The following is a 57,288-nucleotide window of genomic DNA, read 5'->3' as shown; positions in this document are numbered from 1 at the left end:
GCTAAGCTCGGATAATTGATATTTAATTTCTTAATTAATCCCATTTGCTCGCGTTTAGATAACTCATCAAAATTCACAGCGAATAAGTAGATTTTGTCTTTGTTAATTTGATAAAACTGATTTAACTCTTTAATTTCATCTATACAAGGTTGACACCAACTTGCCCAATAATTAATTAAAACCCATTTGCCTTTTAAACTGGTAAAAGGAATTTTTTCACCATTAAGGGTTGTCAGCACTGTTGCATAACTTGCTGTAATACTAAGCAAGAATAATCCAATAATCCAAATTTTTAAACGCATGGTTAAGCCTTAAGAATAGAAGACAATCTCATATAGTGGCGCTATAGATTGCTCAATTAAGATTATATTTATCTGCAAATAACATACGCTTTTGTGTTTGCGTTAATTTAGCAGTTACATACCACCCATCTTCATCTTCATTTACAGTCTCATTTACTATGGCATCTAACTCATAAAGTTGAGCACGTAGACGAGCCTGACTTGAAGGTATAAAAAACTCTTCTTCTAGTGCAACACCTTGTAACTGAGTTGCAATAGCTTCCAATAATAAACTGATACCTGCCCCTGTTTTAGCTGAAAGCCAAACTTTGCAATTATTTTTTTGCCAATCAACTTTAGGTTGCCAACCCTCATGTTGATCAATTTTATTAAAAACTTGAATAATTGGAATATCTGCTGTATCAATTTCTGTTAATACTTTTTCAACAGCACTAACTGTATCACGCCAATTTGGATCGGCAATATCAATAATATGCAATAATAAATCCGCTTGTTCTGTTTCTTCAAGAGTTGCTCGAAATGCCTCAACTAACTGATGAGGTAAATCTCTAATAAATCCTACTGTATCAGCAAGGATGATGGAGGCAGAGCCAGAAAGCTGAACTTTTCGCATTGTAGGGTCTAATGTTGCAAAAAGTTGATTGGCAGCATAAATATTTTCGCCAGTTAGCGTATTAAATAAAGTTGATTTACCAGCATTAGTATAACCAACTAAAGAAACCGTGGGCATTGCTGCCTTTTTACGCGCCCGCCGATTCTGATCACGATTTTTCCGAACTTTTTCTAATCGCTTATTAATCGTCTTAATACGTTCACGTAATAAACGCCTATCTGTTTCAAGCTGAGTTTCACCAGGACCACGCAAACCAATACCGCCTTTTTGCCGTTCAAGGTGAGTCCAACCTCGAATTAAACGAGTTGATAAGTGTTGTAATTGTGCTAATTCAACTTGTAGTTTTCCTTCAAATGTTTGGGCACGCTGAGCAAAAATATCAAGGATAAGTCCACTGCGACTTACCACACGACATTGTAACAATCGTTCAAGATTCCGCTCTTGTGAAGGAGATAGATCATGATTTATTAGAACAAGCTCTGCATTATGCATAACAACTTGTTCACGAATTTCTTCTGCTTTACCAAGGCCAACATAATATTTAGCCTCAGGCGTATAGCGTGCGCCTTGCACACAAGCAACAATTTCAGCCTGCGCTGATAATGCGAGCTCTTTAAATTCAGACAATGCTTGCTCAGTATCTAGTCCTGGTAAAGCCAATTGCACCAAAACGGCACGCTCACCGCCTTGCGGACGTTCAAACAAAACTCATACCTCATCTATTTTATAATTAAAACAAATTAAATTTTATCATGCTAAATTACAGCTTAGCACTAAAATTCATATTATGTATAAATAATACAAGCCAGTTTATTAATTAAAATTACATCCCTCTAGAAGAAAATTAACTATTCCCTGGCTGTTGTTCTGCTTCATTTTCTTCATGAAATGGTAGCTTGACTAGCTTTGCAGGTACCACTGTAGAAATTGCATGCTTATAGACCATTTGGGTTACTGAATTCTTAAGCATAACTACATATTGATCAAAGGAATCTACCACACCATGTAATTTAATACCATTTACTAAAAAAATAGATACTGGCACTTTCTCTTTACGTAACTCATTAAGAAAAGCATCCTGCAACAAATTAATTTTAGACATTGCCCTCTCCTTTTTATTCTTGTTGAGGCAACAACACTCATAGCTATCATCGTCAGTTTTGACTAAAACTTAAGTAATTTTTTATCTAGCTTTTTAAAACTTGACTTGCATCTCTAAGCGATTTGGTTACTATAATAACCTTCACTAAGAAGTTTGGCTAAATTAAGCCATAAGTTAATAGATATGTAAGCAGTTCTATTAAGGTCGCTTTAATAAAGCATATCGAAATAAACTCTACCAACATATCTCATTTTATCGCAGCAGGATATCTACAAAAAGGAGAGTGAGATGCCTAAGTACACCGTAGAAGAGTTAAAAAACTTACCTAATCCCTACAAAGAATTATTTGAAGATAGTGATACAATGGCTGAAAATCGCGATAGTTTAGAACAATTAAGCTATCAAGATAAGATTAGTGTAGCTACTAAAATGGTTTTAGCGTGCCCAAATAACCAATTACGTTCTCTTAGTTTAAAATCAGAAGAGTTACGTCATCATCAAGAGACTGAGGAATCTTTCCATCGTGTGTTAAGCCGAGGTCTAGAGGTGCGCCACCGTATTCAAGCTATGGCTGATCAGCAAAATCCTCACCCACAAAATAGTCTATTGGACAATGAATTTAATGCTGACTTATTTAATGAATTTAGGGATTTAAAAATTCAATTAACTGAGCAAGAATTAACAGATCTAGTCTATAACTTAGTTCTTAAAACGCCTGATAATCAAATACAAGAATTAAATAAAAATGTTCGAGCAGGCTTATCGGAAACCAAACTTGGACCAGCCTTAGGCGAAGCTTTTGTGCTTAAAAGACTATTAACCCTATTACAAAGCTCAGAGCCACATCAGGCATTCACTAGTTCTGATTTCAATCCAGCTTTATTTCACAAACATCCACATTTGGTAGCATCTTTCTTAATTGGTCGTGAAGCAGAAATTGCTCAACGGTTAGCTAATAGTAACGAAAGAGCTGTTATTAATTCAGGTTTAGAGCAACTTAAACCAAATGTAATGAGTAATGCAGATCCTTTAAGCATACTTTATTCTCAGTTCCAAACAGCTAGTGTTATGGCAGAAGCTGTTAACAAACAACATCAGACAACTTCATCTTATGTAAATACTAGTAATATTAAACAGCAAGAAATTAGAGAAGATAAACCAGAAACAGTACACACAGCTGAACTACCTAAAGTTAGTAATAATCGTCATAGCACGTTTGCTCGCTTTAAAGAAAAACTGAGTCATCTAGGGCATAAAAAGCATGAGCATAATGAAGAACATGCACATGAATCTAAATGTAAACCTTGTAATATTTTATAGTTATTATTTTTACTTAGATGCCTTAACAGGCATCTAACTTTTGTATTCTTCAATTACTTTTCCTTTTTAAAATGTGTATAATTACCTCTTTTGTTGCCTAATTTTAAATCATGAATCTGAAAAAAACTTACGATATAATCATTATCGGTGGAGGTCATGCTGGTACGGAAGCGGCACTTGCAGCCGCACGTCTTGGTGCTGATACACTCTTACTCACGCATAATCTCGACTTATTAGGTCAGATGTCATGTAATCCTGCCATTGGCGGCATTGGAAAAGGGCATTTAGTTAAAGAAATTGATGCACTAGATGGTGTGATGGCCTTAGCGGCTGATCAAGCAGGTATTCAATTTAGAATTCTTAATGCTTCAAAGGGCCCTGCAGTCCGTGCTACGCGTGCTCAAGCAGATCGAGTTCTTTATCGGCAAGCAATTCGCCAGTACTTACAAGCAGAACCTAATCTCACTCTATTTCAACAAGCAGTCGATGATTTAATTATTAGTGGTGACACAGTAACAGGCGTGGTAACTCAAATGGGGTTAACAATTTATGCGCGCGCTATTGTCCTTACAGTAGGTACTTTTTTAGGCGGTAAAATTCATGTAGGGATGCGGCAATACGCTGGTGGACGCGCGGGTGATCCTCCTGCCAATGCGCTAGCACAAAAGTTACGAGATTTAAATTTACCAGTAGGACGATTAAAAACGGGAACCCCTCCTCGTATTGATGGACGTAGCCTTGATTATTCTAAAATGACGGTGCAACCAGGTGATATGCCTACCCCTGTCTTTTCTTATTTAGGCAATGTAACTTTACATCCGCAGCAAGTTCCATGTCATATTACGCAGACAACGGCAGAAACCCATGAAATTATTCTAGAAAATTTACATCAATCACCGATGTATGCTGGCATTATTGAAGGCATTGGACCACGCTATTGTCCTTCTATTGAAGATAAAATTGTTCGCTTTGCTGATAAACTCTCTCATCAAATTTTTGTTGAGCCCGAAGGCTTAACTACGTCTGAAATTTATCCCAATGGTATTTCAACAAGCTTACCTTATGAAGTACAACTCCAATTCGTACGTACAATTAAAGGATTTGAAAACGCGCATATTACCCGCCCAGGTTATGCCATTGAATATGATTATTTTGATCCTCGTGGTTTGACATCCTTTCTACAAACAAAACCTATAAAAAATTTGTTCTTTGCAGGTCAAATTAATGGTACTACGGGTTATGAAGAGGCAGCCGCGCAAGGTATTATTGCTGGTTTAAATGCCGCTTTATTAGTACAAGGAAAACCATTATGGTCTCCACGTCGTGATGAAGCTTATATAGGCGTATTAATTGATGATTTAATTACTTGCGGTACACAAGAACCCTATCGTATGTTTACCTCTCGAGCTGAGTATCGCTTATTATTACGTGAAGATAATGCTGATCAACGTTTAACAGCAAAAGGCTATGAATTAGGCATAGTAAGCGAAGCACGTTGGCAAGCGTTTAATATTAAACAAGAAGCAATTAAAACAGGCCAAGACAAACTCTTTAATACTTGGGCACGCGTTAATGATAATGCCGTTCTTGCGCCTATCATTAGTACACCGTTACAGCATGATTGCCGTATGTCAGATTTAATTAAACGGCCTGAAATAAATTATCAACAATTACAATCTATAGATAGCTTTCAGTTACCTGTTCTTGCTGACGAGGTAGCTGAACAATTAAATATACAAAGTAAATACGCCGGTTATATTGAACGTCAGCAGATGGATATTGATCGTTTACGTAAACATGAAGCAACAGCGATTCCTGCTGATTTTAACTATGCCGAAGTCTCAGGCTTATCAGCTGAGATAGTACAAAAATTAAGTCAAATCAGACCTATAACCATTGCACAGGCCGGTCGTATTTCTGGTGTAACTCCCGCTGCTTTATCTTTATTGCTCATTTATCTTAAAAAGCATAAGGCGCCAGCATGAGTTCACAAGATAATGCAGCAGAACAATTATTAAAATCGGGATTAAAGCAGTTAAATTTAAATATCAATCCTGATTTATTAATTCAGTATCTTCTGCTTTTATCAAAATGGAATCGCACTTATAATTTGACTGCAGTGCGTAATCTAGATGATATGGTCATTAAGCATTTGTTAGATAGCCTTGTCATCTTGCCCTGGATTTACGGGAAACGAATAATTGATGTAGGAGCGGGAGCAGGTCTGCCAGGAATTCCCTTAGCCATTGCTGACCCTAGCTTAGAAATTGTACTTTTAGATAGTAATGGTAAAAAAGTTCGTTTTATGCAAGAGGCAAAACGAGTATTGCAACTTGATAATGTTATAGTTGAACAATCTCGGGTTGAAATGTATCGCCCAACGCCAGGTTTTGATACAGTGATGAGCCGAGCTTTTAGTAACCTTGCTCAAATGATAACCTGGACGCAACAATTAGTTGCGCCTGCTGGAATATGGCTCGCCATGAAAGGACGTTATCCAGAAGATGAATTACAAGGGATTAGCTTTCCTTATCAAGTTAAAGCATATAGCATACCAGGCTTAGAAGGTGAACGCTGCTGCGTAATTATAAAGAATAATAAAACCAAGGAATAAAAATATGGCGAAAGTTATAGCAATTGCCAACCAAAAAGGTGGTGTAGGTAAAACCACAACCGCTATCAACTTAGCTGCCTCTATTGCTGCAAATCGCCAGCGAGTGCTGCTTGTTGATTTAGATCCGCAAGGAAATGCCACAATGGGTGTTGGCGTTGATAAAAATACCCTTGTGCATACCTGTAATGATGTTATTTTACGTGATTGTTTAGCAGAACAAGCATGTCTTACGACGGTATGCGGCTTTGATTTAATTCCAGCTAATGGTGATTTGACTGTAGCTGAAGTTAGTTTAATGGAACGAAACCATCGAGAAACATTCCTTTTAAAAGCATTACAATCAATCCATACTTCCTATGACTTTATATTGATTGATTGTCCTCCTGCTTTAAACACTCTTACTATTAATGCACTTGTTGCTTCAGATTCAGTAATTATTCCGATGCAATGTGAGTACTACGCGCTTGAAGGTTTAGCAGCTTTATTATCTACTATTGAACAAGTTAAAAGCTCGGTAAATCCACGCTTACAATTAGAAGGTATTCTGCGAACAATGCATGACGCTCGAAATCGCCTATGTTCAGAAGTTTCTAAACAATTAATACAACACTTTGGTGATAAAATATATCGTACGGTTATCCCTCGTAATGTTCGCTTAGCAGAAGCACCTAGTCACGGCATGCCTGCGATACAATATGATAAAACGTCTTCTGGGGCTAAAGCGTACATGGTGCTTGCCATTGAAGTTATCAAAAAACAATCTGTTACAATTTAAGAGGTAATTTATGTCTAGCAAACGAGGAGGTTTAGGGCGTAATTTATCAGCTTTACTTAGTACACCCGCGCCCAATCTTATTTCCAATACAAGCACACATGAAATAATAGTTAAATTAGCGCTTGATCGCCTACAGCCTGGTAAATATCAACCGCGTTCGGCAATAGATGATTTAACATTGCATGAATTAGCCAGTTCTATTAAGCAACAAGGTTTACTACAGCCTATTCTTGCCCGTTCTCTTGTTAATGGAGCCTATGAAATTATTGCTGGAGAGCGTCGCTGGCGCGCTTGCCAATTAGCCGGCTTAACTGAAGTGCCAGTTATTATCAAACAAGTAGATGATGAAACTGCTATAGCCATGGCTTTGGTCGAAAATTTGCAGCGCGAGAATTTAAGTCCTTTAGATCAAGCCCGAGCAATGGCAAGATTAATTGAAGAGTTTGGCTTAACTCACCAGCAAATTGCTGATTTATTATCTAAGTCCAGAGCTGCAGTTAGTAATTTTCTGCGTCTGTTAACACTTTCGCCTGAAGTGACGAAGTTACTCGATAATGGTGATTTAGACATGGGGCACGCGCGAGCTCTACTTATTCTTGATGAAGAAAAGCAAGTACAGGTTGCTAACATTATTATTGCTAAAAATCTTTCAGTAAGAGAAACAGAACAGTTGGTAAACCGACTCAAAGAAGAGGCTGATAAATTACCACAACCTAACAGTCGTGAATCTTTGCCGCAATTTTCATTAATTTATTCTCATCTAGAAAAATTAAAAGAGCACTTAAATACACAAATAAATGTTAAACATAGTAAAGCTGGTAAGGGTTCCTTAGTGATTCACTACAATTCGTTACAAGAATTAGAAACGGTGATTGAGCAAATTATTAGTTAAAATTAGTTCGAATCCAAAAATATGATCTATCTTTTTGTCAAATTAATTTCTTTATGATATTTGGTAAACGAGGCTAAAGTACTACAAATATAAAATATTATTTCTATACCTAAGTAATAGATCAGGTAACAATGACAACTTAAGGATTTTGTCATTTCCGCGAAGGCAGAAATCTATCCTTATATTAGCGCTATGCCAGCATAGAAATGGATTTCCACCTACGAGGAAAGGACAGGGCAGTTCTTAAATTGCCGCCATTAAGAGATCTATTACATACGTAAGTGTTCACGGGAAATTCTAATTATTAGTGAACTGTCTGACTTGAGAACAGATTGAGAGAAAAACCAGTAAAAAACGCAGTAGAGCGATCTATGTTAGCAGTTTTTTGCCTGTTTTTCTCGCAAGATGAGTTAAATACAGCTGTTCGTTGAACAGGGCTAAACGGTTACTTTATAGCCAATAGACGAACACAAACAAGAATAACCACACCACATCGACAAAATGCCAATACCAAGCCACCGCTTCAAACGCGAAATGACGTTCCGGAGTGAAGTGTCCTTTTATACAACGTATGAGGATCACTATCAGCATAATAGTACCAATAGTCACGTGGAGGCCATGAAATCCTGTAAGCATAAAAAAGGTCGTACCATAAATACCAGCATCTAGAGTTAAATACATTTCTGTGTAAGCTTCATGGTATTCATAAGATTGTAATGTTAAAAACAAAATACCTAGCGCAATTGTCAATGCCATACCAACGATAAGTTGCTTTCTTTTATTTAATTTTAAAGCCCAATGTGCCCAGGTAATGGTAGCGCCTGAGGTTAAAAGAATTAACGTATTTATCGCTGCTAATCCCCAAGCACCCATTGCCTCATTGGCGCCAGCAAAAATTTGATTATTTGGGTTCATAAGCAAAGGCCAAGTCGCTTTGAAATCTGGCCACAATGTATAGTGGGTTATCGGGTGTATTTCCCCACCTAACATAGGTACAACCCAATAACGGGTATAAAAGAGAGCACCAAAAAAAGCGCCAAAAAAACAAACTTCTGAAAAAATAAACCAAGTCATTCCCCAGCGAAATGAGTGATCAACTTGCGAGTCATATAATCCTTTTTGATTTTCATAAATGACTTGGCCAAACCAACCAACCATCATAAAAATAAGTATTGCAAAACCTAAGGTAAAAATATAAGGCCCATACCAATCATGATGTAACCATGATGCTGCGCCTACTAATGTTGTTGTAAGCCCTATAGAGCCTACTAAGGGCCAATGACTTGGTTTGGGAATGTAATAGGTGCCATGCGCTCCCATAAATTAATTCTCCTGTTATCTCTATCTTTTTAACTTAAACTTTATTTAATTAATTACCCGGTTGGTAACGTCGTATAAAGTGTAGGATAAGGTTATTGTTTTTACCTTTTCTGGTAAATCAGTATCTAAATGAAACAACAAAGGCATATTCATTGCTTCATGTCCATTTAAAGTTTGTTGAGTAAAGCAAAAGCACTCTGTTTTCTTTAAATATTTAGCCGCAATCCCTGGGGTTACACTCGGTATTGCTTGGACTGTCATACGAAAATTACTTTGATTCTCAGCATAAAAGGCAAGCTTGGCAATTTCACCTGGATGCACTTTAATCTTTTTTGTTTTTGGATAAAAAGCCCACGGCACACTACCATTGTTCGTAGCTACAAACTCAACAGTTATCTCTCTATTTTTATCAATCGTTTTATCAGTAGCCTCATATGCCTCTACTTGACTATTAACTTTACCGTTAATTCCTAAGGTCTGGCATAAGCGATTATAGATTGGCACTAATGCAAAACCAAAAGCAAACATGCCAAGCGTAATAAGACTTAAAATGATCGTTAATCGCGTATGACGTTTTACCACTAACTTATTCCTCTACGTAACTACTTTCTATTAACTTTCTTTATAAGTAGCAAAGCAATTAAAGGATATCCTCTTGTTAATCAATTTTGGGAGGTATCGTAAAACTATGATAAGGAGGCGGCGAAGATAAGGTCCACTCTAAGCCTTGCGCCCCTTCCCAAACTTGATTAGTTACTTTATGTCCCCTACGGACTGTTCTAATAACATTATAGAGAAATAGTAATTGAGCAAATCCAAAAACAAAGGCACCTATCGATGAAATCATATTAAAGTTTGTAAACTGCAAAGCATAATCAGGAATACGTCTGGGCATACCTGCCAATCCTAGAAAATGCATTGGAAAGAAAGCAACATTAACAGAAATCACAGATAGCCAAAAATGCCACTTACCTAATCGCTCATTGTACATATGGCCCGTCCATTTCGGTAGCCAATAATAAGTCGCGCCAAGAAGTGCAAAGATGACACCAGGAACTAATACATAATGAAAGTGGCCAACGACAAAATAAGTATCTTGATACTGATAGTCAGCTGGAACAAGAGCCAACATTAAACCGGTAAAACCACCTATAGTAAATAAAAACACAAAAGCAACGGCAAAGAGCATAGGCGTTTCAAAAGTCATAGCACCTTTAAACATCGTGCTTACCCAGTTAAACACTTTAATGCCTGTAGGTACAGAAATTAACATCGTAGCATACATAAAAAATAACTCTGCACCTAACGCAATACCGGTTGTAAACATATGGTGTGCCCAAACGATAAACGATAAACCAGCAATAGCAACCGTTGCGTAAACCATAAAATGATAACCAAATAAGGGTTTACGGCTAAAAGTAGGAATTATTTCTGAGATCACACCAAAGGCGGGCAATACCAAAACATACACTTCTGGATGACCAAAAAACCAAAAAATATGTTGAAAGAGAATAGGATCTCCACCACCTGCTGCTTCAAAAAAGCTAGTGCCGAAATGTCTATCAGCTAGCATCATGGTTACAGCCCCTGCTAACACTGGCATAATGGCAATAAGGAGAAAAGCTGTGATCAACCAAGTCCAAACAAACATTGGCATTTTCATTAAAGTCATGCCAGGTGCGCGCATATTTAAAATAGTCGCAATAATATTTATTGACCCCATAATAGAGGAAAGACCCATCATATGAATGGCAAAAATCATAAAGTCAGTACTGGGCGGAGCAAATTTAGTAGATAACGGCGCATACATTGTCCAGCCAAAATTGGGCCCACCTCCGCTATGAAATACAGTGGATCCTAATAAAGCAAATGCAAAAGGTAATAACCAAAAGCTCCAATTATTTAAGCGAGGTAATGCCATATCCGGCGCGCCAATCATCATGGGAATTTGCCAGTTAGCCATACCTGTAAAAGCTGGCATAACAACACCAAATAGCATCATCAAACCATGGAGAGTAACCATCTGATTGTAAAAGTTTGGATCAACAAATCGATGTCCAGGCTGAAATAATTCGGCACGAATTACAAGTGCCATGGCACCTGCAACAAAAAAGCTAATCATAGCAAGCCATAAATAAAGGGTACCGATATCTTTATGGTTAGTTGTAAACAGCCAACGCTTTGCAAATCCTAAGATACCTCTGCCTTGCTCAGGCCCATGATCATGATGATCATCAACGTCGTGGGTTATTACTTCACTCATCGTAAACCTCCAGCTTGAGCTTTATTTACCATTTTAGGTTCTTGACTATTACCTTGCCGCACATTTAAAACATCAGCAGGTTGAATAACATCACCTGTGTTATTTTCCCATGCATTACGCTCATACGTTACAATGGCAGCGATCTCTTCGTCAGTTAACTGATCTTTAAATGCCTGCATTGCTGTGCCAGGGACACCATTTAAAACAATTTCTATATGCCTTGAAATTGGCTTACCTACCGCAACTGAACTACCTTTTAAAGGCGGAAAAACCGGAGGCATTCCTGTTCCATCTGCCTTATGGCAAGCTACGCAAACCTGCTCATATTTAGCTTTACCAGCTGCCATAAGTTCTTCGCTAGTCATATTTTTTTGTACCTGCGTATTAGTAGCTGTACTAGAATACTGATCAGTAACTTTAGGTTGTTGATTAACCCATTTTGTAAAGTCTTCATCATTAACAGCTTGTACTACAATTGGCATATAAGCATGGCCTATCCCACATAATTCGGTACATTGGCCTCGATAAACACCAGGTTTTTCAATTCTCGCCCACGCTTCATACATGAAACCAGGCATTGCATCACGCTTTACACCTAACTTAGGTACCCACCAAGAATGAATAACATCATTAGACGTTACTAAAAAGCGAATTTTTTTATTTACAGGCAAGACTAAAGGTTTGTCTACTTCCAACAAATACCATTGCCCTTTTTTATCTTTATTTTCAATTTGATTAAATGGTGTCGCTAGATTACTAAAAAAACTAATTCCTTGATCTAAATATTGGTATTGCCATTTCCACTGGTAACCTACAATTTTAATTGTAACATCAGCTTCTGCCGTATCTTCAAGATTTAGGAGAATACTCGTTGCTGGAATTGCTAAACCAACTAAAATGAGAAAGGGAACGATAGACCAAAAAATTTCTAAACGACTATTGTGTATAAACGTGGCTGGCGCATGACCTCTAGACTTTCGATGATAAATAAGAGAGTAAATCATGACGCTAAAAACAATTATTCCAATAATTGAGCAAACAATCATGGCAATATTATGTAAATTATACATGTCGTTACTTAATGGAGTAACACCTCTGTACATATTTAGCTGCCACTCATCTCTGGCCATTGCCTCTGAGCTGATTATTAATCCAGCCAAAAAGGTAAGCACTTTACTTACCTGAAACCTATTTAGCATCCCCATCCTCACCTTTTCATGAGCCATAATCTAACTGCAGTTATGGCTTAACGTTTAAATCAAATTGTTATCCACTTAACTTAAAATCCTACCATAAACTGTAATTACCCTCAGTTTTTGACTGGCTTACCATATACTTGATAGCTTCGATAATCTCATCGGTTGAACAGACTTTGCAGCCACCATTTTTAGGATGGTATTCACCGTGAATAGTATCTTCAATTAAAACATCCATATTTTTAGCAATTAATGGTCCCCATATTGCTTTATCACCAAGTTTAGGTGCGCCATTTTTTCCTTCGTTATGGCATACACTACAATTTTCGTTATAAACTAATTTTCCATTAGAAGGGTACTTTTTCGAGCCGCCTGATTGTAAATCACGCCACTGAGAGCGCGATAGTGAGCTGTTTAAAATATAATCTGTCGCTGAAATAATATCATTATCTGAACAGGTTACGCAGGCCCCTTTTACAGGCATGCTGTTATAACCATATATCGCATGACGATAAAGCCCGGTTAACCCACTATCTTTTAAGCGATTAAACCAATTTGCACCATTACCAATGATAGGTGCACCCATCATCCCTTTCTGATGACAAACAATACAGGCGTTAATATAAACTTGCTTGCCGCGCTTTAACGTGGGTTGTTTTTCCGAGGCAGCCACGCCTAAGCGCTCTTCACTAACAACCGTTTTTAAATAAGTAGCAATAGCCAATCTATCTTCATTAGTTAGATTACTAAGGCTGTTATGATTTACTTCAGCCATTGGTCCTGCAACAGGACCTGCTTGATTAATCAATTCACTTTTCTTAAAGACATCAGCGACTTCATGATGGCTTGCAGACTCTAATCCAGCAGCTGTAATATTAGGTGCCCAATAACCATCAATGAAACCTCCTGTTAGATAATAGCGCTGCTTCGGGGCGCCAAATATATTAAGTGGCGTATGGCACATACTACAATGGCCAAGTGTATCTACAATGTATTTGCCTCGATTCCACGCCGGTGATTTATCCTCTTCATAAACAAATTCATTTTCTTCAGGAAAGAAAAATAAGAGATTCCATCCCCAGAGAGCAAACCTTGCGCCAGGTATGTTAAAAGGGAAAGGAAGTGATTTATTTTTTTGCTTAACAGGAGGAATACTCATAAAGTAAGCGTACAATGCACGTGCATCGTCATCTGTGATTTTGGAAAAATAGACATAAGGAAAGACAGGAAAATAATTTCTACCATGTGGATCACGGCCGTCTTTTAAAGCTCTAATAAAATCTGCTTCAGTCCAATTACCAATGCCAGTTTCTTTGTCTGGGGTAATATTAGGGCTATAAAATGTACCAAATGGCGTGGCTATCGGTAATCCGCCTGCATAAGCAGGTGTTCCGCCTTTAACGTCTGTATGACAAGCAATACAATCGCCCATTTTAGCAAGATATTCGCCACGCTTTATTAAAGTTTCTTGCACGCCTGTAGCCGGTTTAGTAGGTGGATACGTGGGATAAATCTCTTGAAGATAAGGTTCAATTACTTTTGGTGCTTGATTAGCAGTACCAGTATTAGGTATTTCTTTAGGATCATTTGTAATCGGTGTTGTAACATTCGCTTGGTTAGATGTTCCTGTTTGATTCGCAGTATTAGTTGTATTAGTAGTACCCGCAGCATTCCCTGTACCTGATGACGTATTAGAAGTTCCTGCCTTATTCGTGGCGTTAAGATTAGTTGCAGTACTTGCCGCATTTGTTGAGCCTGTACTATTTTTTGGAACAGCTGGTTTAGCTGTATTAGTCACATTGGCTGTATTGGCAGTATTAGCTTCATTTTTATTTATTGTATCTGCGTATACATTAAACAAATTAGTTATGCCAAAAACAAAAAGCAATATTGCCTTACTTTTCAACAAAGAGCGCACGCTCCCTCCTTAATTAACAGACTACTGACTTCATGAATGCTCAAAATAATCAGGCATTTTATACTTCAGAAGCCATAACTTGCAATCTAGTTTTCATGGAATTCTATTTCTTTATAATTTTTTATAGAAACTTCTATTATCGATCATTCAACCTTTAAAGTATTGGGGGTGAAAAAACATACTTGCTCAAGTGGTTAAACCAAAAGCAGGTAATCTTAAATTATATGTGGACTAAATTAAAGACGATTTTAATAAGTTAAATAAGGTATAATTTTGCCTCACTGGCTATTTCTTGAATAAATTTTTGATACTGGTGAGCGGATACTTGCCAATAGTGCCAGTAAAGAGGCATAAGCCAGCGCTTACCAGGATTAATTTCAATAAGCTTATTTTGTTCTAACTCTTCTATAATATCGAGCCTGGGAATTAAGCCAAAACCGTAACCTTGTAAGGCAAATTGCTTAAATCCTTCTACAGATGGCACCATATGATAGCGTTTTGGATTAAAAGAAATTTTAAAAAAATGTTGAAAGTAATGTTCATGTAATTTATCCCGACTATCAAAAACTAAAATAGGCGCCAACATCATATTTTCCGGTATAGAAAGATGTTTTTTAAAATATCGCTTAATAAAATTAGGAGAAGCTACTAGTAAATAATCCATATGCCCTAAGAGCTCACATTCGCAACCAGGTAAAGGCTTGGCATAACTGGTTAAACATGAAGAAACAATACCCTTACGCAAATAATCAATAGTTAATTCTTGATCATCAGTAATAATGTCAATATTTACAGCGTTTAAACTATTTATTTTAGGTAGCGCCTTCATAAACCATGTCTCTAAGCTGTCTCGATTCAAAGCAATTGATAACCGACTTGGTGTATCAAGATTTAATTCTTGCAATAAATGCTCTTCAAGCAGTCTTGTACGCCGCAATAAACTTAATAACTTTTCTCCTAACGGAGTTGCAGTATAAGGTAATGATCTTATAAGTAGAGGCTGCCCAAACTGATTTTCCAGCTGTTTTATACGTTGGCTCACGGCCGGTTGCGTTATAAATAATTGTTTGGCCGCCGTTGCAAAGCTTTGAGTTTGAATGACTGTATCTAATGCACATAAGGCACGATAATCTATTTTCATAAATAAAATTTATCAATTATTAAAATTATTAATTTTAATAATAATTAAATTTAGGCGATAATAGAAGCCTGTTTTTTTAAAGAGGGCTAAAACTATGTTAGTTTATCTTAGTGGTTTAGCGTTAGGCTTATCTCTCGTTACAGCCCTTGGCCCTCAAAATATCTTTTTAATTCGCCAAGGTGCGCTACGTCAATATGCAGTGTTATCCGCGGCTGTTTGTTGGATATGCGATATTATTCTGGCATCTGCAAGTGTGGCAGGCTTACACCAATTACTTAATCTTCATCCGTCTTTAAAAACATGGATTACCTGGGCAGGCGCACTTTTTCTTTTCTATTATGGTATTAGTGCTTTAAATAAATCGCTGAAAAAATCATCTGAGAATACTAAGCTAAAGGAAACGCATAATAATCGGTTACAAATTATTTTGCTTGCCGTAGGGTTTAGTTTACTTAACCCACATGCCATTATTGATACGCTCATTATAATTGGTGGTAGCAGTAGCCAATTTCCGGGACATCAAAATGCCTTTTTCTTAGGTGTTATTACCTCCAGCTTTCTTTGGCTGGTGTTGCTAACACTTGTGACACAATTTTTTTCTGAAATTTTGACTAAGGAAACTGTCTGGCGTCGACTTGAATTTGGAAGCGGTAGCTTGATGATATTCTTAGGCGCAAAATTAATGCTCATGTAATAACGGAATTCGACGTAAAATATTTTATGTCGAACTCGTTTATTTTAATTTATATTTTGCACAGCTGCTTTGCATTTTACAAAAATAACGTTTATTTAGCAGCACCAAAGAACTTTTTATCTCTTTTATGCCAAACTAACGTTAATTTCCAGGTTGATAATTAAAGATTTTAACCGCCGCATTACTGACTTGACTAGCTACAGTGGTTTTCAAAGTTTGTAATAAGTCGTTAAATCCATGTTGGCCATAAATGCGATAAGTTAAGTCAGAAACTTGAGTGCCTGCAGCAAAGCGCGCTAATTGATTTTCAAATTCTTGAGTAATATCATTACGACGCCCACCAAAAAAGTTCCTTGGATTTAGACTATTAGGCTTTAAATCATCAGCAGTCCAAGTGTGAATTACATCAGGTGCGACACAAGGCCCCAGAGTTAAAATTAAATCTTGTATGGGCTTGATAGCCAGCTTATACCAATGATCACCTGTGTTCTTACCCATAGACCAATTATATATAGTAATTAAATCATCCAGAGATTGACGATATTTTTCATAAGCTGCTGAACGTTTAGCATGAGCATGCGCTGCTAGACTAAAACCCGCTATAGATAGTGTGACCACTGGAAATAGATAAGCGCCCAAATAACAGGAGCTACCTACAATCACACCTAAAAAGATATTATAATCAATTGCTTTTAAAGCATCTGCGGACTCCTTAAAACGCGAAATTTGCTTTTCAATAAGTTCTAAATGGGCAAGGCTTTTATAATTAAAATTATCTTTAGGTAAATTCAATTGAGAAGAAGATTGAACAGGGTTTCTACTAAATAAGACTCCAAACATAATGACTACTCCATCCTTTGACGTACTATGTTGGTTTACCATAAATTTATTTTTATTGCAATTTGTAAAAAAAAGAGCTAGTTGAGGAATGTTAATGAAGATTAAGATTTTAATAGAAAGGGCCAATCAGTGTGTCGCCAATTGACCCAGTGGAATGACACATAGCAAGTCCAACCTCGCATTGATAATATTGCATACTTACCAAGAAGTTGTCAACCCAGATTTCTATAAGCTTAACAATAAAGTGCTTCTTATATTTAATTGTTGTTTAATGGCGAATAGGCTAATATTCATTATTATTTGAAATTGGTATCCAAGGTGGTTATGTTTGTTGGTAATAGTGTACAAGATACCAGACAATTTTTTTTCACAAGTTGGCGAAAATACTCTTTAAAGGAGGTGCTTACGCCACTTGAACAACAACTTGTTGATGTTATTTTAGCGCATCCTGAATATCATTCTCTTTTAGAGGAAAATAATGCCTCTCTTAACCAGCAGTATTTTCCAGAACTAGGCCAAACTAACCCATTCTTACATATGGGCTTGCACTTAGCTATTCGAGAACAAATTGCAACTAATCGGCCTGTAGGAATTACTAACCGTTTTAAGGAATTGATTGTGCGCTATCAAGATCCCTTATTAGTTGAACATAAAATGATGGATTGTTTGGCTGAATGTCTCTGGCATGCCCAACGTAACCAAATGCCTCCTGATGAAACTGCTTACATCATAGCCTTAGGCCAATTATAATTTTCTTAACAGAATAAAACCACTTTTTAGCCAGTTAAATGCTATTGTTATAGACGCCACTCACTAAGTTTTAAACAAGGTCCAAGTGAAGAGAGAGGCAAACAATTTTACATGGGCGTACTGTACTTCGCCGCACAAGCTTGCAACGCAATATAAAGCTGAGTGGGGGGTGCTATACTTTCACAAATAAACGGCTATAGTTAGAGAGGTAGCAAGAAATAATTAGTTAACTTTATTAGTAAATAAGCCATTCTTTTAATTAAATATTAAATTTTTTTTGAAAAATAATTTATAACTGATAGAGGCTTGAAATAAATTACACTATAAATAAAGGATTTTAAGAGAGGTTCAAAGGAGATTACTATGAGTAGAGTTACTATTTATATGTCTGTTTTATTTTTTGCTTCGACAGTTATAAATGCTAAGACATCACCATTAATACTAAGTGGCATTGAATCACAAAAGATTACTCCCATTATAACTGAGAACCCCGATCAAACTATTCATTTACAACCTGATCATCCGCCCCCTTCTCAATTGAATTCAAGTAATACACCTAACCCAACAGCACCTCATACTGGAACTGGCCCTAATTCTATGGATGAACAAGGTAATACTACTAATAATCCTTCCATAAATAATAGTACCGTTGACTCAACAACACCAACTTCAGTTGATGAAAGTGGTAATACTACTAATGACACAGATGTTAATACTAATTTAAGCGCTACACCAAGTGGCACTACTTCTTCAACGACTGAAGAAACAGATGAGCAAAATGATATAAGTACAAATCTCAATGATACAACTAAGGGAACAAATGGTACTTCTACAGGGGCTCCGGCTGTAAGTGCACCCCCTGCCTTAAATAATGATAGTGGCACTGCCAACGATTCCTCCAATACTACTAAGCCAGCTATTGTAAACCCTTCAAACAATCTTCCATCTATTTCTGATTCAGAAGATGAAATAATCTTCGATAATGAGGAAGAACCTGAAGAGAGTGACGATATATTCCTTATGGATGATGCTGATCCAACTTCAGCAACAGGAGCAAGCGATCCAATAAGGCCAAGTTCTCAATAGCTTAAATGAGTAATTTATTTGCTAGCTATCTTGCATAAAACGTACCCTTACAATCAAAACATTCCCTTAAGAAAATAATTAAGAAATCTTTGTTGGGCCTCGGCCTAGCAAACGTTTAAAGTTAAGCTCTATAGTAAAATAAATTGTTTTAATTTCAGTTTCCGCATAAATGCGTAAGTATAGCGCCACCCACTAAGCTTTATACTGCGTTGTATGCTCATTCGGCGAAGTACGGTACGCCTTGTCTAAAACTTAGTGGGTGACGCTATAATTGGAGCTTAGGTTCATTTAGTAAGAAAAGCTTTACTTTTTTAGATCAAACTTATGTTAATTTAATGAGTTTGAAAGATTTATAATTACTATTTTCTAGTCAATCAGGTAATATAGAGCTAAATTTTAAAAGTTTAAATCAATGAGTGAGCAAGAAAAAACGACCCACTTTGGCTTTACCCCTGTCGCTTGGCATGAAAAGGAAAAAAAGGTTAGAGCTGTTTTTCAATCTGTTGCCAAAAATTACGATTTAATGAATGATCTTATGTCGCTTGGCATACATCGTCTTTGGAAACGTTTTACGGTGGAATTAAGTCAAGTTAAATCAGGGCAGGCTGTTCTAGATTTGGCAGGTGGAAGTGGTGACTTAACCCGATTATTGAGCCAAAGAGTAGGTGATCCGGGCTATGTTGTTCTTGCTGATATTAACTCTGCAATGCTAAACGTTGGCCGCGAAAGGTTAATTAATGAAGGGCTTGTTAATAACATTGCTTATGTTCAAGCTAATGCTGAAACCTTACCTTTTCATAATGATAGTTTTCATTGTATTACTATCGCTTTTGGTTTGCGTAATGTTACTAATAAAGAAGCGGCATTACGCTCGATGTTTCGTGTTTGTAAACCAGGCGGTAAATTATTAGTTTTAGAATTTTCTATGCCTAATGTTCCTGGTTTAAAAACTATCTATGATTGGTATTCTTTTAATATTCTACCTAAATTAGGTCAATTTATTGCTCATGATGCTGATAGCTATAAATATCTTGCTGAATCGATCCGTATGCATCCAAGCCAAGAAAATTTAAAAAAACTAATTGAGGAAGCCGGATTTGAAGATTGTCAGTATTTGAATTTAAATGGTGGTATCGTTGCTTTACATATCGCCTATAAATATTGAGAACGATATGATTAAAAAATATTCTTTAAAAGCGTTACAAGCAGCTATTAATCAGGCTCTCTTCTTAGATGAAAGTATGCCTACAAAAATTAAAACATTTGAAGGGAAAGTAATTGAAATTATTATTGCACCATTAAATGTTAACTTTTATATTACTTTTAAAGCAGAGCAACTCTGTTTATTAGAGCGCGTTACAAATGAGCCAGATACTATTATTCATAGTAACCCTCTTGGTCTTATACGCTTAAGCTTTCTACCTGCATCTAAAGCCCGTTCACTGTTCAATGATAAAATGCGAGTATCAGGTGATATTGAACTAGGTTTAGCTATCAAAAAATTATTTGATGAAGTTGAGATTGACTGGGAAGGTCATTTAGCGCATTTTACAGGTGACGTAATCGCCTATCAGTTAGGTTCTATGATTCGACGTGGGGTAGACTTTAAACGCCAGTTAAGCGCCTCCTTACAAAACAATATGACTGATTATCTTCAAGAAGAGCTGCGGCTTTTTCCTACTCCTGAGGAAGTAGAAAACTTTTTTACTGATATTGATCACTTAGTGTTGGATGTTGAGCGTTTACATGCGCAAATTAATCTCTTGGATAAGCAATGAAATCCATTAAACAGTTAATACGTTTAATTCATATTAATACTATTTTAGCTCGTAATGGGCTTGATCAAGTTATTGTTTCAATTCCACTCTTTTCTGCTTTACGTTTCATCGTTTATTTAAACCCTTGGAACTGGTTTCGCAAAGAGCAACTTACACGTGGTGAGGCACTTCGTAAAACATTAGAAGATTTAGGACCAATTTTTGTTAAATTTGGCCAGGCACTATCTACTCGACCTGACATTATTCCTACTGATATTGCTTTGGAGCTTTGTAAATTACAAGACAATGTTCCACCTTTTCCAAGCGAAAAAGCGTTAGCTATTATTGAATCAGCATTTGGGCGCTCAGCCTTTGATGTTTTTGCATACTTTGATCCGGAACCCTTGGCTTCTGCATCAATGGCCCAGGTACATGCAGCAAAATTAAAAACAGGTGAAGAAGTGGTAGTAAAGGTTTTACGTCCTAATATGCGTAAAATCATTGATCAAGATATTAGCCTTATGTATGCCATCGCTTCCCTTGCTGAGCGTTATTGGTCGGAAAGTAAGCGACTTAAACCTCGAGAAATAGTTCAAGAATTTGAGCACAACTTAATTGACGAACTTGATTTACAACGAGAAGCAGGTAACGCTGGCCAATTGCGCCGCAATTTTCCAAACTCACCTTTATTATATATTCCTGAAGTTTTTTGGGATTATACCCGTGAAAATGTGATGGTTATGGAGCGTATTCATGGTATTCCAATTAGTGATATTACTGCATTAAAAGCGAATCATGTTGATATTAAAAAATTGGCAGAGCGTGGCGTAGAAATCTTTTTTACCCAAGTCTTTAAACATTGTTTTTTTCACGCTGACATGCATCCAGGCAATATTTTTGTTTCCTATGACCATCCAGAACAACCGCAATATATTTGTATTGATTTTGGCATTATTGGTACTTTAAATGATAACGATAAACGCTATCTAGCTGAAAATTTCTATGCCTTTTTTAATCGGGATTATCGTCGGGTTGCAGAACTGCATATTGAATCTGGTTGGGTGGCTAGAAATACGCGTGTTGAAGAATTTGAAAGCGCTATTCGTACTGTTTGTGAACCTATTTTTGAAAAACCATTAAAAGATATTTCGTTCGCCCAAGTGGTCTTACGACTTTTTCAAGTTGCTCGACGCTTTAATATGGAGGTTCAGCCTCAGTTAATTCTTTTACAAAAAACACTTCTAGCCATTGAAGGTTTAGGCAGGCAGCTCTACCCAGAACTTGATTTGTGGGCAACAGCAAAGCCTTTTCTACAAAATTGGTTAAAAGAGCAGTTAGGACCTAGAGCGTTTTTTAGGCGGTTACGTGAAAATGTTCCCTTCTTTGTTGAAGAATTACCTCACATGCCTCGCCTACTACAAGAAGTATTAGTACTTAGTAAAGAAGAGAAGATTCGTTCCTTAAATAATCTCGCTAATCGAGAACGCCTTAGATCAACTCAGAGCAACTGGTTTAAAGGTTTAGGCTTCGGTATTTTCGTCACGATGCTTATAATAAGTTTACTTAGCTATTTAAATTTACTTAATCCAGAAAGATTAACGGCTACGGCCTTTACTATTGCTTTAATTGGCGGTTTAATTTATGTAGGTAACCTTAATAACAGGAGTTGATATGGGATTAAGTGGAGTTAGTCCATTGTCATTATTATTAATCCTTTTAATTATTATTGCTCTTTTCGGTACGAATAAGCTAAAAAATATTGGTTCGGATATAGGTAGTGCAATTAAAAGCTTTCGCAAAGCATTAAACGAAGACAATGATGAGAAAAAGCCATGAGCATGAGTGAGTTATTGGTTATCATTATCGTAGCGCTCATTGCCTTTGGGCCAAATAAATTACCAATGCTTGCTGAACATTTAGGCAAGTTTATTCGTCAACTTAATTCTCTCAAAATGCAGCTCACTAATTTTTGGCAAACCCAACTTAATGAACAACAATTGCTTGAGAATCAAAAAAAAGCTGAACAAGCAGATCTCATTTATAAGAACAAGGATTAATTAGTAGCCTACCTAAGATTGGTGTTGAAAATGATATCAAGTAAGGTCGTTATTGACACCTTTAAGTTTAATCTGAATGCCGCTCAAATTCACCAAAAGGCTAGCTAAGAATTTCATTTTAAGATGAACCAAAACGTAATTCAGGACGATGGCAGTAAGGGGCTTTATGATGCTTAGCATAATAGTCTTGATGATAATCCTCGGCGGCCCAAAAAGGCATCACTTCGAATAGCTTAGTAGCAACATTATAGCCACGGCTTGTTAATGTCTGTATTAAAGCCTGTGCTGCAAGAAATTGGTGATCATCATAACAAAAAATAGCACTTTGATATTGCGGCCCAATATCTGGCCCTTGGCCTGAGCGCTGGGTGGGATCATGAATTTCAAAAAACCGTTTAATAATATCAGAATAATTGACAAGAGATGGATCATACACAATTCGAGCAGCTTCATAGTGACCACTTGTCCCTCGACACACTTGTTCATAAGTGGGTTCTTGGACAGTACCACCAATATAACCTACTTCAACTTTTAATACGCCAGGTATAAGTTTTAAAAAATAATCAATACCCCAAAAGCATCCACCTGCAACAATAGCTTCTTCAGTATCTAAGACTGTTTTATCTAAAACAAAATCAATAGAAGCGGAATTAACACAATGTCGTATATTTTTTTGAGTTAAGTATTCGCCGACAAAGATATGGCCTAGGTGCGCATCACATCTATTACATAAAATTTCTGTTCTCATTCCATCTTGGTCGGGTAATTGCTTAATGGCTTCATCAATATTTTCATCAAAGCTAGGCCATCCGCAACCAGAGTGAAATTGGCTTTCTGCTCTAAATAATGCCAAACCGCAACGCCTACAAAGGTAAGTTCCTCTACCGACTAGATGATTATAAATACCTGTATTAGGATATTCCGTTGCTTTATGGCAGATAATACGTTCAGCAAGTGGAGTTAGACTATCTGTTTTATCTAAGTATGTAGTCATATTACACCCCACTTTAAAGATAATAAATCTATTACTTTATGCGATTACAAATTTTATCAGCCATATAACCAATCGCACCCGCATAATATATAGAGTTATTATAGCGTAAAATCATTTTATAATTTGGATAAGCTAAGAAAACTGGACCACCATTTGGCTGTACGATACTTGCGTCTAGTTCTGAATAAGGCAAGGGTTGACCGTCTTCTGTTCTAACACCCATAGCATTCCATTCACTTACTTTTTTGACAATAGATTTACCTTCTAAATTCTTATCAAATCCCTTAGGCAATTTAACGTGAATACCCCAAGGCTGACCTGTTTGCCAACCATTTTTCTTCATATAATTAGCAATCGAAGCAAACACATCAGGTTTACTTAACCAAATATCTTTACGTCCATCACCATCATAATCGACTGCAAACTGTACCCAGCTTGAAGGTAAGAATTGTGGCTGGCCAGAAGCACCCGCCCACTCACCTTTAAAGCGATCTAAAGTAACATGGCCATCATTAACAATACGTAAAGCAATAAATAGCTCTTTACGGAAAAAATCAGGCCTTGATGAATCATAAGCTAAAGTTGCCAATGATTTTATAACTGGAAAATTGCCCATATAAGAGCCATAACTTGTTTCCATACCCCAGAAAGCTACAATAAAACACGGATCAACGCCAAAATGTTGGCCTACTTCTTCTAAAAGAGCTTTATTCTTTCCATAATGTTTACGTCCCATCGCAATTCGATAACTATCTGCGCGTGTATTTAAGTATTTTGAAAATGTTAGACGGTGTTCGGGTTGTGAGCGGGCCAGACTTTTTACCTGCCGACTAGGCTCACGAATATCAGCAAATGCCTCATCAAATAATTCCGCTGAAATCCCTTGATTAATTGCTTCCTGCCTTACACTAGCAACCCATTGATTCCAATTTGTGCTAGCCATAACAAAAGGTGAAAAGCAACTCAAAAGATAGGGCAATAAGTTAAATATCAACTTTTTCATTTTTTTCTCTCATTAAGTAGATAGGTTCTCAATGTATTAACCTGATAGCCCATGCTGGTATAAATATATATTTATCATGGTAAAAGATAAATATGCAGGATCTATGCCGTAATTTCTGTAAGGCTGCTTATTACTACAGTTAAATTTAAGAACTCAAGATTATAGTGTAATCTATTTCCATATTTAAAGCATTTGCTGCAAAGTAGGCCAAATATTATCCAATATTTTTGCTTGTGCTTCTTCGTTGGGATGCAAGCCATCTGATTGCATCGCGTTAGGATGGCCTGCAACTCCCTCTAAAAACATAGGAATTAACCGAACTTGATATTGATTTGCTAAATCCATATAGATTTGTTTATATTTGTTTAAATAAGCTGAGCCATAATTAGGTGGTAGTAAAGTTGCAAGTAAAAGTACTTTTGCTGATCTTTCTTGTGACTTAATAATTAATTTTTCTAAGTTACGCTTTATATCAGCAATAGATAAGCCGCGTAGCCCATCATTAGCGCCTAATTCAATAATCACAATGTTTGGTCTATATTTTGCTAATGCATCTGATAATTTAGCAAGCCCATTAGCCGTTGTATCACCACTAGTGCTGTAATTAACAACTTGATAAGGCAGCGATTCTTTTTTTAGCCGTTCATTTAATAAATTTACCCAACCTTTACCGTCCTCTATACCAAACCCTGCACTTAGGCTATCACCAAGAACAAGAATCGTCTTTGCATAAAGTGGTGCTATTATAAAAATAAAACATATTATCCAAAAGGATTTTTTAATCATGATTAACTCGGACGCCATAATTAAATTGGTAAATGTTAATTATAGCATTCCCGTTGATGATGGAACTTTAACAATTTTAGACTCTATTAATCTTAGTATTCCTGCCGGTGCAACTATAGCTATTACCGGTGTTTCTGGTTCCGGTAAAACAACCCTTTTAAATATTATGGCTGGTTTAGAAAAGCCTACATCAGGCCGAGTTTATTATGGCTTACAAGAAATTAGCAGCCTTAATGAGGATAGCCGAGCTAAACTGAGAGCAGAGCAGATTGGTTTTATCTTTCAATTTTTTCATTTACTACCCAATCTTAATGCACTTGAAAACGTAATGTTACCTTTAGAGATTAATCGAAAAAAAAATCCTACCAGCATAGCGTTGGATTGGCTTACACAAATGGGATTGAGTAAACGAGCAAAGCATTATCCAAACCAATTATCTGGAGGAGAACAACAACGCGTTGCCATTGCTCGTGCCTTTGCTCTTACACCAGCTGTTTTATTTGCAGATGAACCAACAGGAAATTTAGACAAAAAAACAGGACAAGCCATTATAAATTTATTGTTTTCTCTCAATCAACAATATCAATCAACCTTAGTCATTGTCACTCATGATGATACACTCGCCGCACATTGCCAAATGCATTGGCCACTTATAGATGGACAACTACAATGCTGAATTTTCCTTTACTTATACGTACCTTTGTACGCGAGTGGCGTAGCGGTGAACTGAGCCTCTTATGCTTAGCGCTACTTATTGCAGTAACCTGTATGAGTACTATTAATAATATTACTTTTTCTATTGAAAATTTATTAAACCAACAGGCTGCGCAAATGTTAGGTGCAGATGTGGCGATTACAAGTAATTCACCTTTTCCTAATAATTGGGAAAAAAGAGCAAAAGCGTTGCAGTTAACAGAAGCCAAAACCATTTCGTTCTTAAGTATGGCCATGGTCAATGATAAATTACAGCTTGTCCAAGTCAAAGCGATTACCTCTCCTTATCCTTTAAAGGGATTTATCAAAATTGCGCCTCAACCCTTTGCTTTAGCAACCAATGTAAATCATGCACCAGCATTAGGTCAGTTATGGACTGAAGCAAAATTGCTCTCTCTTTTGCCTGCAAAGGTTGGTGATAAAATTACTATCGGCGAGGCAACCTTTGTGATTGGTGGGATCTTAATTGAAGAGCCCGGGCAAACAGGAGACTGGTTTAATATTTCACCACGGGTAATTATTAATCAAGCCGATCTTGCTAAAACTAAAATTATCCAAACAGGGAGTAAAGTAAGCTATCGATGGTTATTAATGGGCACAGAAAACCAATTAACCCAACTAAAAAATTCGCTAAATCCACCTTTAAGCGAACAACAAAATTGGCAAGATAAAACAGCAAATCCTGCGCTTATTAAAACGATTGAACGTACCTTAGCTTATCTAAATTTAGGTATCTTAATGAGCCTAATCTTAGCTGGAATTGCCATTAGCATGGCTATGCATCGCTATAATCAAAGACATCAAAAACATATATCTATATTAAGATGTTTTGGTGCTGCAGAAAAAGATATTTTTCTTATTTACTTAGGCATTATCCTTATCTTAGGTTTCTTTGCATCTTTAATAGGAATTTTATTAAGCTACGCATTTCAACCTTTCCTCTTTAGTTGGCTAAAAGGATTATTACCAGACTTTCAAGTTGATTATAGTTTCAAACCTGCTCTACTAAGCTTTTCAACTGGTATCCTATTATTACTCAGTTTTACCGTTCCTCACCTTTTAAGTTTACGTAAAATTTCAGCGATAACATTATTTAAATCTCAATATCAAGTGAATAAATATTCCTTTTTAAATTATCTTATTACATTTCTAGCATTAGTGGGCCTCGCTTTCTTATATATTCGCTCTTGGCAGCTAATTATTATCGTCTTTATAGGGTTAATATATTTTGCCGTTTTTGCGTTAAGTTTATTATTGATAACTAATTTCTTTATTAACCTTATAAAAAATAAAATTTCTTTTGTTTGGCGTTTTGGCTTTACAAGCATAAATCGTAATTTAACGAACAGTTTACTACAATTTATAGGAATAGGTTTGGCGCTAGCAGCGCTACTAACCTTAAACTTATTTAAAACCAATTTAATTGACAATTGGCAACAACAATTGCCGGCAGATGCAGCTAATTTTTTTGTTATTAATATTCAGCCCACGCAAGCATCTACTTTCTTAAATTTTCTTAAACAAAATCAAGTTGAAAACGCCATTTTATATCCAATTGTGAAAGGACGATTAATTACTATAAATGATAGAGCTGTATCTTTAAAATTAGGTGATAAAGCAAGAGATATTAATGCACTACAAAGAGAATTAAATTTATCTTGGTCAACTCAGTTACCTGAAGAAAATAAAATAGTTCAAGGTAGTTGGCAAACAAATCAACCTACTTGGATTTCTATTGAAGAAGGGTTAGCGCGGCAATTAGGTGTGGGTATAGGTGATAAACTAGGATTTCGCATAGAAGGACAAACAATTAATGCCTCTATTACAAGTATTCGACAAGTCAATTGGACAAACTTTAAGCCTAATTTTTTTATATTATTTAGTCCTTCCTTATTAGTTAATTTACCTAAATCATATTTAACAAGTTTTTATTTGCCTGAAGAAAGACAATATCTATTAGTAAATTTAGTTAAGCAATTTCCTGGAATTACAATTATTGATATTGCAAGTACTATTAAAAAAGTACAAACAATTTTCCGCAATATAAGCAAGGTTATTAATTTAATCACTGTCTTTATTCTATTAATAGGTATCATCATCGCCATTCTAGCGATGCTTGCTTTTAATGATATTAAACAACAAGAAATTTATATATTAAAATTGCTAGGTGCGCAGAAAAAAGCCCTTTTTTGGATTAGAAGTAGCGAAGCAGCTATTATTGGTTTTTATGCAGGTTTACTCGCTATTATTTTAGCGATTGTGATTAACTATTATTTTAATACAATGACGCTTAATTTTATTTTTCATCCTCCATGGGCACTTTTAATTCTAGTACCATTGCTAACAAGTCTTGCAAATATCTTAATTAACTATAAAATTACTCACCTTTAAGCTAAGAATGTATATTAATTTAATTTTTTTTAAATAATTTAGACAGATTTTATATGATAATTTTGTATATTCCTTTTGAGCGTGCCAACAATGGAAACTTAGGCGAAGCAGCGCAGATATGGAAAAATAATTACCAGTTACACAAAGAAGAAGAGATCAAGATTATTTACTATCAAGATGACTTTGATGCTGAAGATATTGAGCCCAATAGTCTAGTATATATTTTGGCACACGGCGCTGATAATGATCCTAACATTTTAGCCAATTTTAGTTCTGCAGATAAAGCTTCCATTATTAATATTGGCCAACTTGTTTCAAGATTTGAATTCGACTTTCTGAGTATCATTCATAAAATTCATCGAATCTATCTGTATTGTTGTGGAACAGAGCAAAAAAACCGTTTGTTAGCAGGTGAATTTCAACATTCTTTATTAAGGGCTGGGTATACTGTTATACACTTTTATCAAGGCAAAATTTATGCCCCAGATGAGTTAGGAAGATTTTTAACAGAAAAAGATAATAAGATCATCTCTGCTATTCCATTTAACCTACCTCTAAAAGAGGAAAATTTGGATTCATTAACAAGCTATACTTCAATTAAAAAATTGACTAGGTTAACCCATGATGATTTTGTAAATCGTTCAAGGCAATCCTTCTTAAATAAAAATAAGGAAATTAAATATGAAAAAATTTGGGCACTTAGGAAGCAGGCATATAGACCAGAAAATATAAGCACTGCTGTTAGGCCAGTTTTAAATTCGCCAACCAATAATAGGCAAAGGTTTTTTTCTTCTAGTCAATCATCCACCAAGAAAATAGGCTCTATAAAATCAACTATCTTATCTTGTTAAAATTTTGAGGTTAAATTATATAAAAATTTATTTAAAAACACCCTAGAAGGATGCAGAGCTTACAAACTCAGTCTATTATTTAATTTACCCTAATTAATTTAATTAAAACAATGACATTACTTAAACTTGATGTCGAATTGTTTTATTCGGCAATTATTAATGCTTGTCGAGCCATTATTGAGCACCGCGAAGCATTAAATGCAATTAATGTGTTTCCTGTTGCTGATGGCGACACAGGTAATAATATGGCAGCAACAGCGCAAGCCATCATTACTCATGCATCACTTAAGCCTACTTTTTCTGAAACCTGCCAATCCTTAGCAAATGCGGGTATTTTAGGAGCTCATGGTAATTCTGGGATGATCTTTTCTCAATTTTTTAATGGCTTTTTAGAGATATCTTTACCGGATACATTAAAAACCAACGATTTTGCTAACTTGATTAAAGCCGCTTGTATTAGTGTTCGCAAAGCTATTGTTAATCCTGTAGAGGGAACAATTATAACTGTGATGGATGCCTGGGCTAATAGTTTAATCGATAACGCAGCACATATTGCCTGTTTCAATATACTTTTACAAAAGACAAAGGATGTCGTTGATAAAGCGCTAGCGTCAACAATGCAGACGCTGCAATTACTTAAGGAGGCGCACGTAGTGGATGCTGGTGCATTAGGCTTTAATTTTTTTATACAAGGCTTTACTGAATTTTTAGCACATCCAACTAAAAAACCAGAAAAGGTGGATTTTAATTTTGAACAAAATTTACATGAGCTTCCTAGCCATAGCAAGCCACCAATAAATCGTTATTGTAATGAAGCTTTATTAGCAGGCGATGACCTTAGCCAAAAAAAACTAACTCATTTATTAAGGGATTTAGGTGACAGTATGGTTGTTACCACGAATCAAAATTTATGTCGTGTTCACATACATAGTAATGATCCTCCTACGATTTTTACTAATTTGCGCGAAATTGGCAAAATTCAATATTCCAAAGTAGATGACATGTTGCGGCAATATCAATCCATTTACGAAAGAAAGCATCCCATTGCTTTAGTTGCTGACTCAAGTGCTAGTATTCCTCAACACCTATTAGATCAACATCAAATTCATTTAATACCACTTAATGTTCAATTAGATGGGCATGATTTATTAGATCATTATTGTTTTGATGCTAATCAGGTTTTTAATGTTTTAGCAACATTAAAAACCTATCCCACTACCTCATCACCTACCTATGCTTTTATAAATGAAAAAATCAGTTATCTGGCAAAAAATTATGAACAGGTTCTTATTCTTAGTGTGGCTCAAGTGTTAAGTGGTACTTATAATGCAATAGTAAATGTTGCCAACCGCTACTCTAATATTCACGTGATTAATACTTGTCATGTTTCAGGAAGCCAGGGTTTATTGTTAAATTATGCTGCCGAGTTAATTAACCAAAATTTATCGATAAGTGAAATTAAAGAAGCTGTATTAGAAAAAATTAGTAAAACTTATTTTTTTATTATGGTAAATCAATTTGATTCCTTAATACGCTCCGGTCGAGTAAGCAAATTAAAAGGGAGAGTTGCACATTATGCAGGATTAAAACCTATTATTTCATTAGATAAGGAAGGTAAAGTCATTCTCGTTGATAAGGCATTTAATGAAGTTAAAGCGCTAAGTAAGCTTGTTATTAATGTGAGTAATCTAATACAAGACAAGGATTTAGATAGTTATTGTATTATTCATGCAGGTGTTGCAGAAAAAGCAGTCGAATTCGCTTCAATGACAACTGAAGCATTTAAAAAAGAACCTTTATTTATTGATCCTGTATCAATTGCCATTGGTTTACATGCTGGTAAAGGGTGTATTGCCCTTGCAGCCATGCTTAAATAGTTTTTAAATCTGCAAACGCGCGCTGTTTAATTAGCCAGTTTAATAACAAACCATAAAGAGGAACAAATGATATTAAGCTAATTAAAATTTTAAATCCTAAGTCCACAGTCGCAATTTCCACCCAATGAGCACTTAAGTAAAGATTATTACTATGATAAAAAGCAATAAAGAAAAAGCAAAAAGTATCTAATATATTACCAAAAATTGAAGCAATACTTGGAGCCACCCACCATGGCCCATAGTGTCTTAATCTCTGAAAGAAAAAAATATCTAATAATTGACCTAGAACATAGGCAAGGAGACTCGCTAATGCAATCCTAAAGACAATTACATTTAAAACCCATAGATAGCCATGATCAAACCAATTTGAGATAAAAAAGGATAAAATTAAGGCTGGTAACATAGCAAAATAAATAACTTTACGAGCCTCAGTAGCACCAATAAGTCTAGTCGTTAAATCGGTACAGATAAAAACCAGCGGATAAGAAAAGGCACCCCAAGTTGTATGAAAATTTAGGAGCGTGAAGGGATGTTGCACAAGAACATTACTAAGGCAAATTACAAAAATATGAATTAAAGCAATGCTTATTAGCTTAGGGTACATAAAACCTGAATAAAAAGATAAAATTATATCCTAGTTAAATGAATTAACTAATATAGAATTTAAATTATCCTGCTTGCCACCTTGCAGCTCTCTTGCCATCTCTAAAGTTACAACTTTTTTTAAATTAATAACCGCTGCAACTCGTGCAGGATGACTAATATTTATACGCTCATTCAGCCAAACTTCAATACCATCCATAATTTTTTGTAAAGCATTCAAATTATCAATAATCACACTAGTAGAGTACCAATAAATAAGATCATCTAATTCTTTAGTTGCTTTAGTACGCCAACTAAAAAACCCAAGATTACTTTTATCTTTCCACCAATAGTATAAGTTTTGCTTGTTTAAAGGTTGTGAATTAGAAGGTACGTTTAAATCTAATTTTTTAAGCGCTGTAGAGACCGTTTCTTCATACTTGATGGATAAATTAATTTGAGTATGGTTAGAAAAATAGAGCTGTTGATCAAGCCAATTTTTTAAAATTTCTACTTGTATGCTTCGACTAGAAGTCTTAGAATGAATAGCGTGTATGGATTCCCAGTTAGATAACTGAGTATGAAGTGCCTTTAATTGATCTAGTCTATAGGCATAAACTCCATTTTCTACCTGCTCATCCAATGCTGCTATTGTTTTATCTAGCAAATGGGTTTGATAGGTTGCAAGTTTGCTGAATTTTGAGTATGTATCTCGAGTATTTAGCCACCACTGTTTTATATTCCCTGTTTTGAGTGTCTCTTTAAGTTCTTCAAAGGTTCTTTTGGCTTTAAAAAAAATCATTATAATCAGCAATTGAATTTTTTGTGCGATGATAAGACAATTTGATTTTATTTACAATGGGTTAGTTAAAATATATAAGAAAACAAATCTTTTTCTGAAAAAATATTAGACAAATAGGCTATTTTTTGGGTAAAATAAGGCTTTAAAAGTTTATTTTAGGATAAAGTAATGCCAAAAAAGTTTTTTGACTCTATCAAGACCTCTGAAGCAGGGCTTAATGCTCATAAATCAAGTGCGCTAACTCAAATCATATCTAGCCTTGCTTCTAGTACATCAGGTAATTTTAATCCAACGGCACAGATCCCGCAAAAATTTATTCAGGCAATTATTGAATTTTCAACGCTCTTTCGCTCTGACGTGGAGACTGTTGAAAAAGTACAGAATGGGATACTAGCAGTGCTAGCTACAGCTCAATTAGGTGTTGCTACTACCTTATTATTTCAACATCAAATTTGCGATGATAATTCTGACTCAATATGTAAAAGTGCTTTTCTGTTAGAAATATTCTACACAAGTCTTTTATCACTAGGTTGGGGGGTCAGTGAAATTGCAGCAGCAATACAAAGAGCTAACAGCCAAGGAGCGTTACCAGCCTCAGGCTTAGGCGCTAAGAAAGTAGCAGCCTTTACGCAAATAGTTGGCAATTTTATAGCGAATTTGGGCGACAATATTACCCCAATTGTCCAAATTCCACAGAAGATTATACAAACCATTACCGGTTTCTATACTGCTTTTCGTTCTGATATAGAAACAAAAGATCGGTTACAAAATGGGGCCTTAGGTTTACTTGCAGCAGCACAATTAGTTTTAGCAATTATACTCTTTACTCAAGATAGAACCTGTGAAAAAAATAATACTGATGCCTTATGTCAGGCAAGCTTTTTATTAGAAGCTTTTTATGCTGGTATTTTATCCCTAGGATGGAGCGAGAGTGAAATAAGGGAATATGCGCAACGAGCAATCACACGCAATGTGCTTCCGGTTCAGCAACAGCAACAGCAACAGCAACAGCAACAGCAACAGCAGGCGCCAGCCCAACAGGATTGTAGCTTACCCTGTACTATTATTTAGTAATTAAATTAAGCGTTAGTTTGTATTAACTAACGCTTTTACTTAGATAAAAATTCCCAAGGTCTTGAAATTAAAATTACTCCTCGACTTGAATATCAATTTTCTTTTCAAGAGCAGCTTCTTTTTTAGGAATAATAATCTCAAGAACGCCTTGTTTGTATTTAGCACTAATTTTGGCATCATCGGCTGTCTGAGGCAGACTGAAACGACGATAAAATTGTCCTTGTGCACGTTCTACTCGAGTATAACCATTTTTTTCTTCTGTTTTGTCGAAATTGCGTTCTCCTTGAATGGTTAATAAATTATTTTCAAGTGAAATATGAATATCTTCTTTATTAACACCAGGAATATCAGCAATAACAACAAACTGATTTTTATCTTCTTTAATATCGACTGAGGGTGCCCAAGTGCTCGTGGTGACAAAGGACGAATCATCTTGTTGCTGACCTCTTAAAAAATTATCCCATAAAGAATTGATGTCTCGATATAATGATGGAAAATAATCACGCTTTAAATTATTCATACTTAATTTCTCCTTTATGAAATAGGGTATGCCTAATAAATATTAATTATTTTGCAAAATTCAAGGGGGGATAAATAAAAAATTAGATCGCTTTCTATTATTCACTACGTAAAGAAACAATAGGCTCCATTTTAGCTGCCCGTTTAGCAGGATAAAAGCCAAAGAAAATTCCTGTAGCAACGGAAACCGCAAAACCAGCAACAGGCGGCAATAAGTAGAGCATAAATGTCCAACCACTAAAATAAGCAACACCGGCTGTAAACAATAGTCCTAAAATGACGCCTAAAACTCCGCCTAATAATGACAAAATAACTGACTCGACTAAGAATAACATTTGAATCTCTTGGTTACGCGCTCCAACTGCTTTACGAATTCCTATTTCCTTTTTACGTTCACTAACAGAAACCAACATGACATTCATGACGCCAATACCACCAACTAATAAAGAAATACTACCAATAACTGCTAAGAGTAGGGTAAAAATACGTCCTTGACTTTCCATACTAGCAATAATTTGCTTGGCGCTACGAGGAAATACACTTAATTTAGGAGCATAAGTAGTGATGTAGTGTTTAAGCTCAGAAATAACTTCATCAATTGGGCTATTCGGCTTTAAAAGCATAATAGCATTATTGATCTTTGTATCCTTACTAATTAAGGCTACGCCTGAAATGGGTACTATTACTGCTTGATTAATATCCTCATTAAAAAAGCCACTTTCTTGCCACGGCTTAGTGATACCGATAATAGTATACATTGCCTGGCCTATACGTAATTGTTTACCAATAGGGTTATCTAAAGTGAGCTGTTTTAACTGATCTGCCAGTCCACTACCTATCACACAATAATGTTCAAAAGATTCAACAAAGGAAACAAAATGACCTTCTGCCATATCAATATGAATAATTCGTGCCAAAGCATCATCAGCACCAACGATAGCGCCTCTTAACGGAAATCCTTGAAAGCTTATTGTTTGGTAAGCTGTTGCATAGGGCGCTATTTCTTTCACCGCTGAAATTCTATCAGGAATCTGCCGCCAAACCGATAAGGGCACTTCATTACCACCACTTTGCGAACTTTGCTTTTGTTCTTGTTGAAATAAAGAGACAGCCAGCAAATCAGTACCAAGTGCTTTGAACTGAGCTAAGGCTTTCTCAGTCGCCAATTGACCACAACTAATTAAAGCCACCACCGCAGCAGTTCCCACCAAAATGCCTAATACGGCAAGAAATGAGCGCAGTTTGGCTGCATTTAAATTAATGATTGCTTGCTGGCAATGACTAAATAAATTCATGGCTGACTCTCAGCAACAATTTGGCCATCTATTATGGTAATACGACGCTTACATTTAGCAGCAACTTGATTATCATGCGTTACCATAATAATAGTCCGACCTTCAGCATGCAAAGTTAGAAATAAATTTAAAACCTCTGTGCTCGTTTTTGAATCAAGAGCACCTGTTGGTTCATCAGCAAGAATAACTTGAGGTTCACCAACTAAGGCACGAGCAATGGCCACTCGCTGTTGCTGCCCACCTGATAGTTGCGTAGGACGACGCTCAGCAAATGTTTCCATACCAACGCGCGCTAAAGCCTGCATGACTCGTTCATCTATTTCTGAGGCACTGATATTTTTTCTATAAATGAGGGGTAATGCTACATTTTGCTTGGCTGTAAAGCGTGACAATAGATTAAATTGCTGAAACACGAAACCAATTTGTAAATTACGAAGTGCCGCTAATTCATCTTGATTGAGTGCTGCACCGTTACGCTGATTAAGGAGATACGAGCCACTATCGCCTTTATCAAGTAAACCAATAATATTCATTAAGGTCGATTTACCTGAACCTGAGGCACCTACAATAGCCAATAACTCACCAGAGTCAACAGATAATGAAACCCTCTTTAATACCTGACTTGTGACTCCTCCTAGAGAATAATTTTTAACTAACTCCTTAATCTGTATAAGTGGCTTATCCATCATAGACTACTGTATCACCTATTTTTAAGCCCGATTCTATAATGACCTTATCTGCTAGGGCCGAACCTGTGGCTACTTGACGAGTGGCAATTTTACCATCTGCAAGAACTCGAACTACATTGCTACCCTTTTCACGCTTTATAGCCGCAATCGGAATAACTAATTGATTATTTCCTTCCAGCGAAAGTTCAATCGCTGCACTCATCCCTACTTTAACTAACGCTTGTTGCTTGGCTGTTAACTGTTTAACTTCAACTGTAGCATTAAAAGAAGGCAGACCATTACTTCCTGTGCTTGAGGCTTGCGCATTAATCGCTACTAATTTACCTTCTAAAACTTCTTTACCTAAAGCAACACCGGTTATTTTAGCCTGCATACCTGGCTTAATTTTATCAATGTCCACCTCAGGCACGTCAATTTCTACACTAATTCCTCTTAAATCACCAATTAAAGCGATCACCTGACCTGCTTTAACCGCTGAACCCACTTTTAAATGGCCTGATTTTTCTTCTCCTGATTTAGGTGGAGAAAGTAATATGCCTTGGGCAGGCGCTTTTAAATGAATAAGATTATGATTTCTTGTTAGAGCCTCTTTAACTTTATTAAATTCTGCAATACTTAAAGTTGATAAATTTTTCGCATCAGTATCATCAATTTTATCTAACATTTCTGTCAACTTTCGCGTTGACTGCATTAGTGCAACACGTGCTGTATCTAAGCTAGATTTTTCACTTAAATAATTATTTTTAGCAATTAGGCCTGCTTTCCACAGTTCATCTGTACCTGTAAATTTAGCTTTTGCAATTGTAAAATTATCCTTAGCTTTTAAGTAATCCGTTAAAATTTCATTATATTGCTTCTGTAGCTCTGTCGAATTTAAAGTGATGACTACCTCATCTTTCTTAACCACTTGTCCATAGTTGTAATTCATCGTTTCAATGACAGCATCCATAGGGCATGTAATAGCACTTTCATGAAGCGGCTGAATAGTCCCGGTAAAATACAGGGTTTTATGAACAGGCTCTGACTTAACAGTATAAGTTTGTTGTTTACTTGCTGTAGGCTTACTGGAGTCACTACAGCCTATTAGAAGTATTACTAATAATGTAATTGTTAATGTTGAAATAATTTTCATTGACCGTACCTAAGCTTAATCTGCCATTCATCTAAGGTTGTACCTAATAAGCGCTGCAGGGCTGAAATTTGGTTAAGATAGGCTATTTTAGCACTAATCAGCCCTGCTTGAGCTTGTATTAATTGATTTTGGGTATTACTTACATCAAGTGCCGTTGCGATTCCAGCTTGTAATTTTTTCTTTTCTAATTCATAAGATTGCCTAGCTAATCTAACTTGCTTTTCTGCTAAGCGATATTGTTTAGCCTGGCTTTGAATCGCATTAATTGTATTAGTAATGGTAGTAATAAGGGCACGCTTTGCGGCAATCAAATTTAATTTATCTCTTTCTAACTGTACTTTAGCATTGATTAATTGGCTACGCCGACCGACATCATTAATAGGAATATTAAGTGATAAGTTTATTGATTCATTTATATTGCGGCCATTATAAATGCCTCTTAAACCTCGATTAAGGCCGGTTACATCTGATGTTGTACCTGATTGAACACCACCGCTTAAGTTAAGTTCCCAGAGTTGCTCATTTTTAGCCAAATTAAAAGCTCTTTCATCCGCTTTCACCGTCATTTTTTGTGCTAAATATTGGCTATTATGATTAAGCGCAATATCAATAGACTGCCCTAGACTTGGCACTTTAACGTTATCTAAATTCACATCACTAGGTACAGCCAAGTGCATATTTGGATCAAGGCCAATTGTTTGTAATAAATCTTGCGCTGCTGTTTTAAAATCATTCTCGCCTTGTTCAACCATCAAGCTTAATGACTCAATTTGATAAGACTGTTGGATATTGCCCGTAGGTTCTAGCTGACCTGCTGCAATTTTCTTTTGATTAATTTCAAAAGTGCGATGCGCTTCTTCTAACTGACGGCGCTGATTTTCTAAATTATTACCACTTAAGATCAAATTACGGTAGGCACTAATTACTTGGGTGATTTGGTCAATAATGGATTGTTTTAAGTTAATTTTACTTATGAATTCTGCGTCACGCGCATCTAATAATCTTGCCTCATTAACATTTTTACCAAAACCACGTAATAATGGTTGATTAAAAGAGAAATTAAGTACGGGCGTAAAAGTATTATAATTAGGTACATTATTATCTATACCTACGCTTAATGTTGTTCCATACTTAGTTTTTAAAGATACCTCCGGTGAAACATAGAGAGATTTATTGACACTATTACCTACACCACTAAAGCGATTCTTTTCTATCGAAGCCGCACCCTCTATAGCATACTGCAATTCAAATTCATTATTGGCCAGACGTAACTGATAGCGCTGGATAATTCTATCAAGTTCAGCATTTTGAATATTGGGGTTATAACGTAAAGCCAATAAAATAGCTTCTCTTAAACTTAAATGTTGAATTTTCTTATTCTTTACACTTGGCGCGGTTGGCAATTCAACCCAATTGTTGAGCATGTATTCAGGATTAGCCATGGCTGTTTCTAAACGTTGGCTTGCCTGGCTAACTTCTAGAGCTTCTTGCTTAGGCGCCTCTACCCAACGATATAATGAGCTACTTTCTTTACGAGGAGTCGTGATGGAAGCTGCATAAAGATTAAGCCCCCCTAAAACCATAGCTAGGGCCCAACCAAGCACTAAACGTATTAACCTCATGTTTAACAAAAGCATCAAACCTTAAAAGTCTTCATGGTTAAATTTAAATCATATCTTGCTGCACTATACCATTTTTAATCTTGCTGGCAAGCCTAGCGTAAGACTTAAGATTCTAATCTAACGTCAACCACTAAATTTTAGACAAGGTGCAGGTGAGGGAGGCGAAGAAGTGTACATAAAAGTACATGACTGATCCGAGTGAACTTGCAACGCAGTATAGAGCTTAGTGAATGTCATATATATCGCTGCCCACCAAGCTTTAGACAAGACGCAAGTGAAGCGAGGCGAAGGAGTGTACATAAAGTACATGACTGATCCGAGTGAACTTGCAACGCAGTATAAAGCTTGGTGGATGGCGATATACAATAAAAACTATTCTTTCCTAGAAAGACTATGACATAATCCCTACTAAACGATTTACCCTAAAATAATATGAAGTATTCTGACTTGCGGGATTTTATTGAACAACTTGAAGCCCGTAACTTATTAAAGCGTATTAACTATCCTGTATCGCCTTATCTCGAAATGACGGTAGTTAGCGATAAAGTTTTAAAGGTCCAAGGACCGGCGCTCCTCTTTACGCAACCTAAACAAGCGTCAATGCCTATATTAACTAATCTTTTTGGGACAGTAGAACGGGTTGCATTAGGTATGGGTGAAGAAAGTATTACAGCTTTAAGAGAAGTAGGTAAATTGTTAGCGGCATTAAAAGAGCCTGAACCTCCTAAAGGGTTTAAAGATGCCTTTAGCAAGTTACCTCTTTTAAAGCAAGCGTTAAATATGGCACCTAAATACATCAATTATGCAACTTGCCAAACCCATGTATGGGAGAAAGACGAGGTTGATTTGTATCGTCTACCGATTCAAACTTGTTGGCCTAAAGATGCAGCACCCTTGATTACTTGGGGATTAGTAACCACTAAAGGCCCTGAGAAAACGCGAGAAAATATGGGTATTTATCGCCAACAAGTGCTAAGTAAAAATAAACTGATTATGCGGTGGTTATCTCATCGAGGTGGTGCTTTAGATTTTCAAGCTTGGCAGCAAGCTTACCCTGGGGAACGTTTTCCTTTTGCCGTTACTTTAGGCGCTGACCCAGCCACTATTCTTGCAGCGGTTACACCGATTCCTGACACACTATCTGAATATGCTTTTGCAGGACTACTACGCGGCCAACGCACTCAATTAACCCGTTGCATAGGTAATGATTTACATGTACCTGCAACTGCTGAAATTATATTAGAAGGTTATCTAGAGCCTGGCGTTGAAGCACCAGAGGGTCCTTATGGTGATCATACGGGGTATTATAACGAAGTACAGGCCTTTCCCGTTTTCACGGTAGAACGAATAACTCATCGCGATCAACCTATTTACCATAGTACCTATACTGGCCGCCCACCTGATGAACCAGCTATTTTAGGCGTTGCTTTAAATGAAGTATTCATCCCATTATTGCAAAAACAATTTCCGGAAATTGTTGATTTTTATTTGCCTCCTGAAGGATGTTCTTATCGATTGGCTATCGTTACAATTACAAAACAATATCCTGGTCATGCTAAGCGAATTATGATGGCCGTTTGGTCTTTTTTAAGACAATTCATGTATACAAAATTTGTCATTGTTTGTGATGATGATATTGATGCACGCAATTGGCAGGATGTTATCTGGGCAATGACGACTCGCATGGATCCCTCACGTGATACTGTTGTAATGGATAATACACCTATTGATTATCTAGATTTTGCCTCACCTATTTCAGGGCTAGGTTCGAAAATGGGATTAGATGCAACAAGTAAGTGGCCCGGTGAAACACAGCGTGAATGGGGTGAGCCTATAACTATGGATAAGGATGTTGTACAGACTGTAGAAGCTTATTGGCAACATTTAGGATTATCATTGTGAATCAAACTTTAATTAGCGCCCAGATTGAGTGTATTTCACCGCTAACCGACAGGGTTATGAAAATCATCCTATCGCCTAGTCATTATATTGATTATCAAGCGGGACAATATTTACAAATTTTTTTAGCAAATGAGTATTTAAGTTATTCTATCGCTAACGCGCCTTTAGGCTCTCATAAATATGAGCTTCATATTCGGCATGTCCAACAAGACCTTTGTAATCGCGCCCTCTTTGCTGAAATCAAAAAACGAGGCGCAGTTAACATTCGTTTACCTTTTGGTGATTGTCATTTAAATAAATTAAAAACTAAGGCGCCCATATTGTTTATTGCTGGAGGTACTGGCTTTGCACCTATTAAAGCAATGATAGAACAATTATTAGCTACAGGTGATTCAAGGCCTTTTGAGCTTTATTGGAGCGCACGTTCTCAAAGTGATTTATATATGGATGAAAAAGTGAAGCAATGGCAAGCCCATGTTGACCATTTTCGTTATTTTCCTCTTTTATCTAATACTAATATAAAAGATAAAATTGCTAATTATATAGTTCAGCAACACCCACATGACTTGAATAAATATGAAATTGTTATTGGCGGCCCGTTTGATATGGTTTATGACATTCGTGATGCCTTAGTTGCCCACGGAATTCCAATTAATCATATATATTCTGATGCATTTAGCTTTGAAGCAAAGAAGGAGTAATTAAATGGAAACGGTTTATCAAATTTTAGGACTTATTGGTGCAGCATTAATTATATGGATTATGTATCGCAGTATTAAATCTAGGCCCGATTTATTTAGCCGCGACAATTTAAATAAAAGTTTTTTTACCATGGGAATATTAGCTATCATTTTAATTGCCTTTGTAGGCCTACTAATATTAATGGTTAGGAATACTTAGTGCCTATTTATATTACTACAATAACGACCCTGTTGTATTTTAAGATAAGAAGAAATTTTTGGATTATCAATTTCATGCTCAAAAAGATCGTGTTTTAAATGGCACTCTTCCACGTAAGTTATTTGACTACTATTATCAACCAATAAACGATACCAAGGATTGCGAGTAGCAAAATCACGCTTAGTTGCTTGGGGGTTAGGGCGCCCCGAAGCTTGGAAGAGAGGATCGATATCGATAACGACGGCTCGATAACCTTGCCGTTGATGCACAACACAATCACCAATATTAAACTTTGCCACTTTTTGCATGTTACCTTCCTTTAATAAAGGTAGAACATGTTTTTTATCGGTTATTATGTTTACAAACTTAAGTATTTTTCTGTTTATAGGACGCTAAAATAATACCTAGCTCATATAAAATGCACAGTGGGACCGCGAGCATAACTTGTGATAGAACATCAGGTGGCGTTAATAACATACCAATGGTAAAGGCGCCCACAATAACATAAGGGCGAATTTGCCGTAAAACAGTGATACTTACTAAATCTAAATGAGCCAAAGTTAAACAGATGAGAGGTACTTGAAAACAAAAACCAAATAACAGCAACATCCGCGTAATAAAATCAAGTGTGCTTGCCATATCAGGCATGATCTTAACCGGAAAAGGTGTTGCTTTAGTAAAAAATTGAAACATAAAAGGTAATACAATGTAAAAGCAAAACAGCACGCCAGTAATAAATAAAGAGATACTTAATAAGATACTACTACCTAACTTTTGTCGTTCACGTGCATAAAGTCCTGGCGCTGCAAACTGCCAAATATGATAAAGTGCAACGGGTGCGGTACAGAGTAAGGCTGTATCAGCAGCTAAATTGAGTGGTGTTAGAATGGGAGACGTAATTTGAGTTGCAATAATAAAATTATCAGCCGGTAAAATAGAAAGCAACGGCTTTACGAGCCAATAAAATAGTTGTTGCGAGAAATAAAAAAACAATACAAAAAAGCATAGAAAAATACTTATTACAAGCAACGCACGTTGTCTTAATTCTAATAAGTGGCTTAACATGAACTCGCTTGATAAGTTAAGTTTTAAATTAGCATAATTTTATTCTTGATAGGGAGCAACCTTTCTGCAAAATTTTTAATTATGCAGCTTAAAATTAATAGGAACATCTCATTTTACGTTGCATAATTTCAGCCGTAGCTAACCCATTAATATCTATTCAACTCCTGTCAAGACTGTAAATTACAAGTTAAAATAATACCTTTATACAGCCTTAAAGCGATATAATATGCTCTTAAGTACAGTTTAAGGTGTTTTGAGGTAATTAAGTGAACCATAAGCCACGAAAGCGATTTGGTCAGAATTTTCTAAAAGATCAGGCCATTATTGCAAATATAATTAATGCACTTAGCTTACATCCTGATGATAATGTCTTAGAAATTGGCCCTGGCAAAGGCGCATTAACCAATTTACTGTTAAAACATTTAAAAAAACTAAGAGCTGTTGAAATTGATAGAGATTTACAGGCCTTCCTAAGCCAGGCTTTTAAACCAAATCAATTAGAAATTATAGCTGCCGATGCACTAACTATTCCTTATGATACCTGGGGGAATCAGTTACGTATTGTAGGTAATTTACCTTATAATATTTCTACCCCTTTAATACTACATCTGTTATCTTTTGTTAAAAATATCAAAGACATGCATTTTATGCTGCAAAAGGAAGTGGTTGAACGGTTAAGCGCAGAACCTGGTAATAAGGACTATGGTCGATTAAGTATTATCGTACAATACTATTGTGAAGTAACCCCTTTATTTGATGTACCGCCAGAGGCTTTTTATCCTGAGCCCAAGGTCAATTCATCGGTAGTAAAATTAGTGCCTTACTTAACTTTACCTCATCCAGATGCTGACCTTAAAATATTACAAAAATTAGTAGCAACTGCATTTTCGATGCGACGTAAGACCTTAGCTAATAATTTAAAATCACTTATTAGTGCACAAGAATTAACTAGTTTAGGGATTGATGCTGGTTATAGGCCTGAACAAATTAGTCTACTAAACTATATTAGAGTGGCTAATTTTTTAGCAGAAAAAATAAATTTAAATAATAAACGGTAATTTTATAAATCATGGCTAAATTTTTGGAGATTAACTTGTTTAATCGATACAGTAAAAAAGGTATAGGACAGGCTAAACCCTTAAAGGATTTAACACGAATACTAACTGTAGAAGAAATACTTTCAGAAGAGAAAAGGGCTTTATTGCTAGAGCAAATTGGTAGCGCGTGCTCTTTAGAGAAATCACGCTTTGATAGCCTTTGTTTAAGTATTATTCATAATTTGGTTAATCATGTACAAAATTTACCAGAAACTTCAAACAGTTATTATTCTCAACAAGGCGGTCTATTAGATTATGCGCTTAATCGAACTGAAGCAGCACTTAATTTATTTAAAAAATTTGTCCTCTTAGAAGAAGAGACAGATTATTCCGAAGAACAAAGATTATGGCAATATGCTTTATTTTCTGCAGCCTTATTACAGGGCATTGGCAAATTACAAATTGATTATCTAGTAGAGCTTTATGATAATAACGGGCAATTCCTAAAATTATGGAACCCATTACTAGAAGACTTAGCTTCTATAGGTAGCTGTTATAATTACTCTTTTCAAAAAGAAAATGATAATGATTTACGTAAGCGTTTAAACATTCTTTTAGCCCGAACGTTAATGCCAACAAGCGGCTTTAGTTGGATTGTTTCTAATACGCAAGTTTTAGCTGTTTGGCTTGCCTTACTTAATGAAGATCTGTATTCAGCAGGAACACTGGGCGCTATATTAATTCGCGCGGATGCAATAGCAATACAACGATATCTCAATCAATTAAACTTTAAACTTGCAAGTAATAAAAATAATCGCTATGGCAGGACAGGTACCTTTACTGGTGGAGTTCCAGAATCCATTAGTGAGCTGGAACAACAAATAGGAACACAATTCGTCCAATGGCTGACTAAATCTCTAGAGTCTGGAATTATTATGATTAATAAGGCACCTTTATATATGGTACCAGGCGGTTTATTAATGTGTCCTGATATTTTTAAATGGTTTGTTCGAGAGCATCCTGAATATAAAAACTGGCAAGCTGCTCAAAATGCTTTTTTATCTTTAAAATTACATGAAGTTGGCCCCGACGGTAGCACTTTAGCTCGCTTTGAGCAAAATAATACTAAGCAAATGCAAAGTGGTATTGTATTTAGTCATTATGCGGTTGCCTTACCTGCTTCAGTCCAATTTTATAATTTAAACACAGGCAAAACATCAACCATATCGGATATTGAAGTTATTCATTCAGCGCAATTTTCTAGTAATTTTACTGCACCGCAACAAACGAATGTTACTAATTCGTTAGAGGTATTAAATACAGCTGGCCAGTGGCAACAAGCAACCGTCTCAAAAACGCCAGAGCAAAAATTAAATCCTGGATTAACATCGCGTGGCTGACTATGTTATTGGTGATATACAAGGTTGTTTTGAGCCGCTTCTACGTCTACTTGACCATATACAATTTAATGAGCATACAGATAAACTCTGGTTTGTTGGCGATTTAGTCAACCGCGGCCCCCAATCTTTAGAGGTCCTTCGATTTGTTAAAGATTTACCTATTAAATCGCCGATGACATTAGGAAATCATGACCTACATCTATTAAACAAGCTCTTTGGTAATGCTTCGAGAACAAATAAAGATGACACGCTGCAATCAATCTTAATGGCCGATGATAGATATGAGCTAGGACACTGGTTGCGTCAACAGCATTTTCTTTATTACAGTGAAGCATTTAATATTGTCATGTGTCATGCTGGCATAGCCCCTATATGGGATTTAGCTACTGCTAAAGCATGTGCTTTAGAATTAGAAGCTGTTTTACAGGGCGAAGATTACCAGGCTTATCTAAATCATATGTATGGCAACCTACCGAATTCTTGGTCACCTCATCTTACGAGTTTTGAGCGGTGGCGAGTTATTACAAATTATTTTACTCGTATGCGTTTTTGCGGATCTCATGGTGAACTACATTTAGAATATAAAGGGACTATTGAGGAAGCTCCACTCCAATTCATACCGTGGTTTTCTGTCCCAGGAAGGCAAGAAATTGAGGCGGATATTGTTTTTGGCCATTGGGCTGCCCTACAAGGTAGGTGTTCTCACCCTCGTATTTATGCTCTCGACACAGGCTGCTTATGGGGCGGGCGCCTTACGGCTTTACGTCTTCAGGATAGACAACTTTTTTCTGTTCCTGGCTTAAAAATATAAATGTATAAGCTTTAGAATAAAGGCCATTTAAAATCTTTTTTATTAGAGTAGGTCTTTTATCTTTTAACGTGAATTCTAAGCAGATTTATTTTAGGGAATAAAATAATGAATAATTGGATGATTTATGGCGCGAATGGCTATACAGGTGAATTAATAGCAAGAGAAGCAAAAGCTCGAGGGCTAAGCCCAATTCTTGCTGGACGTAACGCTGATAAAATTCACTTATTGGCTAATGAACTAGGATTTACGAGCCGTGTTTTTGATTTATTCGAGCAAGCTGACTTAATAAAACAACTCACTGATATAAAAATAGTCTTAAATTGCGCTGGTCCTTTTTCCTCTACAAGTCAACTATTAATATCAGCATGTATTCAATCTAATACACATTATGTAGATATTACGGGTGAGATCAGTGTTTTTGAATATGCTTATGGGCAAAAGGAGCAGGCAGAAATAGCCCAAATCGTACTTTGCCCAGGGGCAGGATTCGACGTTATACCAACTGACTGTGTCGCAGCAAAATTAAAGCAAGCGCTGCCAGATGCTAACTATTTAGCGCTAGGCTTTGATTCTAACTCTGTTTTGTCGCCAGGCACAGCAAAAACGGCTGTCGAAGGTTTGGCAGAGGGAGGTAAGGTGCGTATTAATGGGGAACTAAAAACGGTCCCGTTAGGATGGAAAACACGTAAAATTGATTTTGGCAAAGGTGAAAAATTAGCCACCACTATTCCCTGGGGCGATGTGAGCACTGCTTATTACACAACAAAAATACCTAATATTGAAGTTTATCTTCCTATCTCTCCAAAGAATCTATCTTTCCTCAAAAAAGCCAATTACTTACGGTGGCTTCTAAAATTAAACTTTGTACAAAAATTTTTAAAAAAGAAGGCTGCAGCTCAAAAAGGCCCAGATGCTAAACAACTTAAAGAGCTAGTTACCTATGTTTGGGGAGAAGTAAAAAACACTAAGGGTGACAGTAAAACTATTCGTATTACCACTGGTAATGGATACGCCCTTACAGTAACAGGTAGCTTAGCAATTGTCGAACACCTCTTAAAAAATCAAGTAAAAGGTGGGTATCGAACACCTTCACAATTAATGGGTGCAGCATTCATTGATCAATTAACGTTAAATTAATTAAAACCCTAAATTTAGGGTTTTATTCACAAGCCTGCTAACTAGAAAACTACTTTAAGGCCCTTTAATAGTAGACTCTAAAATTTTAATATCATCAACAAAGCATTTTGTTTCACCACTCCAAGGAAAAGTAAATGCTTCACAATGATAAGTCAGCATAACATGTTTATTGCTTTCCATGGCTAAAATGGCTTTCTTTACTAAATCTGATTTAAATTGACCAAGCGTAAAATGAAACTCTTTGCCAGTTGCGCCACTTGCATTATCAAGCCCACCACGAATTAACTCCCCTTCGTACGTACCCCAGTAACGACCTTCTTTTGCGACTTTGACAATAATACCTGACTTCTGTCCGGATTGAGTTGTCCAGCAACCTGTTAACAAACTACTTGTTACTAAAAGCAAGCCAGCCAGAATTATCCTCATAAGCGCCACTCCCCGAAATAATGAATTAGATTAATAAATGCTTTAGCTAATTATCCAGCTTATTTAGGCTTTTTTAAATATTACAAATAATTAAGCATAATCTATTCTGTTATCACTAATTAAGTATAGAAAATAATTATAATTTTATCGCTTTCCGATAAGATTAAGCAAATGAGGTAAGTTAATTTTTATCAAGTAAGGTAGATAAACTTTAATTTAATAGAAGATTAGATAGCATAGAAAAATTTTACTTAACCGTAGGTAAAAAGATGCCTTTCATTAAACTAGTTAATGAAAGGCAAACTAAATTAGTGCATCATAACATAACGGCCATGTTTAACTGTATAAGTATGACCATTATGATAAATAACACCATGCTTACGGAAAGCAACCATATCTCGATAAACAACAGGTTGGCCTGTTAACACAGCTACACCACCACCAACTGTATCAGTAACAACTGCACCAGTTGTATTGACAACACCTGTGCTTGTTCTTACGACAGCGCCACCCATGTTGTCCATAGTATTCCAACCACAGCCAGCTAAGGCTGCTGAAAGTATAGCAACAGAAGTTGCTGTGAGTATTAACTTTTTCATATTCTTCCCTCTTTCGTTAATAGTCCATAATTCACTACTACAGTTTAAACATAGTACAAAATTTTATAATTGCTAAATTTAAGAGGGAAAATAACTTTTATAAACAAGGATAAATTATAGGTTGAGCGTCTAACTTATACACTAATAAGGCTCAATTATTACTATAGATATTTGTGGGAACTTCACTAATTTCACTCTCGGCTTTCTTGGCAGAGAAAAATTGTGGCATTAGAACCTCTTTTGCTTGCTGACTAACTGATCTTCTTGAATCAGGCCTACCGAGTTGCTCTACACTTAAATTAACCTCCCCTTTTAAAGGTGCATTATCTACTTTATTTTGACAATGACGTGAAATAAGTGCCAGGGTTAAACCTATCGTAAGAAGAATGCCACCAACTAATGCAATGCTAGCGCTACTTACAGCTACTGCAGCGCCAACAGGCGGTATTAAAGTAATGAGTGCAGTAGTTAATGCTAAAAACCCACCTAACACTAGCAGAGCACTAGCGACCTCTACACTAGGATAAGACATTATTTTTACAGCCAAAGAGGTATCTGGAGAATATTGAATGAGCAGTGTTACATCGATAATTATGGTTTCTTTTGGTGTAATTTTTAAATGCTTTAATTCTTCATCAAGTATGTTCCATTCAAAACCAGAATGAAAAATCCCATGGCTACTATTATTTTCTAGCATTGCTTTATCAGCTATATCATAAAAGATAGTAAGTTGTATTTTTTTACAAGTAGACCATCTATCACTTTGGGTTTGTTCTCCTATACCAAATGACTTTTTTTTTAAAAAGAAGTGCATGCCTCGAGAATTAGGATTATTTTCTAATAAAAATACTGAGGGTTTAAAATTTTTTTTCATAATATACAATTATTAGTCAGATTAAGCGCCAAAGTATAAACTTTTATAGTAACTTCTCAAACTCTAATTGCCTAAGATATAGTCTTCGTTTTTCTCAGACTAAAATAAGAACAAACATGGCCTTAATTAAAGGCTAGGACAGATCTATAATTTTTAAAAATTGTTTAATGCAATTAAGAATACATCAAGGAAGAGCCTTAAATAAGGATAAGTACCCCTTAAGAAATCTATATGCTTCTTTATAAATACCGGGGCTGTTTGACTCCCTAGGCCCTGCGATATTAAGTACACTAATATTATTTACCTCTACCCAGTCTACGCAATTATTTGTTTGAACTTTATATAAACTAACTATTAAATAGGGTTTATGTTGTTTTTTAGCCTCTTGAATTGTTAAACCGGTACCATCTTGCATATTAGACCATGGCCAATTAGGTACAATAATTAAGGTGCCATCCGAATCACGAACGTTTAATTTTGTACGTCTAGCCGGATCTGATGTAGTAGTTTCTTGTAAACTAGGATACTGATTTAAGATACAACTACCATTTTCATCTAACCCGCCTTTTACACACCATCCTCCAGTCATAAATCCTAACTCCGCTGCAACCTTAAGCGCTGCGTGATCTACCCCTGTTTGGCCACCAGAAACAATTTTATTAACCATGCCATCACTCTAATATTAAATAAATACACGTAAACTTAGGAGAATTTATCAATTGATGTGTTAACGTAAGACCACATACATGCAATTTTTGCAAATAAATTGTAAAAAAAGCCTCAATTTGCCTAAATAGTCCTCTAATTAAGGTTAAGATCATAACATTAGTAAAGTATTAAGGAAGCAGACATGGCTACGTTATCAGCACTTGGTACTCCACCCAAGTTAGAAAATGGAGATAGAAGAGACGCAAAAGCTAAACCCGTTGAAACCATTTGTAGTATGTGTAAAGCCCTTGGCCGAACTTTTTGTCAAGGCCACGGGGGTGGCGGTGGCGGTTCCAGTGATAAAGGTAAGTTATCAGTGCGTGATCCAGGTGATTTGTATGAGAACGAAGGTACACCCTCACTCAATTTAAAACCATCTCCTATAGAGGGAATGTTATTATCTTCATTTTTAGAAGCTAGTGAGGTATGGCATGAATCACCCGAAGAAGACCTCCTATATGGCTATAATAATGATTTAGCCCTTATCTTCTTATCTTTGAATTTATCCCAGGGCTTGATTACTTTTAAAGAAAATAAATTGCTGGATATAGATGAACAAAAGGATCTTGCCACTCTATATGATGCGATAAATAATGAATTCAAACAATTTAAAAAAGAATTGAGCGATCAAAATATTAAGCTTAATGCCACATTAATTCGGGTAGATAATAAACTAAGTATTTCTTTTCGTGGTGATTCATCAAAATACTACGATGCATTTGTTACAAGGCTAATGGATAAAAATTTAATTCCTGCAAAAAAAGTGGAATTAGAGCTTGCGCAAACTGCACAAAAACAAGGCGTTTTTCTCGCCTCAGATAATAAAGCAGATGATTACAAATCACCAACGCCCTTTGATATTTCTCGTGGACCAAGACCACCTGGTTATCCAGAACAAGCCGGCTAAATTATAGCGTTATTGCTTTAACTTTTTGTCAAAATTATTCGCATGAGGAAATAAGTGATAGGCACAAAAAGTAAAATAATGAGCAATGGCGCAATCTTTTCATTCATACCCAAAAAATAAACAAAAAAGTTCAATAAAATTACGCTAAAAATAAACTGTAGCAAATAGATTAGAGGAAATTGAAGGCTCTTTTTAAACGAATGCTTTTCCTTAAATACATAAATTAAATTAAGTAAATAAGAAGTAACGACACTTAATAAATAAGTAATAGAATAAGCAATATTCAGTGTGGTAACATTTAATAGAAAAAGATATACAAGATAGCTAATAAGCGTGTTTAGAGTGCCAACTATCACAAACCTTATAAAGGTAGGATTATAAAATTTCTTTACCCACTCAAGCTGAGTTACCGTCAATCTCATCAAAAATTCTCCATACCTGTACTTATTAATTCTAACATTAAAATAATTAGACTTAATAACAAGGATATAATTTCAATCACTGTTACAAACCTAGCAAGAGTCGCTGTGGAATTAGTGCGTAATCAGTATTATTTATCCATTTCATCATTAATATTGCTATTCTTCTATCATTATAGGTATCAGAATTAGTTAATTAAAATTATTTATAACGCGAATTCTGTTTAAGCTATTAATTCATATCGCTCATTATCATCAAGCTTAAGAGCAGGTTTGTTAGGATGTAGTGCATAAGCAATACATGAAGCAATCATATTGGCAAAGCCATTAATAGGACTTCGGTGTCTAGTATGTTCAAGATGAAAGACATTTTTAAGTAGGTTGTTGGTGCTTTCAATAAGCCCACGTTTACGTAGAAAAATCTTATCCATAAGCGGCATTAGTTTATTTTTCATTCGTTTTCTAATTCCTGTAATCAATTGCAAGCCTCTATCGAGTAGGGTCTGGTTGGGCTTTTGATCAATATATCCTTTGTCAGCAAATAGCTTTCCAATCATATCACGTGTCATCTGCTCTACTGGTTTTCGGTCATCACAATTACCTGGGGTTAGTTTGCAAGCACATAATTGTCCCTGACTATTAGAGATAAGATGCAGTTTAAATCCATAAAACCACCCTTTAGTCGTTTTTCCAAGTTTTGCAAAATCTCGAAAAATAGCGTGGCTCGATGTCCTTTTGTTATGGCAAACAGCAAAGGAGGTTAAATCAATAAAGCCTAGGCCATCAAAGGGGACACAAAGACTTTGTAAAAAAGCACACAAGGGAACAAAATTCTTGGTAGCCTTGCTATAAATCGCGTATAGGATAGTGCTTTAGGAAAAGCTTTTCTTAAACGCCCTTGTAAAACTTCTCTATGATAATAGTGCTTGAAATCTCGATAACCGGATGGTTGAAATAATAGATAAATGGTGATGAACTCACTTTCACTTAAGTTGCCTGACCGTTTACGTTGACGCTTGCCGCCAGCTAAAAGCATCTTTTCCCATTGAGGTATAAATTCTTGACAAAAATCATCGACAAGACAGAATATTTCCTCTAAATTCATTGTAGGCCTCCAGATCATTTTTATTGTTCGCACAACGAATTTGATCATAGTGAGGCCTTTTTTTCAATTATTCCTTAAGCAGAATTCGCGTCTTAGAGCTAATCCTGCTAACTTAACCCTTAAGCAGTTAAACCGTCGCGATGCCTATTTACTCAAACAACCTGCCATTGCCGCTCTCTATTATTTTAAACAACGACTACATCGCTTATTGATGAAAAAGCATCGTACTGCTAAACAGTGCGCTCGACTCATTCTACTCTTCCTTAAGCGATTATAGCAGCTCAAAGACAGTCCTATTGCTTCTCTAAAAACCCTCGGTAAAACTATCTTTCTTTGGCGGGAAGAAATCGTTAGAATGTGACGCTTTACTAAAAATAACGGTATCACTGAAAGCTTCCATCGTAAGATGAAGCTCATTCAACGGCGTGCTTATGGCTTTAGAAATTTTGAAAATTATAGGTTGAGAGTTAAAGTCTTGTGTTCTTGATTAATGCCCCCGTAAATGGGGAAGACCCTCTTGCTCCTTTACAAACCCTGGCTAAAACCCTGTATCTCTGGCGAGAAGAAGTCGTGCGTATGTGGCGATTTACTAAAAATAACGGCATCACTGAAGGCTTTCATCGTAAGATGAAACTCATCCAACGACGTGCCTATGGCTTTAAAAATTTTGAAAATTATCGTATAAGGGTGAAAGTGTTATGCGGTTGATTATTGTGCCCCCTAATTTGGGGAAGACCCCACATATTCGACACGTAAAATTTGAAATTTTGATGAATCAGTATAGAAGCCATATAAAATATGGCTCCCCGGGACGGGCTCGAACCGCCGACCTAATGATTAACAGTCATCCGCTCTACCGACTGAGCTACCGGGGAATGAGGCGGAATCTTAAATCGATTCCGCTTGTGGGTCAATAGTATTATTAAGTATTTTGAATTTTTTTTACTTTTGACAGAATTGCTGCAAGCGATCCATGGCTTTTTGTAGACATTCCATACTTGTTGCAAACGATAAACGAATACAACCTTCATTACCGAATGCGGACCCAGGCACTAAGGCGACACCTTCCTCTTGTAATAACTTTTCTGCAAACTCGATATCATTAGCAAAGCCTTTGCGCGTAATAATTTCTTGCACACTAGGAAAAATATAGAAAGTACCATCAGCTGGAATAACTTCAACGCCATTTATATTATTAAGTCGATCAACAAGGTAATCATGGCGTTGTTTAAATGCTTTAACCATGTCCTGTACCGTTTCCAAACCGCCATTTAAGGCAGCGACCGCTGCGCGCTGGGCGATTGAGCAAGGATTAGACGTTGCTTGAGACTGGATGGTTTTCATCGCATTGATAAGGGAGGCAGGCCCTGCAGCATAACCAATGCGCCAGCCAGTCATAGCATATGCTTTAGAAACACCATTAAGAACAATAGTACGATCATAAAGATCAGGACAAACATTTAAGATATTGGCAAATGGGTGTGACCAAATAATATGCTCATACATATCATCTGTAGCAATTATAACATGTGGATGACGCTGCAAAATCTCAGCAAGTGCTTGTAATTCAGCTATACTATAAGCTACGCCCGAGGGGTTAGAAGGACTATTTAGGAACAATAATTTTGTTTTAGGGGTAATAGCCTCTGCAAGTTGATTAGGGTTAATTTTATAGCGATTTGCCGGCATAGACGGTATAATAACAGGTTTACCACCAGCTAATAAAACGATATCTGGATAAGATACCCAATAAGGCGCCGGAATAATAACTTCATCACCGTCATTAATAAGAGCTTGGCAAAGATTATAAATACTTTGCTTACCGCCAACAGAAACAAGGATCTGATTTAATTGATAATCAAAACCGTTATCTCGCTTAAATTTATCGCGAATAGCTTGTTTTAATTCAGGTATACCGTCAACTGCTGTGTATTTAGTAAACCCAGCATTAATAGCAGCAATGGCAGCTTCTTTAATATGATTGGGGGTATCAAAATCAGGCTCGCCTGTTCCTAAATTGACAATATCAAGCCCTTGAGCTTGCATTTGAGTGGCCTTTGCTGCTACAGCTAAGGTAGGAGAAGGTTTTACTTGCTGCACGCGATTAGCTAGTGCAATGTACATATTAAAGCTCCTGTTAAATTGATTTTCGTAGTTTTAAATCAAATTAGGTTATTGTTGAAATGAAAAACATATTTAAAATTTATTCGAATTATAAACCAGCGGGCGATCAGCCTACAGCGATTAATTCCTTAATTGATGGTCTAAAATCAGGCTTAGCGCGCCAAATCCTTTTAGGTGTAACTGGTTCAGGTAAAACGTTTACTATTGCTCATGTTATTCAGGCATTAAAGCGACCTACGTTGATCATGGCGCCTAATAAAACATTAGCAGCACAGCTCTATGGCGAATTTAAAGCGTTTTTTCCTGATAATGCCGTCGAATACTTTGTCTCTTATTACGATTATTATCAGCCTGAAGCTTATGTCCCCTCCTCTGATATGTTTATTGAAAAGGATGCCTCTATTAATGAGCATATTGAACAAATGCGTTTATCAGCTACAAAAGCTTTAATTGAACGCAAAGATGCAATTATCGTTGCTACAGTTTCTGCCATTTACGGCTTAGGCGATCCTGATTCTTATTTGCGTATGTTATTACATCTATCCCGTGGAGAACAATGTGACCAGCGTAAAATTTTACAACGCCTTGCTGAAATGCAATACACCCGTAATTTGAATTTCTTGGAACGAGGTCAATTTAGAGTCCATGGTGATGTTATTGATGTGTTTCCTGCTGATGCTGAGAAAGAAGCTATTCGTATTGAATTATTTGATGATTATGTAGAAAATTTAGCAAGCTTTGATCCGCTAACAGGCGAAGTAATTCAACGCTTACCACGCGTTACCGTCTTTCCAAAAACTCATTATGTAACGCCGCGAGATAAATTATTACAAACAGTTGAATTGGTAAAAGAAGAATTACGTGAGCGTGTTAATGAATTTACTGCGCAAAATAAGTTAGTAGAGGCACAGCGGCTACAACAGCGTACATGTTTTGATATCGAAATGATGTTAGAGCTTGGTTATTGTTCCGGCATAGAAAATTACTCTCGTTATTTGTCAGGACGACAGCAAGGTGAAGCCCCTCCTACACTGTTTGATTACCTACCCCCAGAAGCATTATTAATTATTGATGAATCGCATGTCACAGTACCGCAGATCGGTGGAATGTATCGTGGCGATCGCTCACGTAAAGAAACCTTAGTTAATTACGGTTTTCGCCTTCCATCAGCGCTAGATAATCGACCGTTACGTTTTGAAGAGTTTGAAGCGCGCTCACCACAGACAATCTATGTTTCCGCAACGCCAGGCCCTTTTGAAATGCAACATGCTGATAATATAGCTGAACAAGTAGTAAGGCCTACTGGGCTTGTTGATCCAGATGTTATAATACGGCCTGTAAAAAATCAGGTTGATGATTTACTTTCTGAAATCAATCTTGTCGTTAAACAAGGCTATCGTGTTTTAGTAACAACGTTAACCAAACGCATGGCTGAAGATTTAACAGATTATTTAAGCGAGCATGGGATAAAAGTACGCTATTTACATGCTGATATTGATACCGTTGAACGTGTCGAGATTATTCGCGACTTACGTTTAGGTGAGTTTGATGTTTTAGTTGGCATTAATTTACTCCGGGAAGGCTTAGATATGCCTGAAGTAGCGTTAGTCGCTATTTTAGATGCTGATAAGGAAGGTTTTTTACGTTCTGATCGGTCATTGATTCAGACCATTGGCCGTGCCGCTCGTCATATTAAAGGCCGTGCAATTTTATATGCAGACCGAATTACAGGCTCAATCCAACGTGCCTTGGATGAAACAAAAAGGCGACGGGATAAACAAATTGCTTTTAACCTTGAGCATGGTATTACACCGCAAGGCATCAACAAAGCCGTCCAAGATATTATGGAAGGTGCTTATGGAGGTGCTAAGCGTAAAAACCAAGTTGCTGAGCGCCAGCCAACTTATAAATCTTTGACCCCTGAACAATTAGCAAAACAAATAAAGTTACTTGAAAAAGAAATGTATGCACATGCAAAAAATATGGAATTTGAGTTAGCAGCAAAAGTAAGGGATCAGTTATTAGCTTACAAGGAGCAATTAAAGAGTTTTGATATATAGGTAGCCGACAGCATGAGATTTGAACCCTTGGGTTCAAGTGGGTAGCGGATGAGTTAGTTCAGGCTTCCCACTTCAAGGTGGGCTTGCACAACGCTAACTACAGGATGCTTCCCTAAATATGTGCATTGGTTCATAAATCTAGCTACTGTCGGTTAAATGGAGTATAGCACCGACTACAATACATGACCATTAAATCAACAGTTAAAAAATAGAAAAGAAAGATGCTTTCTATTAATCCTTAAGCTTTAGAAGGGTTATTTCACTTAGAGCCTAATAAATTAAAGTTTAAAAAGGTACTTCAATCTATTTTTTCTTCGATAAAAGGATTGCCATTGACTACTTGATTTATCTTATTTTCTAAAGAATTAATAAATTGGGTAACTTGGTGTCTTTGCTGTTCCTGCTGTTTCTGGCAGACAATGAGCTCATGGCTAACATGTAGGGAGGCCAAAACTAAATTTTGAAAATCATCTAGCTGTTTAAATTTTTTTTTATTCTGTAATAATTGCTCATTTAATTTAGCTGCAGCCAGCTGTAGATTATCAACTTCATTTTCAGGGCACTTAATATCGTAATTCTTATTTAATAATTTTATTGTACAAGTTTTTGACGTTGTCATATTTTTTCGCCTTAAGCTGTTCACCATAAGCACCTTAGCGCAGTTATTTTTCAATTGATTAAGCAAGTTTATTAAGACAAATGCCTTTACCCTAAATCTATCTACATCTCTGAATCCGGCGGCTAAACCGCGAGATGTAGGTATAAAAAAACAAGTTATTTAATCTCGCTACGTTCCGCAACTTGTTCGCAAAATCCAGATTCAACCCTAGCACTCGATCCCGC

General features: G+C 36.3%; 58 protein-coding genes, 1 tRNA gene, 1 other RNA gene and 2 pseudogenes (1 of these 62 running past the window's edge). 29 read left to right on the top strand and 33 right to left on the bottom strand.

Features of this window, described 5'->3' with window-relative positions; all coding sequences use genetic code 11:
- The 3 genes from E1P04_RS06150 to hfq all read right to left on the bottom strand — a co-directional run.
- A protein-coding gene (locus E1P04_RS06150; protein ID WP_131782042.1) for a TlpA family protein disulfide reductase crosses the window boundary here: on the bottom strand, positions 1-302 show its 5' portion. It extends 142 nt beyond the left edge of the window; 302 of the gene's 444 nt are visible here — the first part of the coding sequence; the start codon lies at positions 300-302; its stop codon lies beyond the left edge, outside the window.
- Between the two features lie 52 nt (positions 303-354).
- Positions 355-1,620, bottom strand: coding sequence for a ribosome rescue GTPase HflX (hflX, locus tag E1P04_RS06145; RefSeq protein WP_131782041.1), 1,266 nt, complete (start codon positions 1,618-1,620; stop codon positions 355-357).
- A gap of 139 nt (positions 1,621-1,759) precedes the next feature.
- Positions 1,760-2,017: an RNA chaperone Hfq gene (hfq, locus tag E1P04_RS06140; protein ID WP_131782040.1), complete on the bottom strand. Its 258-nt coding sequence runs from the start codon at positions 2,015-2,017 to the stop codon at positions 1,760-1,762.
- 288 nt (positions 2,018-2,305) lie between these two features.
- Between hfq and E1P04_RS06135 the strand changes: the two genes are divergently transcribed.
- From E1P04_RS06135 to E1P04_RS06115, 5 genes are all read left to right on the top strand, one after another.
- On the top strand, positions 2,306-3,337 hold the full coding sequence (locus E1P04_RS06135; protein ID WP_131782039.1) for a hypothetical protein: 1,032 nt from the start codon (positions 2,306-2,308) through the stop codon (positions 3,335-3,337).
- A gap of 110 nt (positions 3,338-3,447) precedes the next feature.
- Positions 3,448-5,322 carry a tRNA uridine-5-carboxymethylaminomethyl(34) synthesis enzyme MnmG gene (gene mnmG / locus E1P04_RS06130; RefSeq protein ID WP_131782038.1) on the top strand — a complete coding sequence of 625 codons (1,875 nt, stop codon included), beginning with the start codon at positions 3,448-3,450 and terminating at the stop codon, positions 5,320-5,322.
- Entirely contained in the window at positions 5,319-5,951 is a 633-nt protein-coding gene (gene rsmG / locus E1P04_RS06125; protein ID WP_131782037.1) for a 16S rRNA (guanine(527)-N(7))-methyltransferase RsmG, read from the top strand. Before mnmG ends, rsmG begins: the two co-directional genes overlap by 4 nt.
- Positions 5,952-5,955: 4 nt before the next feature.
- On the top strand, positions 5,956-6,726 hold the full coding sequence (locus E1P04_RS06120; RefSeq protein ID WP_131782036.1) for a ParA family protein: 771 nt from the start codon (positions 5,956-5,958) through the stop codon (positions 6,724-6,726).
- Between the two features lie 10 nt (positions 6,727-6,736).
- Entirely contained in the window at positions 6,737-7,618 is an 882-nt protein-coding gene (locus tag E1P04_RS06115; protein WP_131782035.1) for a ParB/RepB/Spo0J family partition protein, read from the top strand.
- Positions 7,619-8,068: 450 nt separating this feature from the next.
- Here E1P04_RS06115 and E1P04_RS06110 read toward each other — a convergent pair whose 3' ends face one another.
- The 6 genes from E1P04_RS06110 to E1P04_RS06085 form a co-directional block, all read right to left on the bottom strand.
- Complete coding sequence (locus E1P04_RS06110) at positions 8,069-8,938, bottom strand: cytochrome c oxidase subunit 3 (protein WP_131782034.1); 870 nt, start codon at positions 8,936-8,938, stop codon at positions 8,069-8,071.
- A gap of 45 nt (positions 8,939-8,983) precedes the next feature.
- Positions 8,984-9,520 carry a cytochrome c oxidase assembly protein gene (locus tag E1P04_RS06105; protein ID WP_131782033.1) on the bottom strand — a complete coding sequence of 179 codons (537 nt, stop codon included), beginning with the start codon at positions 9,518-9,520 and terminating at the stop codon, positions 8,984-8,986.
- Positions 9,521-9,596: 76 nt separating this feature from the next.
- On the bottom strand, positions 9,597-11,201 hold the full coding sequence (ctaD, locus tag E1P04_RS06100; RefSeq protein ID WP_131782032.1) for a cytochrome c oxidase subunit I: 1,605 nt from the start codon (positions 11,199-11,201) through the stop codon (positions 9,597-9,599).
- On the bottom strand, positions 11,198-12,400 hold the full coding sequence (gene coxB / locus E1P04_RS06095; RefSeq protein ID WP_131782031.1) for a cytochrome c oxidase subunit II: 1,203 nt from the start codon (positions 12,398-12,400) through the stop codon (positions 11,198-11,200). Before coxB ends, ctaD begins: the two co-directional genes overlap by 4 nt.
- A gap of 88 nt (positions 12,401-12,488) precedes the next feature.
- The gene (locus E1P04_RS06090; RefSeq protein WP_242604400.1) at positions 12,489-13,931 is read right to left on the bottom strand and encodes a c-type cytochrome; all 1,443 of its coding nucleotides are present in this window, start codon (positions 13,929-13,931) and stop codon (positions 12,489-12,491) included.
- Positions 13,932-14,571: 640 nt separating this feature from the next.
- Positions 14,572-15,456 (bottom strand): ArgP/LysG family DNA-binding transcriptional regulator, encoded by an 885-nt coding sequence (locus E1P04_RS06085; protein WP_131782030.1) that lies wholly within the window; start codon positions 15,454-15,456, stop codon positions 14,572-14,574.
- Between the two features lie 94 nt (positions 15,457-15,550).
- Between E1P04_RS06085 and E1P04_RS06080 the strand changes: the two genes are divergently transcribed.
- A complete protein-coding gene (locus E1P04_RS06080) occupies positions 15,551-16,150 on the top strand; it encodes a LysE/ArgO family amino acid transporter (RefSeq protein ID WP_131782029.1) in 600 nt (199 codons plus the stop codon).
- 141 nt (positions 16,151-16,291) lie between these two features.
- Here E1P04_RS06080 and E1P04_RS06075 read toward each other — a convergent pair whose 3' ends face one another.
- Positions 16,292-16,990, bottom strand: a complete 699-nt coding sequence (locus E1P04_RS06075; protein WP_131782028.1) for a hypothetical protein — start codon at positions 16,988-16,990, stop codon at positions 16,292-16,294.
- Positions 16,991-17,314: 324 nt separating this feature from the next.
- On the opposite strand from E1P04_RS06075, the gene E1P04_RS06070 reads away from it, so the two are divergent.
- The 7 genes from E1P04_RS06070 to E1P04_RS06040 all read left to right on the top strand — a co-directional run bounded on the left by E1P04_RS06070 (position 17,315) and on the right by E1P04_RS06040 (position 22,640).
- Entirely contained in the window at positions 17,315-17,740 is a 426-nt protein-coding gene (locus E1P04_RS06070) for a DUF1841 family protein (protein ID WP_131782027.1), read from the top strand.
- Between the two features lie 363 nt (positions 17,741-18,103).
- Positions 18,104-18,826 (top strand): hypothetical protein, encoded by a 723-nt coding sequence (locus E1P04_RS06065; RefSeq protein ID WP_131782026.1) that lies wholly within the window; start codon positions 18,104-18,106, stop codon positions 18,824-18,826.
- A 412-nt stretch (positions 18,827-19,238) separates the two neighbouring features.
- Positions 19,239-19,991 carry a bifunctional demethylmenaquinone methyltransferase/2-methoxy-6-polyprenyl-1,4-benzoquinol methylase UbiE gene (ubiE, locus tag E1P04_RS06060; RefSeq protein ID WP_131782025.1) on the top strand — a complete coding sequence of 251 codons (753 nt, stop codon included), beginning with the start codon at positions 19,239-19,241 and terminating at the stop codon, positions 19,989-19,991.
- Between the two features lie 7 nt (positions 19,992-19,998).
- Positions 19,999-20,604, top strand: coding sequence for a ubiquinone biosynthesis accessory factor UbiJ (locus E1P04_RS06055; RefSeq protein ID WP_131782024.1), 606 nt, complete (start codon positions 19,999-20,001; stop codon positions 20,602-20,604).
- The gene (ubiB, locus tag E1P04_RS06050) at positions 20,601-22,253 is read left to right on the top strand and encodes a ubiquinone biosynthesis regulatory protein kinase UbiB (protein ID WP_131782023.1); all 1,653 of its coding nucleotides are present in this window, start codon (positions 20,601-20,603) and stop codon (positions 22,251-22,253) included. Before E1P04_RS06055 ends, ubiB begins: the two co-directional genes overlap by 4 nt.
- Position 22,254: 1 nt before the next feature.
- A complete protein-coding gene (gene tatA / locus E1P04_RS06045) occupies positions 22,255-22,419 on the top strand; it encodes a twin-arginine translocase TatA/TatE family subunit (RefSeq protein ID WP_131782022.1) in 165 nt (54 codons plus the stop codon).
- Positions 22,416-22,640 carry a Sec-independent protein translocase subunit TatA/TatB gene (locus E1P04_RS06040; protein ID WP_131782021.1) on the top strand — a complete coding sequence of 75 codons (225 nt, stop codon included), beginning with the start codon at positions 22,416-22,418 and terminating at the stop codon, positions 22,638-22,640. The genes tatA and E1P04_RS06040 overlap by 4 nt, the downstream gene beginning before the upstream one ends.
- Positions 22,641-22,758: 118 nt before the next feature.
- On the opposite strand, the gene E1P04_RS06035 is transcribed toward E1P04_RS06040, so the two are convergent.
- The 3 genes from E1P04_RS06035 to E1P04_RS06025 all read right to left on the bottom strand — a co-directional run bounded on the left by E1P04_RS06035 (position 22,759) and on the right by E1P04_RS06025 (position 25,423).
- Entirely contained in the window at positions 22,759-23,634 is an 876-nt protein-coding gene (locus E1P04_RS06035) for a bifunctional methionine sulfoxide reductase B/A protein (RefSeq protein WP_131782020.1), read from the bottom strand.
- Positions 23,635-23,665: 31 nt separating this feature from the next.
- The gene (locus E1P04_RS06030) at positions 23,666-24,637 is read right to left on the bottom strand and encodes a lytic murein transglycosylase (protein WP_131782019.1); all 972 of its coding nucleotides are present in this window, start codon (positions 24,635-24,637) and stop codon (positions 23,666-23,668) included.
- Positions 24,638-24,820: 183 nt separating this feature from the next.
- Positions 24,821-25,423, bottom strand: coding sequence for an arylesterase (locus E1P04_RS06025; protein ID WP_131782018.1), 603 nt, complete (start codon positions 25,421-25,423; stop codon positions 24,821-24,823).
- Between E1P04_RS06025 and E1P04_RS06020 the strand changes: the two genes are divergently transcribed.
- From E1P04_RS06020 to E1P04_RS06005, 4 genes are all read left to right on the top strand, one after another.
- The gene (locus E1P04_RS06020) at positions 25,422-26,099 is read left to right on the top strand and encodes an ABC transporter ATP-binding protein (protein WP_131782017.1); all 678 of its coding nucleotides are present in this window, start codon (positions 25,422-25,424) and stop codon (positions 26,097-26,099) included. The two genes, E1P04_RS06025 and E1P04_RS06020, sit on opposite strands and share 2 nt — an antisense overlap.
- Positions 26,093-28,528, top strand: a complete 2,436-nt coding sequence (locus E1P04_RS06015) for an ABC transporter permease (RefSeq protein ID WP_131782016.1) — start codon at positions 26,093-26,095, stop codon at positions 28,526-28,528. Before E1P04_RS06020 ends, E1P04_RS06015 begins: the two co-directional genes overlap by 7 nt.
- 53 nt (positions 28,529-28,581) lie before the next feature.
- Complete coding sequence (locus tag E1P04_RS06010) at positions 28,582-29,379, top strand: hypothetical protein (protein WP_131782015.1); 798 nt, start codon at positions 28,582-28,584, stop codon at positions 29,377-29,379.
- Positions 29,380-29,489: 110 nt separating this feature from the next.
- Complete coding sequence (locus E1P04_RS06005) at positions 29,490-31,256, top strand: DegV family protein (protein WP_131782014.1); 1,767 nt, start codon at positions 29,490-29,492, stop codon at positions 31,254-31,256.
- On the opposite strand, the gene E1P04_RS06000 is transcribed toward E1P04_RS06005, so the two are convergent.
- Both E1P04_RS06000 and E1P04_RS05995 read right to left on the bottom strand, forming a co-directional pair.
- Positions 31,249-31,860 (bottom strand): 7-cyano-7-deazaguanine/7-aminomethyl-7-deazaguanine transporter, encoded by a 612-nt coding sequence (locus E1P04_RS06000; protein WP_131782013.1) that lies wholly within the window; start codon positions 31,858-31,860, stop codon positions 31,249-31,251. The genes E1P04_RS06005 and E1P04_RS06000 overlap by 8 nt on opposite strands.
- A 30-nt stretch (positions 31,861-31,890) precedes the next feature.
- Positions 31,891-32,640 (bottom strand): hypothetical protein, encoded by a 750-nt coding sequence (locus tag E1P04_RS05995; RefSeq protein WP_131782012.1) that lies wholly within the window; start codon positions 32,638-32,640, stop codon positions 31,891-31,893.
- A 168-nt stretch (positions 32,641-32,808) separates the two neighbouring features.
- On the opposite strand from E1P04_RS05995, the gene E1P04_RS05990 reads away from it, so the two are divergent.
- Positions 32,809-33,711: a hypothetical protein gene (locus E1P04_RS05990; protein ID WP_131782011.1), complete on the top strand. Its 903-nt coding sequence runs from the start codon at positions 32,809-32,811 to the stop codon at positions 33,709-33,711.
- Between the two features lie 76 nt (positions 33,712-33,787).
- On the opposite strand, the gene E1P04_RS05985 is transcribed toward E1P04_RS05990, so the two are convergent.
- The 5 genes from E1P04_RS05985 to E1P04_RS05965 form a co-directional block, all read right to left on the bottom strand.
- On the bottom strand, positions 33,788-34,234 hold the full coding sequence (locus E1P04_RS05985) for an Hsp20/alpha crystallin family protein (RefSeq protein WP_131782010.1): 447 nt from the start codon (positions 34,232-34,234) through the stop codon (positions 33,788-33,790).
- Between the two features lie 97 nt (positions 34,235-34,331).
- Positions 34,332-35,528 carry an ABC transporter permease gene (locus E1P04_RS05980; RefSeq protein WP_131782009.1) on the bottom strand — a complete coding sequence of 399 codons (1,197 nt, stop codon included), beginning with the start codon at positions 35,526-35,528 and terminating at the stop codon, positions 34,332-34,334.
- Entirely contained in the window at positions 35,525-36,217 is a 693-nt protein-coding gene (locus E1P04_RS05975; protein ID WP_131782008.1) for an ABC transporter ATP-binding protein, read from the bottom strand. The genes E1P04_RS05980 and E1P04_RS05975 overlap by 4 nt, the downstream gene beginning before the upstream one ends.
- Positions 36,207-37,349, bottom strand: a complete 1,143-nt coding sequence (locus E1P04_RS05970) for an efflux RND transporter periplasmic adaptor subunit (RefSeq protein WP_131782007.1) — start codon at positions 37,347-37,349, stop codon at positions 36,207-36,209. Before E1P04_RS05970 ends, E1P04_RS05975 begins: the two co-directional genes overlap by 11 nt.
- The gene (locus E1P04_RS05965; protein WP_131782006.1) at positions 37,346-38,971 is read right to left on the bottom strand and encodes a TolC family protein; all 1,626 of its coding nucleotides are present in this window, start codon (positions 38,969-38,971) and stop codon (positions 37,346-37,348) included. The genes E1P04_RS05970 and E1P04_RS05965 overlap by 4 nt, the downstream gene beginning before the upstream one ends.
- A gap of 432 nt (positions 38,972-39,403) precedes the next feature.
- Between E1P04_RS05965 and ubiD the strand changes: the two genes are divergently transcribed.
- The 3 genes from ubiD to E1P04_RS05950 are packed head-to-tail and all read left to right on the top strand — an operon-like array spanning position 39,404 to position 41,773.
- On the top strand, positions 39,404-40,873 hold the full coding sequence (gene ubiD / locus E1P04_RS05960) for a 4-hydroxy-3-polyprenylbenzoate decarboxylase (protein WP_131782005.1): 1,470 nt from the start codon (positions 39,404-39,406) through the stop codon (positions 40,871-40,873).
- Positions 40,870-41,574, top strand: coding sequence for an NAD(P)H-flavin reductase (locus E1P04_RS05955; RefSeq protein WP_131782004.1), 705 nt, complete (start codon positions 40,870-40,872; stop codon positions 41,572-41,574). The genes ubiD and E1P04_RS05955 overlap by 4 nt, the downstream gene beginning before the upstream one ends.
- A 4-nt stretch (positions 41,575-41,578) precedes the next feature.
- The gene (locus E1P04_RS05950; protein ID WP_131782003.1) at positions 41,579-41,773 is read left to right on the top strand and encodes a hypothetical protein; all 195 of its coding nucleotides are present in this window, start codon (positions 41,579-41,581) and stop codon (positions 41,771-41,773) included.
- On the opposite strand, the gene hspQ is transcribed toward E1P04_RS05950, so the two are convergent.
- Together hspQ and tatC are read right to left on the bottom strand one after the other, a co-directional pair.
- A complete protein-coding gene (gene hspQ / locus E1P04_RS05945) occupies positions 41,770-42,081 on the bottom strand; it encodes a heat shock protein HspQ (RefSeq protein WP_131782002.1) in 312 nt (103 codons plus the stop codon). The two genes, E1P04_RS05950 and hspQ, sit on opposite strands and share 4 nt — an antisense overlap.
- A gap of 58 nt (positions 42,082-42,139) precedes the next feature.
- Positions 42,140-42,838 (bottom strand): twin-arginine translocase subunit TatC, encoded by a 699-nt coding sequence (tatC, locus tag E1P04_RS05940; protein ID WP_131782001.1) that lies wholly within the window; start codon positions 42,836-42,838, stop codon positions 42,140-42,142.
- A 266-nt stretch (positions 42,839-43,104) separates the two neighbouring features.
- Here tatC and rsmA point away from each other — a divergent pair, with 266 nt between their 5' ends.
- The 4 genes from rsmA (at position 43,105) to E1P04_RS05920 (ending at position 47,223) form a co-directional block, all read left to right on the top strand.
- Positions 43,105-43,896, top strand: a complete 792-nt coding sequence (gene rsmA, locus E1P04_RS05935; RefSeq protein WP_131782000.1) for a 16S rRNA (adenine(1518)-N(6)/adenine(1519)-N(6))-dimethyltransferase RsmA — start codon at positions 43,105-43,107, stop codon at positions 43,894-43,896.
- A 35-nt stretch (positions 43,897-43,931) separates the two neighbouring features.
- Positions 43,932-45,275, top strand: a complete 1,344-nt coding sequence (locus E1P04_RS05930) for a TraI domain-containing protein (RefSeq protein WP_207385992.1) — start codon at positions 43,932-43,934, stop codon at positions 45,273-45,275.
- On the top strand, positions 45,268-46,086 hold the full coding sequence (locus E1P04_RS05925) for a symmetrical bis(5'-nucleosyl)-tetraphosphatase (RefSeq protein WP_131781999.1): 819 nt from the start codon (positions 45,268-45,270) through the stop codon (positions 46,084-46,086). Before E1P04_RS05930 ends, E1P04_RS05925 begins: the two co-directional genes overlap by 8 nt.
- Positions 46,087-46,191: 105 nt before the next feature.
- The gene (locus E1P04_RS05920) at positions 46,192-47,223 is read left to right on the top strand and encodes a saccharopine dehydrogenase family protein (protein WP_131781998.1); all 1,032 of its coding nucleotides are present in this window, start codon (positions 46,192-46,194) and stop codon (positions 47,221-47,223) included.
- Positions 47,224-47,277: 54 nt separating this feature from the next.
- Here the strand turns inward: E1P04_RS05920 and E1P04_RS05915 are convergent, their stop codons facing one another.
- The 4 genes from E1P04_RS05915 to E1P04_RS05900 all read right to left on the bottom strand — a co-directional run bounded on the left by E1P04_RS05915 (position 47,278) and on the right by E1P04_RS05900 (position 49,789).
- Positions 47,278-47,649, bottom strand: coding sequence for a hypothetical protein (locus E1P04_RS05915; protein ID WP_115329470.1), 372 nt, complete (start codon positions 47,647-47,649; stop codon positions 47,278-47,280).
- 308 nt (positions 47,650-47,957) lie between these two features.
- Positions 47,958-48,248 carry a hypothetical protein gene (locus tag E1P04_RS05910; RefSeq protein WP_131781997.1) on the bottom strand — a complete coding sequence of 97 codons (291 nt, stop codon included), beginning with the start codon at positions 48,246-48,248 and terminating at the stop codon, positions 47,958-47,960.
- 151 nt (positions 48,249-48,399) lie between these two features.
- Positions 48,400-49,122, bottom strand: coding sequence for a hypothetical protein (locus E1P04_RS05905; RefSeq protein ID WP_131781996.1), 723 nt, complete (start codon positions 49,120-49,122; stop codon positions 48,400-48,402).
- A 184-nt stretch (positions 49,123-49,306) separates the two neighbouring features.
- The gene (locus tag E1P04_RS05900) at positions 49,307-49,789 is read right to left on the bottom strand and encodes a putative molybdenum carrier protein (protein WP_131781995.1); all 483 of its coding nucleotides are present in this window, start codon (positions 49,787-49,789) and stop codon (positions 49,307-49,309) included.
- A gap of 183 nt (positions 49,790-49,972) precedes the next feature.
- Between E1P04_RS05900 and E1P04_RS05895 the strand changes: the two genes are divergently transcribed.
- Positions 49,973-50,737 carry a hypothetical protein gene (locus tag E1P04_RS05895; protein ID WP_131781994.1) on the top strand — a complete coding sequence of 255 codons (765 nt, stop codon included), beginning with the start codon at positions 49,973-49,975 and terminating at the stop codon, positions 50,735-50,737.
- A gap of 17 nt (positions 50,738-50,754) precedes the next feature.
- On the opposite strand, the gene E1P04_RS18365 is transcribed toward E1P04_RS05895, so the two are convergent.
- The 3 genes from E1P04_RS18365 to E1P04_RS17860 form a co-directional block, all read right to left on the bottom strand.
- Positions 50,755-51,159: a GtrA family protein gene (locus tag E1P04_RS18365; protein ID WP_207385991.1), complete on the bottom strand. Its 405-nt coding sequence runs from the start codon at positions 51,157-51,159 to the stop codon at positions 50,755-50,757.
- A gap of 221 nt (positions 51,160-51,380) precedes the next feature.
- The gene (locus E1P04_RS05885; RefSeq protein WP_207385990.1) at positions 51,381-51,977 is read right to left on the bottom strand and encodes an IS982 family transposase; all 597 of its coding nucleotides are present in this window, start codon (positions 51,975-51,977) and stop codon (positions 51,381-51,383) included.
- Positions 51,932-52,261 carry a hypothetical protein gene (locus E1P04_RS17860; protein ID WP_207385989.1) on the bottom strand — a complete coding sequence of 110 codons (330 nt, stop codon included), beginning with the start codon at positions 52,259-52,261 and terminating at the stop codon, positions 51,932-51,934. Before E1P04_RS17860 ends, E1P04_RS05885 begins: the two co-directional genes overlap by 46 nt.
- A 91-nt stretch (positions 52,262-52,352) precedes the next feature.
- On the opposite strand from E1P04_RS17860, the pseudogene E1P04_RS05880 reads away from it, so the two are divergent.
- Together E1P04_RS05880 and E1P04_RS05875 are read left to right on the top strand one after the other, a co-directional pair.
- Positions 52,353-52,748 (top strand): annotated as a pseudogene (locus E1P04_RS05880) (ISL3 family transposase); the annotation flags it as partial.
- 38 nt (positions 52,749-52,786) lie between these two features.
- Positions 52,787-52,969 (top strand): annotated as a pseudogene (locus tag E1P04_RS05875) (transposase); the annotation flags it as partial.
- Between the two features lie 91 nt (positions 52,970-53,060).
- On the opposite strand, the gene E1P04_RS05870 reads toward E1P04_RS05875, so the two are convergent.
- Both E1P04_RS05870 and E1P04_RS05865 read right to left on the bottom strand, forming a co-directional pair.
- Positions 53,061-53,136: transfer RNA gene (locus E1P04_RS05870), tRNA-Asn, on the bottom strand.
- A 67-nt stretch (positions 53,137-53,203) separates the two neighbouring features.
- On the bottom strand, positions 53,204-54,385 hold the full coding sequence (locus tag E1P04_RS05865) for a pyridoxal phosphate-dependent aminotransferase (RefSeq protein ID WP_131781992.1): 1,182 nt from the start codon (positions 54,383-54,385) through the stop codon (positions 53,204-53,206).
- 59 nt (positions 54,386-54,444) lie between these two features.
- Here E1P04_RS05865 and uvrB point away from each other — a divergent pair, with 59 nt between their 5' ends.
- Positions 54,445-56,445 (top strand): excinuclease ABC subunit UvrB, encoded by a 2,001-nt coding sequence (uvrB, locus tag E1P04_RS05860; protein WP_131781991.1) that lies wholly within the window; start codon positions 54,445-54,447, stop codon positions 56,443-56,445.
- Here uvrB and ssrS read toward each other — a convergent pair.
- A non-coding RNA gene (gene ssrS / locus E1P04_RS05855) (6S RNA) lies at positions 56,444-56,602 on the bottom strand. The genes uvrB and ssrS overlap by 2 nt on opposite strands.
- 141 nt (positions 56,603-56,743) lie before the next feature.
- Positions 56,744-57,064 (bottom strand): cell division protein ZapA, encoded by a 321-nt coding sequence (locus E1P04_RS05850; protein ID WP_131781990.1) that lies wholly within the window; start codon positions 57,062-57,064, stop codon positions 56,744-56,746.
- Positions 57,065-57,288 lie beyond the last annotated feature (224 nt).

The sequence above is a fragment of the Legionella gresilensis genome (assembly GCF_900639865.1).
Lineage (GTDB): Bacteria > Pseudomonadota > Gammaproteobacteria > Legionellales > Legionellaceae > Legionella_C > Legionella_C gresilensis.
The sequence above is the reverse complement of the archived record's forward strand: the minus strand, read 5'-3'. Positions and strand labels throughout refer to the sequence as shown.

Excerpts from the sequence above, each read along its gene's own strand:
- E1P04_RS06120 (WP_131782036.1), top strand. The coding sequence starts at position 5,956 with ATGGCGAAAGTTATAGCAATTGCCAACCAAAAAGGTGGTGTAGGTAAA.
- rsmG (WP_131782037.1), top strand. The coding sequence starts at position 5,319 with ATGAGTTCACAAGATAATGCAGCAGAACAATTATTAAAATCGGGATTA.
- E1P04_RS06080 (WP_131782029.1), top strand. The coding sequence starts at position 15,551 with ATGTTAGTTTATCTTAGTGGTTTAGCGTTAGGCTTATCTCTCGTTACA.
- E1P04_RS06015 (WP_131782016.1), top strand. The coding sequence starts at position 26,093 with ATGCTGAATTTTCCTTTACTTATACGTACCTTTGTACGCGAGTGGCGT.
- E1P04_RS06085 (WP_131782030.1), bottom strand. The coding sequence starts at position 15,456 with ATGAAAATAGATTATCGTGCCTTATGTGCATTAGATACAGTCATTCAA.
- E1P04_RS05970 (WP_131782007.1), bottom strand. The coding sequence starts at position 37,349 with ATGAAAATTATTTCAACATTAACAATTACATTATTAGTAATACTTCTA.
- E1P04_RS05980 (WP_131782009.1), bottom strand. The coding sequence starts at position 35,528 with ATGAATTTATTTAGTCATTGCCAGCAAGCAATCATTAATTTAAATGCA.
- E1P04_RS05990 (WP_131782011.1), top strand. The coding sequence starts at position 32,809 with ATGCCAAAAAAGTTTTTTGACTCTATCAAGACCTCTGAAGCAGGGCTT.
- E1P04_RS06020 (WP_131782017.1), top strand. The coding sequence starts at position 25,422 with ATGATTAACTCGGACGCCATAATTAAATTGGTAAATGTTAATTATAGC.
- E1P04_RS06010 (WP_131782015.1), top strand. The coding sequence starts at position 28,582 with ATGATAATTTTGTATATTCCTTTTGAGCGTGCCAACAATGGAAACTTA.
- E1P04_RS05995 (WP_131782012.1), bottom strand. The coding sequence starts at position 32,640 with ATGATTTTTTTTAAAGCCAAAAGAACCTTTGAAGAACTTAAAGAGACA.
- E1P04_RS06115 (WP_131782035.1), top strand. The coding sequence starts at position 6,737 with ATGTCTAGCAAACGAGGAGGTTTAGGGCGTAATTTATCAGCTTTACTT.
- uvrB (WP_131781991.1), top strand. The coding sequence starts at position 54,445 with ATGAAAAACATATTTAAAATTTATTCGAATTATAAACCAGCGGGCGAT.
- E1P04_RS05905 (WP_131781996.1), bottom strand. The coding sequence starts at position 49,122 with ATGAAAAAAAATTTTAAACCCTCAGTATTTTTATTAGAAAATAATCCT.
- E1P04_RS05920 (WP_131781998.1), top strand. The coding sequence starts at position 46,192 with ATGAATAATTGGATGATTTATGGCGCGAATGGCTATACAGGTGAATTA.
- ubiD (WP_131782005.1), top strand. The coding sequence starts at position 39,404 with ATGAAGTATTCTGACTTGCGGGATTTTATTGAACAACTTGAAGCCCGT.
- E1P04_RS06030 (WP_131782019.1), bottom strand. The coding sequence starts at position 24,637 with ATGAAAAAGTTGATATTTAACTTATTGCCCTATCTTTTGAGTTGCTTT.
- coxB (WP_131782031.1), bottom strand. The coding sequence starts at position 12,400 with ATGCTAAATAGGTTTCAGGTAAGTAAAGTGCTTACCTTTTTGGCTGGA.
- ctaD (WP_131782032.1), bottom strand. The coding sequence starts at position 11,201 with ATGAGTGAAGTAATAACCCACGACGTTGATGATCATCATGATCATGGG.
- E1P04_RS06040 (WP_131782021.1), top strand. The coding sequence starts at position 22,416 with ATGAGCATGAGTGAGTTATTGGTTATCATTATCGTAGCGCTCATTGCC.
- E1P04_RS06000 (WP_131782013.1), bottom strand. The coding sequence starts at position 31,860 with ATGTACCCTAAGCTAATAAGCATTGCTTTAATTCATATTTTTGTAATT.
- tatA (WP_131782022.1), top strand. The coding sequence starts at position 22,255 with ATGGGATTAAGTGGAGTTAGTCCATTGTCATTATTATTAATCCTTTTA.
- E1P04_RS06035 (WP_131782020.1), bottom strand. The coding sequence starts at position 23,634 with ATGACTACATACTTAGATAAAACAGATAGTCTAACTCCACTTGCTGAA.
- E1P04_RS05900 (WP_131781995.1), bottom strand. The coding sequence starts at position 49,789 with ATGGTTAATAAAATTGTTTCTGGTGGCCAAACAGGGGTAGATCACGCA.
- hfq (WP_131782040.1), bottom strand. The coding sequence starts at position 2,017 with ATGTCTAAAATTAATTTGTTGCAGGATGCTTTTCTTAATGAGTTACGT.
- E1P04_RS06025 (WP_131782018.1), bottom strand. The coding sequence starts at position 25,423 with ATGATTAAAAAATCCTTTTGGATAATATGTTTTATTTTTATAATAGCA.
- E1P04_RS06055 (WP_131782024.1), top strand. The coding sequence starts at position 19,999 with ATGATTAAAAAATATTCTTTAAAAGCGTTACAAGCAGCTATTAATCAG.
- E1P04_RS05985 (WP_131782010.1), bottom strand. The coding sequence starts at position 34,234 with ATGAATAATTTAAAGCGTGATTATTTTCCATCATTATATCGAGACATC.
- E1P04_RS05915 (WP_115329470.1), bottom strand. The coding sequence starts at position 47,649 with ATGAGGATAATTCTGGCTGGCTTGCTTTTAGTAACAAGTAGTTTGTTA.
- E1P04_RS06005 (WP_131782014.1), top strand. The coding sequence starts at position 29,490 with ATGACATTACTTAAACTTGATGTCGAATTGTTTTATTCGGCAATTATT.
- E1P04_RS17860 (WP_207385989.1), bottom strand. The coding sequence starts at position 52,261 with ATGAATTTAGAGGAAATATTCTGTCTTGTCGATGATTTTTGTCAAGAA.
- E1P04_RS06070 (WP_131782027.1), top strand. The coding sequence starts at position 17,315 with ATGTTTGTTGGTAATAGTGTACAAGATACCAGACAATTTTTTTTCACA.
- mnmG (WP_131782038.1), top strand. The coding sequence starts at position 3,448 with ATGAATCTGAAAAAAACTTACGATATAATCATTATCGGTGGAGGTCAT.
- hspQ (WP_131782002.1), bottom strand. The coding sequence starts at position 42,081 with ATGCAAAAAGTGGCAAAGTTTAATATTGGTGATTGTGTTGTGCATCAA.
- E1P04_RS06075 (WP_131782028.1), bottom strand. The coding sequence starts at position 16,990 with ATGTTTGGAGTCTTATTTAGTAGAAACCCTGTTCAATCTTCTTCTCAA.
- E1P04_RS05865 (WP_131781992.1), bottom strand. The coding sequence starts at position 54,385 with ATGTACATTGCACTAGCTAATCGCGTGCAGCAAGTAAAACCTTCTCCT.
- E1P04_RS06135 (WP_131782039.1), top strand. The coding sequence starts at position 2,306 with ATGCCTAAGTACACCGTAGAAGAGTTAAAAAACTTACCTAATCCCTAC.
- E1P04_RS05895 (WP_131781994.1), top strand. The coding sequence starts at position 49,973 with ATGGCTACGTTATCAGCACTTGGTACTCCACCCAAGTTAGAAAATGGA.
- E1P04_RS05975 (WP_131782008.1), bottom strand. The coding sequence starts at position 36,217 with ATGATGGATAAGCCACTTATACAGATTAAGGAGTTAGTTAAAAATTAT.
- E1P04_RS05910 (WP_131781997.1), bottom strand. The coding sequence starts at position 48,248 with ATGAAAAAGTTAATACTCACAGCAACTTCTGTTGCTATACTTTCAGCA.
- ubiB (WP_131782023.1), top strand. The coding sequence starts at position 20,601 with ATGAAATCCATTAAACAGTTAATACGTTTAATTCATATTAATACTATT.
- E1P04_RS05965 (WP_131782006.1), bottom strand. The coding sequence starts at position 38,971 with ATGAGGTTAATACGTTTAGTGCTTGGTTGGGCCCTAGCTATGGTTTTA.
- E1P04_RS18365 (WP_207385991.1), bottom strand. The coding sequence starts at position 51,159 with ATGAGATTGACGGTAACTCAGCTTGAGTGGGTAAAGAAATTTTATAAT.
- ubiE (WP_131782025.1), top strand. The coding sequence starts at position 19,239 with ATGAGTGAGCAAGAAAAAACGACCCACTTTGGCTTTACCCCTGTCGCT.
- E1P04_RS06065 (WP_131782026.1), top strand. The coding sequence starts at position 18,104 with ATGAGTAGAGTTACTATTTATATGTCTGTTTTATTTTTTGCTTCGACA.
- E1P04_RS05950 (WP_131782003.1), top strand. The coding sequence starts at position 41,579 with ATGGAAACGGTTTATCAAATTTTAGGACTTATTGGTGCAGCATTAATT.
- tatC (WP_131782001.1), bottom strand. The coding sequence starts at position 42,838 with ATGTTAAGCCACTTATTAGAATTAAGACAACGTGCGTTGCTTGTAATA.
- E1P04_RS05850 (WP_131781990.1), bottom strand. The coding sequence starts at position 57,064 with ATGACAACGTCAAAAACTTGTACAATAAAATTATTAAATAAGAATTAC.
- E1P04_RS06110 (WP_131782034.1), bottom strand. The coding sequence starts at position 8,938 with ATGGGAGCGCATGGCACCTATTACATTCCCAAACCAAGTCATTGGCCC.